This is a genomic window from Streptomyces sp. NPDC090445 (assembly GCF_044769385.1).
Classification (GTDB): Bacteria; Actinomycetota; Actinomycetes; order Streptomycetales; family Streptomycetaceae; genus Streptomyces.
This window is the reverse complement of record NZ_JBIVXV010000026.1, coordinates 57,672-101,103: the sequence shown is the minus strand read 5'-3', so window position 1 is coordinate 101,103 and position 43,432 is coordinate 57,672. Positions and strand designations below refer to the sequence as shown.

At 71.1% G+C, this 43,432-nt stretch carries 46 protein-coding genes and 1 pseudogene; 21 read left to right on the top strand and 26 right to left on the bottom strand.

Annotated elements, in window-relative coordinates:
• Positions 1–172: 172 nt before the first annotated feature.
• Together ACIQUT_RS32525 and ACIQUT_RS32520 are read right to left on the bottom strand one after the other, a co-directional pair.
• Positions 173–1,195: an alpha/beta hydrolase family protein gene (locus ACIQUT_RS32525; RefSeq protein ID WP_403568263.1), complete on the bottom strand. Its 1,023-nt coding sequence runs from the start codon at positions 1,193–1,195 to the stop codon at positions 173–175.
• Positions 1,192–2,112: a zinc-binding dehydrogenase gene (locus tag ACIQUT_RS32520; RefSeq protein ID WP_403568261.1), complete on the bottom strand. Its 921-nt coding sequence runs from the start codon at positions 2,110–2,112 to the stop codon at positions 1,192–1,194. The genes ACIQUT_RS32525 and ACIQUT_RS32520 overlap by 4 nt, the downstream gene beginning before the upstream one ends.
• Before the next feature lie 89 nt (positions 2,113–2,201).
• Between ACIQUT_RS32520 and ACIQUT_RS32515 the strand changes: the two genes are divergently transcribed.
• From ACIQUT_RS32515 to ACIQUT_RS32500, 4 genes are all read left to right on the top strand, one after another.
• On the top strand, positions 2,202–3,170 hold the full coding sequence (locus ACIQUT_RS32515) for a LysR family transcriptional regulator (protein WP_403568259.1): 969 nt from the start codon (positions 2,202–2,204) through the stop codon (positions 3,168–3,170).
• Between the two features lie 183 nt (positions 3,171–3,353).
• The gene (locus tag ACIQUT_RS32510) at positions 3,354–5,240 is read left to right on the top strand and encodes an ABC transporter ATP-binding protein (RefSeq protein ID WP_403568257.1); all 1,887 of its coding nucleotides are present in this window, start codon (positions 3,354–3,356) and stop codon (positions 5,238–5,240) included.
• Entirely contained in the window at positions 5,237–5,872 is a 636-nt protein-coding gene (locus ACIQUT_RS32505; protein WP_403568255.1) for a class I SAM-dependent methyltransferase, read from the top strand. Before ACIQUT_RS32510 ends, ACIQUT_RS32505 begins: the two co-directional genes overlap by 4 nt.
• The gene (locus tag ACIQUT_RS32500) at positions 5,869–6,354 is read left to right on the top strand and encodes an NUDIX domain-containing protein (protein WP_403568253.1); all 486 of its coding nucleotides are present in this window, start codon (positions 5,869–5,871) and stop codon (positions 6,352–6,354) included. Before ACIQUT_RS32505 ends, ACIQUT_RS32500 begins: the two co-directional genes overlap by 4 nt.
• A gap of 38 nt (positions 6,355–6,392) precedes the next feature.
• Here the strand turns inward: ACIQUT_RS32500 and ACIQUT_RS32495 are convergent, their stop codons facing one another.
• Positions 6,393–7,220: a class I SAM-dependent methyltransferase gene (locus ACIQUT_RS32495; RefSeq protein WP_403568251.1), complete on the bottom strand. Its 828-nt coding sequence runs from the start codon at positions 7,218–7,220 to the stop codon at positions 6,393–6,395.
• An 87-nt stretch (positions 7,221–7,307) separates the two neighbouring features.
• Here ACIQUT_RS32495 and ACIQUT_RS32490 point away from each other — a divergent pair, with 87 nt between their 5' ends.
• Positions 7,308–7,907, top strand: coding sequence for a TetR/AcrR family transcriptional regulator (locus ACIQUT_RS32490; RefSeq protein WP_403568250.1), 600 nt, complete (start codon positions 7,308–7,310; stop codon positions 7,905–7,907).
• Positions 7,908–7,929: 22 nt separating this feature from the next.
• Here ACIQUT_RS32490 and ACIQUT_RS32485 read toward each other — a convergent pair whose 3' ends face one another.
• Together ACIQUT_RS32485 and ACIQUT_RS32480 are read right to left on the bottom strand one after the other, a co-directional pair.
• A complete protein-coding gene (locus ACIQUT_RS32485) occupies positions 7,930–8,619 on the bottom strand; it encodes a phosphodiester glycosidase family protein (protein WP_403568270.1) in 690 nt (229 codons plus the stop codon).
• Positions 8,619–9,212 carry a TetR/AcrR family transcriptional regulator gene (locus ACIQUT_RS32480; RefSeq protein WP_403568248.1) on the bottom strand — a complete coding sequence of 198 codons (594 nt, stop codon included), beginning with the start codon at positions 9,210–9,212 and terminating at the stop codon, positions 8,619–8,621. The genes ACIQUT_RS32485 and ACIQUT_RS32480 overlap by 1 nt, the downstream gene beginning before the upstream one ends.
• 111 nt (positions 9,213–9,323) lie before the next feature.
• On the opposite strand from ACIQUT_RS32480, the gene ACIQUT_RS32475 reads away from it, so the two are divergent.
• A complete protein-coding gene (locus tag ACIQUT_RS32475; protein WP_403568246.1) occupies positions 9,324–9,740 on the top strand; it encodes a DUF6463 family protein in 417 nt (138 codons plus the stop codon).
• An 80-nt stretch (positions 9,741–9,820) separates the two neighbouring features.
• Here ACIQUT_RS32475 and ACIQUT_RS32470 read toward each other — a convergent pair whose 3' ends face one another.
• Positions 9,821–10,624, bottom strand: a complete 804-nt coding sequence (locus ACIQUT_RS32470) for a DUF6461 domain-containing protein (protein ID WP_403568244.1) — start codon at positions 10,622–10,624, stop codon at positions 9,821–9,823.
• A gap of 165 nt (positions 10,625–10,789) precedes the next feature.
• Between ACIQUT_RS32470 and ACIQUT_RS32465 the strand changes: the two genes are divergently transcribed.
• Positions 10,790–11,131: a hypothetical protein gene (locus ACIQUT_RS32465; RefSeq protein ID WP_403568242.1), complete on the top strand. Its 342-nt coding sequence runs from the start codon at positions 10,790–10,792 to the stop codon at positions 11,129–11,131.
• A 219-nt stretch (positions 11,132–11,350) separates the two neighbouring features.
• Here the strand turns inward: ACIQUT_RS32465 and ACIQUT_RS32460 are convergent, their stop codons facing one another.
• Entirely contained in the window at positions 11,351–11,854 is a 504-nt protein-coding gene (locus tag ACIQUT_RS32460) for a hypothetical protein (RefSeq protein ID WP_403568240.1), read from the bottom strand.
• A 220-nt stretch (positions 11,855–12,074) separates the two neighbouring features.
• Positions 12,075–13,046 (bottom strand): LuxR C-terminal-related transcriptional regulator, encoded by a 972-nt coding sequence (locus ACIQUT_RS32455; RefSeq protein ID WP_403568238.1) that lies wholly within the window; start codon positions 13,044–13,046, stop codon positions 12,075–12,077.
• Between the two features lie 363 nt (positions 13,047–13,409).
• Here ACIQUT_RS32455 and ACIQUT_RS32450 point away from each other — a divergent pair, with 363 nt between their 5' ends.
• The 4 genes from ACIQUT_RS32450 (at position 13,410) to ACIQUT_RS32435 (ending at position 16,285) form a co-directional block, all read left to right on the top strand.
• Positions 13,410–13,637, top strand: a complete 228-nt coding sequence (locus tag ACIQUT_RS32450; protein WP_403568236.1) for a hypothetical protein — start codon at positions 13,410–13,412, stop codon at positions 13,635–13,637.
• Between the two features lie 6 nt (positions 13,638–13,643).
• Positions 13,644–13,964 (top strand): hypothetical protein, encoded by a 321-nt coding sequence (locus ACIQUT_RS32445; RefSeq protein ID WP_403568234.1) that lies wholly within the window; start codon positions 13,644–13,646, stop codon positions 13,962–13,964.
• Positions 13,965–14,229: 265 nt separating this feature from the next.
• Positions 14,230–15,912 carry a CHAP domain-containing protein gene (locus ACIQUT_RS32440; RefSeq protein WP_403568232.1) on the top strand — a complete coding sequence of 561 codons (1,683 nt, stop codon included), beginning with the start codon at positions 14,230–14,232 and terminating at the stop codon, positions 15,910–15,912.
• 181 nt (positions 15,913–16,093) lie between these two features.
• Entirely contained in the window at positions 16,094–16,285 is a 192-nt protein-coding gene (locus tag ACIQUT_RS32435; RefSeq protein WP_403568230.1) for a hypothetical protein, read from the top strand.
• On the opposite strand, the gene ACIQUT_RS32430 is transcribed toward ACIQUT_RS32435, so the two are convergent.
• On the bottom strand, positions 16,278–16,763 hold the full coding sequence (locus tag ACIQUT_RS32430; protein ID WP_403568228.1) for a hypothetical protein: 486 nt from the start codon (positions 16,761–16,763) through the stop codon (positions 16,278–16,280). The genes ACIQUT_RS32435 and ACIQUT_RS32430 overlap by 8 nt on opposite strands.
• A 306-nt stretch (positions 16,764–17,069) precedes the next feature.
• A complete protein-coding gene (locus ACIQUT_RS32425; RefSeq protein ID WP_403568226.1) occupies positions 17,070–18,917 on the bottom strand; it encodes a protein kinase in 1,848 nt (615 codons plus the stop codon).
• Positions 18,918–19,218: 301 nt separating this feature from the next.
• On the opposite strand from ACIQUT_RS32425, the gene ACIQUT_RS32420 reads away from it, so the two are divergent.
• Both ACIQUT_RS32420 and ACIQUT_RS32415 read left to right on the top strand, forming a co-directional pair.
• Positions 19,219–19,758: an ArsR/SmtB family transcription factor gene (locus tag ACIQUT_RS32420; protein WP_403568224.1), complete on the top strand. Its 540-nt coding sequence runs from the start codon at positions 19,219–19,221 to the stop codon at positions 19,756–19,758.
• On the top strand, positions 19,755–21,038 hold the full coding sequence (locus tag ACIQUT_RS32415; RefSeq protein WP_403568222.1) for an MFS transporter: 1,284 nt from the start codon (positions 19,755–19,757) through the stop codon (positions 21,036–21,038). The genes ACIQUT_RS32420 and ACIQUT_RS32415 overlap by 4 nt, the downstream gene beginning before the upstream one ends.
• Before the next feature lie 121 nt (positions 21,039–21,159).
• Here ACIQUT_RS32415 and ACIQUT_RS32410 read toward each other — a convergent pair whose 3' ends face one another.
• The 4 genes from ACIQUT_RS32410 to ACIQUT_RS32395 form a co-directional block, all read right to left on the bottom strand.
• The gene (locus ACIQUT_RS32410; RefSeq protein ID WP_403568221.1) at positions 21,160–21,753 is read right to left on the bottom strand and encodes a hypothetical protein; all 594 of its coding nucleotides are present in this window, start codon (positions 21,751–21,753) and stop codon (positions 21,160–21,162) included.
• Complete coding sequence (locus ACIQUT_RS32405; protein WP_403568219.1) at positions 21,750–21,986, bottom strand: hypothetical protein; 237 nt, start codon at positions 21,984–21,986, stop codon at positions 21,750–21,752. The genes ACIQUT_RS32410 and ACIQUT_RS32405 overlap by 4 nt, the downstream gene beginning before the upstream one ends.
• Before the next feature lie 370 nt (positions 21,987–22,356).
• Positions 22,357–22,983 carry an SRPBCC family protein gene (locus ACIQUT_RS32400; RefSeq protein ID WP_403568217.1) on the bottom strand — a complete coding sequence of 209 codons (627 nt, stop codon included), beginning with the start codon at positions 22,981–22,983 and terminating at the stop codon, positions 22,357–22,359.
• A gap of 543 nt (positions 22,984–23,526) precedes the next feature.
• The gene (locus ACIQUT_RS32395) at positions 23,527–23,958 is read right to left on the bottom strand and encodes a hypothetical protein (RefSeq protein ID WP_403568215.1); all 432 of its coding nucleotides are present in this window, start codon (positions 23,956–23,958) and stop codon (positions 23,527–23,529) included.
• A 56-nt stretch (positions 23,959–24,014) separates the two neighbouring features.
• On the opposite strand from ACIQUT_RS32395, the gene ACIQUT_RS32390 reads away from it, so the two are divergent.
• Positions 24,015–24,236, top strand: coding sequence for a hypothetical protein (locus ACIQUT_RS32390; RefSeq protein WP_403568213.1), 222 nt, complete (start codon positions 24,015–24,017; stop codon positions 24,234–24,236).
• A 55-nt stretch (positions 24,237–24,291) separates the two neighbouring features.
• Here the strand turns inward: ACIQUT_RS32390 and ACIQUT_RS32385 are convergent, their stop codons facing one another.
• The 4 genes from ACIQUT_RS32385 to ACIQUT_RS32370 form a co-directional block, all read right to left on the bottom strand.
• Complete coding sequence (locus tag ACIQUT_RS32385; RefSeq protein WP_403568212.1) at positions 24,292–24,852, bottom strand: ribosome-inactivating family protein; 561 nt, start codon at positions 24,850–24,852, stop codon at positions 24,292–24,294.
• Positions 24,853–25,146: 294 nt separating this feature from the next.
• Positions 25,147–26,118: an antibiotic biosynthesis monooxygenase gene (locus ACIQUT_RS32380; protein WP_403568210.1), complete on the bottom strand. Its 972-nt coding sequence runs from the start codon at positions 26,116–26,118 to the stop codon at positions 25,147–25,149.
• A 3-nt stretch (positions 26,119–26,121) separates the two neighbouring features.
• On the bottom strand, positions 26,122–28,839 hold the full coding sequence (locus tag ACIQUT_RS32375) for a molybdopterin-dependent oxidoreductase (protein ID WP_403568208.1): 2,718 nt from the start codon (positions 28,837–28,839) through the stop codon (positions 26,122–26,124).
• Positions 28,836–29,663, bottom strand: coding sequence for an FAD binding domain-containing protein (locus ACIQUT_RS32370; RefSeq protein ID WP_403568206.1), 828 nt, complete (start codon positions 29,661–29,663; stop codon positions 28,836–28,838). The genes ACIQUT_RS32375 and ACIQUT_RS32370 overlap by 4 nt, the downstream gene beginning before the upstream one ends.
• 461 nt (positions 29,664–30,124) lie before the next feature.
• Here ACIQUT_RS32370 and ACIQUT_RS32365 point away from each other — a divergent pair, with 461 nt between their 5' ends.
• Complete coding sequence (locus ACIQUT_RS32365) at positions 30,125–30,682, top strand: DUF3291 domain-containing protein (RefSeq protein ID WP_403568204.1); 558 nt, start codon at positions 30,125–30,127, stop codon at positions 30,680–30,682.
• 207 nt (positions 30,683–30,889) lie between these two features.
• Here ACIQUT_RS32365 and ACIQUT_RS32360 read toward each other — a convergent pair whose 3' ends face one another.
• Both ACIQUT_RS32360 and ACIQUT_RS32355 read right to left on the bottom strand, forming a co-directional pair.
• Positions 30,890–31,531, bottom strand: coding sequence for an RICIN domain-containing protein (locus ACIQUT_RS32360; protein WP_403568203.1), 642 nt, complete (start codon positions 31,529–31,531; stop codon positions 30,890–30,892).
• 137 nt (positions 31,532–31,668) lie between these two features.
• Positions 31,669–32,472: a LysR family transcriptional regulator gene (locus tag ACIQUT_RS32355; protein ID WP_403568268.1), complete on the bottom strand. Its 804-nt coding sequence runs from the start codon at positions 32,470–32,472 to the stop codon at positions 31,669–31,671.
• A gap of 199 nt (positions 32,473–32,671) precedes the next feature.
• Between ACIQUT_RS32355 and ACIQUT_RS32350 the strand changes: the two genes are divergently transcribed.
• A complete protein-coding gene (locus tag ACIQUT_RS32350; protein ID WP_403568201.1) occupies positions 32,672–33,367 on the top strand; it encodes an SDR family oxidoreductase in 696 nt (231 codons plus the stop codon).
• Positions 33,368–33,439: 72 nt separating this feature from the next.
• Here ACIQUT_RS32350 and ACIQUT_RS32345 read toward each other — a convergent pair whose 3' ends face one another.
• Both ACIQUT_RS32345 and ACIQUT_RS32340 read right to left on the bottom strand, forming a co-directional pair.
• Positions 33,440–34,582 (bottom strand): hypothetical protein, encoded by a 1,143-nt coding sequence (locus ACIQUT_RS32345; RefSeq protein ID WP_403568199.1) that lies wholly within the window; start codon positions 34,580–34,582, stop codon positions 33,440–33,442.
• A 261-nt stretch (positions 34,583–34,843) separates the two neighbouring features.
• A complete protein-coding gene (locus ACIQUT_RS32340) occupies positions 34,844–35,071 on the bottom strand; it encodes a PASTA domain-containing protein (protein WP_403568198.1) in 228 nt (75 codons plus the stop codon).
• Positions 35,072–35,597: 526 nt separating this feature from the next.
• Between ACIQUT_RS32340 and ACIQUT_RS32335 the strand changes: the two genes are divergently transcribed.
• The 4 genes and pseudogenes from ACIQUT_RS32335 to ACIQUT_RS32320 form a co-directional block, all read left to right on the top strand.
• Positions 35,598–35,873 carry a hypothetical protein gene (locus tag ACIQUT_RS32335; RefSeq protein ID WP_403568196.1) on the top strand — a complete coding sequence of 92 codons (276 nt, stop codon included), beginning with the start codon at positions 35,598–35,600 and terminating at the stop codon, positions 35,871–35,873.
• A 48-nt stretch (positions 35,874–35,921) separates the two neighbouring features.
• Positions 35,922–36,044, top strand: coding sequence for a hypothetical protein (locus ACIQUT_RS32330; protein WP_403568194.1), 123 nt, complete (start codon positions 35,922–35,924; stop codon positions 36,042–36,044).
• Between the two features lie 102 nt (positions 36,045–36,146).
• Positions 36,147–36,689: a GNAT family N-acetyltransferase gene (locus ACIQUT_RS32325; protein ID WP_403568192.1), complete on the top strand. Its 543-nt coding sequence runs from the start codon at positions 36,147–36,149 to the stop codon at positions 36,687–36,689.
• 48 nt (positions 36,690–36,737) lie between these two features.
• A pseudogene (locus ACIQUT_RS32320) lies at positions 36,738–36,953 on the top strand (2'-5' RNA ligase family protein); the annotation flags it as partial.
• A 120-nt stretch (positions 36,954–37,073) separates the two neighbouring features.
• Here the strand turns inward: ACIQUT_RS32320 and ACIQUT_RS32315 are convergent.
• The 4 genes from ACIQUT_RS32315 to ACIQUT_RS32300 form a co-directional block, all read right to left on the bottom strand.
• A complete protein-coding gene (locus ACIQUT_RS32315) occupies positions 37,074–37,478 on the bottom strand; it encodes a transglycosylase SLT domain-containing protein (protein ID WP_403560098.1) in 405 nt (134 codons plus the stop codon).
• A gap of 491 nt (positions 37,479–37,969) precedes the next feature.
• Positions 37,970–39,061, bottom strand: a complete 1,092-nt coding sequence (locus ACIQUT_RS32310) for a tetratricopeptide repeat protein (protein ID WP_403568190.1) — start codon at positions 39,059–39,061, stop codon at positions 37,970–37,972.
• Entirely contained in the window at positions 39,058–40,506 is a 1,449-nt protein-coding gene (locus ACIQUT_RS32305) for an ATP-binding protein (RefSeq protein WP_403568188.1), read from the bottom strand. The genes ACIQUT_RS32310 and ACIQUT_RS32305 overlap by 4 nt, the downstream gene beginning before the upstream one ends.
• 445 nt (positions 40,507–40,951) lie before the next feature.
• Positions 40,952–41,932 (bottom strand): TetR/AcrR family transcriptional regulator C-terminal domain-containing protein, encoded by a 981-nt coding sequence (locus ACIQUT_RS32300; RefSeq protein WP_403568186.1) that lies wholly within the window; start codon positions 41,930–41,932, stop codon positions 40,952–40,954.
• A gap of 165 nt (positions 41,933–42,097) precedes the next feature.
• On the opposite strand from ACIQUT_RS32300, the gene ACIQUT_RS32295 reads away from it, so the two are divergent.
• The gene (locus tag ACIQUT_RS32295; protein ID WP_403568184.1) at positions 42,098–43,207 is read left to right on the top strand and encodes an FAD-dependent monooxygenase; all 1,110 of its coding nucleotides are present in this window, start codon (positions 42,098–42,100) and stop codon (positions 43,205–43,207) included.
• The last annotated feature ends 225 nt before the right edge of the window (positions 43,208–43,432 follow it).

Here is a 43,432-nt window from a genome sequence, read left to right as displayed (position 1 = left end):
ACCCCCCAGGTCATCCCTTCGACAGGGGGCAGACAGCCATACCGGGCCCGGGGGCCAGGCGCCCCGTTTCGGGGCCACGAGAAAGGTAACGGGTCGTCGGCCCCATGCCGCCGGCGCAGTGCCGCCGGTGGTGGTGGTGGTGGTGAGGACCGTCTTCCCGGTGAACGGGGGGTCAGGCCGGTGCTCCCGTCCTCAGGGTCTGCGTGACGTGGTCGACGAGGCGGGGCAGCCAGTCGGCCCGGGCGTTGCCGAGGAGGTGGTCGCCGTGGGGGACGGACAGGTAGTCGCCGTGCGGTGCCAGAACGACCAGCGGCTCGCCGTTCGTCACGCCGGGTATGACGTCCTGGCCTCCGTCCACGACCAGCAGCGGGGCCGTGATGCGCGGTGCCAGGGCGGCGAGGTCCACGTGGTGGGCGAAGTCGCGGGCGGCGTCGGCCCCTCCGGCGCGTCGGGCCATGATGTCCCGTACCGGCGGGGGCAGCTCCTCCCAGTCGAGGCGGAACGGGCCGCTGACGGTCGCGACCGTTGCGACGCGCGGCTCCAGCGCCGCGGTCCGGGCCGCGAAATAGCCGCCCAGGCTCAAGCCGACGAGACCGACGCGTTCGACGCCGAGGGCGCCAAGGGCGCCGAGAGCCTCAAGGGCATCGATGGCCCGGCCCACGACCTGCTCGTAGTCCGGCCTCAGGGCCGTCGTGGCCGTCAGCACGCCCTGCCCGGGGCCGTCCATCGCGAACACCGCCAGGCCCCTGGCCAAGAGCGAGGATGCCAGATCGAGGAACTCCTCCTTGGCCGAGTCCAGGCCGGGGATGATGATCACGGTGCCCGGAGCATCCGCGGGGCCGCGCAGCCAGCCGGTGAATCCCTCGCCGCTCACACGCCGCGCACCGGGCTCCAGCACGGAGAACGCCCGGCTCAGGGCGTGGTCCGCCTCGATGGCGGCGCGCTGTGCCTCCGCGTCGTGCGCGAGCGTGGCGAGGTGGAACCACCGGGCCGCCATCAGCAGGTGCTCCCCGGCCGAGACGGACGATCCCGCCTGCTCCGCGCGCTCCAGGTAGCCGTATCCGGTGTGCAGGAAGGACGGGGCCCAGTCGGCGACGGAGGCGAGGCCGTCGGTGACGCGGCGGTATTCGTGCGGGTCGACTCCCGTGCCGGTGGCGCGTGTCCACTGGGCGGCGGCGAATTCGGGGACGTTCATCGGGTTCCTCCAGTCGTCAGGACGGCCTTGCCGCGGATCCGGCGTTCCCGCAGGTCGACCAGTGTGTCGGCGGTCTCCGTCCAGTGGGCGATCCGGCCGATCTCCGGGTGCAGCCGCTCCTGTTCCACGAGGCGCACCAGCGTCGCGAGATCGGGGCCGTAGGGGGCGCCCGCGTAGTGGAAGTGCTGGATCGTCACGCGCTCCGGCCCGCCCAGCAGCTGGAAGAAGTCGAGGGTCGCCGGGGTGCGGCTGGCCTGGCCGAACCAGACGAGCAGGCCGCCGGGGCGCGCCTTGGAGAGGGCGATCGGGAGGTCCGGCCCACCCGTGGACTCCAGGACGACGTCGAACGGTCCTGGAGCCGCCGCGACCTCGTGCACCACCTCCGCGCCCAGCTCTGCCAGTCGCTCGCCGCGCATCGGCGTGGCCGTCACCGCGGTCAGCTCCGCACCGGCCGCGACCGCCAGCTCGGTGACGTAGTGGCCGACCCCGCCCGAGGCACCGGTCAGCAGCACCCGCTTGCCGGCCGGGGAACCGGCTGTACGCAGCAGCCGCAGCGCGGTGATCCCGGCCAGGGGCAGGGCTGCCGCCCGTACGCTGTCGATGCTGTCCGGGAGCGCCGCGAGGGAGTGGGTGGGCACGGCCGCGTACTCGGCCCAGCCGCCCTGCGCCGGATGCCCGACCACGCGGGTGCCGATGCCGGGACCGGAGCCGTCGGCCGCCTCCTGCACGACGAGGCCGGTGATGTCCTTGCCGGGCAGCAGCCCCGGCCGGGGGTGTTCGAGGAGGAACGTCTCGCCCCGGTTCGGAGCGAACGCCTCGACCTTGATCAGTGCCTCGTCGGGCTCCGGGACGGGCTGGGGGACCTCGGCGAAGGCGACGGGATGCGCCGCGTCGCCCGTGGGAATCAGTCTTTGCATGCCGGGAATGCAACCTCCGCGGCCGCCCTGTGGTCCAACAACCCACGCACAAGGCCGACAACTTTTGGTTGTCGCCTAGGGTGGGAGCCATGGATCTCGACGTGGCGCAGGTACGTGCCTTCGTGCGCGTCGCAGAGGAACTGCACTTCGGGCGGGCGGCAGGGACGCTCGCCATCTCCCAGCAGGCGCTGTCCAAGAGGATCGCGCGGCTGGAATCCCTGCTCGGCACGGTGCTGCTCCAGCGCGGCGGCAACGGGGTACGGCTCACCGAGGCCGGACGGCGCTTCCTCCCGCCGGCCCGGCAGACCCTGGCCGCCGCCGACGCCGCGGTCGCGGCGGCGGTCGGCCGGGACCGTCCGCTGCGCGTCGACGCCTGGGGGCACCTGTACGCGCCGATGCGGACGCTGGCCCGGGTCGCCGGACGGGCCGGGGAGCTCGTGATGGGGCACGGGCGTGATCTGCCGTCGGTGACGGCAGCGCTGCTTCACGGCGACATCGACGCGGCCTTCGGCCGGGTGCACCCCCCGCTGCGGGCCGGGCTGGCGCACCGCCTCGTCCGCCTCGAACCGGTGGACGCCGTACTGAGCTCGGACCATCCGCTCGCGGCCCAACCGGCCCTGAGGCCGGAGCAGTTGGGCGACAGCGTGCTCTGGGCTCCCGGCGCACTGGACCGGCTCGACTTCCTCCACCGGTTCGCCGCCCGGTTCGACATCCGAAGCACTGCCACGGGCGTCAATCTGGGACTCACCCACTTCTTGGAAAGGGTGGTGGGCGACCCGCACGGCTTCTCGCTGCTGCCCGCCGACGTGCCCCTGCCGCAGATCCCCGGACTGCGCTCCGTCCCGCTGGTCAACCCCACGCCCCTGTACGCCTGGTCGCTCCTGTGGCGCACCGGCAACGAGCACCCGGGACTGGACGGGCTCACCGCCGCCTGCGCCGCGCAGGCACGGCAGAGCAGATGGCTGGAGTACGACCCGGCGCACGACTGGCTGCCCGAACCGCCCGTGTCTGTCTTGTTCGCGGTTCGCCGTCGTCCGGGCGGTGACACGTTCGGGTGAAGCAGCGTTCCTGCAATCTTCCGAACCACCGGCTCCGGTAGGAGCCTTGAGCCTTCCACCGCCACCACGGAGGCACAGCCGGTGACCAGCAGGGACTGCGACGAACAGGCAGCGGAAGAACTCTCCTTCGACTTCGATGGCGACAGCAGATGGGAAGCCACCAAACTCATCACCCTGCGTCACATGGCACGGCGTCTCCCCCACCTCATCAAGCGCTCGCTGAGCGTCGCCTGGGGCGTCGACCGCCGCTCGGTCATCGTCCTCATGGCCTGCCAGATCGTCTCCGGCATTGCCGCGGCCACCGGGCTGCTCGCCACGACCTCGACCATCACCGCCCTGATCTCCAGCGGCGACATCACCGACCGGCTGTGGGACGCGTGGCCGTCGGTCGCGGTCCTCGCCGCCGCGTCCGGAATCCGCGCCGCCCTCTCCATCGTCGTGACGTGGCTGTCCTCCCGCATCGCACCCCTCATGCAGCAGGAGTGCGAGCTCATGCTCCTCGACGCCGCGACCGCGTCCGAACTCGCCGCCTACGACAGTCCCGGCTTCAAGGACCGGTGGGACAACGCCGAACGCGGTGCCGTCGTCGCCAAGGACATCATCGAAGAGGGCCAGCAGCTGATCGCCGCGCTCGCGTCCTTCCTCGCCGGCGCCTTCGTCCTCGGCGCCCTCCACCCCCTCCTGATCCCCTTCCTGATCATCGCGAGCTTCCCGCAGGGCATCGCCCAGATCCACAGCGCCCGCGTCACCTACACCGCCGGCCTGAAGATGACCGGGCACAGCCGCATGCTCGGTGTGCTGCGCTGGCACCTGTCCGACAGCCACGCGGCCGACCAGATCCGCGCCGGAACGATGGCCCCCTTCCTCCTGGGCACCTACCGCCGCATCACCAACCGCGTCACCCAGGTTCACCAGCAGGCCGTCACCGACGGCGCCCGCACGGCCCTCCTCGGCGCCCTCGGCGGCGGCGCGGCATCCACGCTCGTCTGGGGCGTGCTGATCGCCCTCCTGGCCACCGGCCACCTGTCGGTCGCGGCCGCCGGGACCGCCGTCCTCGCCCTGCGCACCGTCACCGGCTCCGTCCAGAGCGTCGTCCGCATGTCCGCCGTCATCTTCCGCACCGGCATGTACATGGACGACTGGTCGCAGTTCCTGGAGGAGACCGGCGGCTACCGCTTGAAGGGCGGCGACATCCTCCCCGACAGCCCCGAGGAAATCCGCACCGAAAACCTGGTCTACCGCTACGAGGGCAGCGAGAAGAACGCCCTCCACGGCATCGACTTCACCGTCCGCCGCGGCGAGATCGTCGCTCTGGTCGGCGAGAACGGCTCCGGCAAGACCACCCTGGCCAACCTGCTCACCCGCCTGCACCTGCCCACCACCGGCACGGTCACCTGGGACGGCCGGCCCACCACCGCCCTCGACCCCCACGCCACGTGGAAACAGGTCGCCATGGTCCCGCAGCGCTACGCCTGCTGGCCCCTGACCGCCCGCGACAACATCACCCTCGGCCAGCCCAGCGGCAACCACCACCACGACGGCGACGACCACGACACCCACACCGACGCCGACGCACACACCGACGCACACACCCACACCGACGCCGACGCCGACATCTGGGACGCCTGCCGAGCGACCGGCGCCGACGAAGTCGTGGCAGAACTCCGCTCCGGCCTCGGCACCCTCCTCGCACGCGAATGGCTGGGCGGCACCGACCTCTCCGGCGGCCAATGGCAGCGGATCGCCCTCGCCCGCGCCTTCTACCGCCGCGCCGGTCTCCTCGTCCTCGACGAGCCCACCTCCGCCCTCGACCCGCGCGCCGAACACCGCATCTTCACCAACCTGCGCCGCGCCGCACGGGACCGCGCCGTCGTCCTCGTCACCCACCGCCTCGCCAACGTCGCCGTCGCAGACCGCATCGTCGTCCTCGACCACGGCCGCGTCGCCCAACAGGGGACCTACGCGGAACTCTCCGCCGCCCCCGGCCTGTTTCGCGAGCTCCTCGACCTCCAGAACGACCGCAGCATCCCCGCCCAACGCACCCCGACCGCGGAGGAGACCACGGCATGAGCGAGACGTCCTGGGACAGGTTCGGGCTACGGCAGGCGTCCGACAAGACGTGGAACAGGTTCTGCTGGACGCAGTACTCCGACCACGGGCCGGGGCTGGAACTCCTGCACACCGGCCCCGGAAAGCGCGTCCTGGAACTCGGCGCGGGCAAGGGCGACAACCTCGCCCAGGTTGCCCGTACGGGCGCCACGGCCGTCGGCGTGGACGTCTCCGCCGTCCAGGTCGCGGCGGCCCGCGAGCGGTTCGGGGACCTGATCGAGCTGCGGCACGCGCGTGCCGAGGAGTACCTGGCGGAACACGAGGCGGAGTTCGACTCCGTGTACTCGGTCTTCGGTGCGGTGTGGTTCACGGACCCCGCCGTGCTGCTCCCGCTGGTCCGGCGGGCCCTCGTGCCGGGAGGCCGGTTCGCGTTCTCGCACCTGCCGCCGTCAGGCGAATGCCCCGGCCCGCACGCGTACGACATGTACGGCCCCGACGATGAGCTGCTGCCCATCACCCGCTGGTGCTACCGGCCGTACATGTGGGAGGAGAAGCTGCTGGAAGCCGGCTTCACCTCGGCGACCGGGCAGCGGCTCCCCTGCCCGCGGGACCGGGAGACGATCGGCACCCTGATCGTGGAGGCCACCTCATGACCGCACGCTGGATCCCGCCCGAGGAGTACGTCAAGACCATCGCGAACGCGACCTCGTACGCGGGCTTCTACTTCACCGACACCGCCGGCCGCCCGATCCAGCTCCGCGCCGTACGCAACGAGGACGCGTGGCAATGGCCCGGCGGCAACATGGATCCCGGCGAGACGCCCTGGGAGTGCGCCCTCAGGGAATGCTTCGAGGAAACGCAGATGGCCTTCACTGGCCCGCAGAAGCTCCTCGCGGTCCACTTCATCACCCGGGGATCCCACTGGCCGCTCAACAAGTTCGGCGTCATCTTCGACGGCGGCCGGCTCACGGACGAGCAGATCGGGGCCATCGTCCTCGACCCGGGCGAACACACCGAGCTCCGCGTCCACACCCTTCAGGAGTGGGAGGAGCTCATGAGCCCCGTCGGCTTCGCCCGGCTCAAGGCCGCCGACCACGCCCGACACACGGAAACGGTGGCCTACCTGGAGCACTGACCACCCCGCCGACCAGCGCCCCTCTCTCCCGTGGCGGGTCAGCGGGTGGCGGTTCGCATCGTGGTGACTGCCAAGGTGGCGTACTGCATCGTGAAGCTGCCTCCCACCGCGTCGATGGCGGCGCCGACGCCGGCCAGTACGTCCTCCAGCTTGGCCTGCGGGAGCCGGGTGAAGGCGCCCTGGGTGGGCAGCTGGTCCAGCCACTCGTCCCGGGTGTAGGGCCGCTCCCAGCCGAATCGCCACTGCTCGGGTACGGCGAAACCGTCCACCTCCCGGATCCCGTCGGCTGCCTTGGTGCACAGTGCCGTGTACCCGTCCAGGGCCGGCACCGTCCCTTGACGTGCGGCGAGCGAGTCCGGCATCACCCGGCGGTACACCTCGGCGAAGGCTTCCGCCACGTCGGGCAAGGGCTGGCCCGCGTTCCAGAAGAGGGCCAGCAGACCGCGGGGGCGCAGAGCCTGTGCCGCCTTGGCGGCTCCAGCGACCGGGTCCACCCAGTGCCAGGTCTGTCCGGACACGACGGCATCGAACTCCCGGCCTGCCGGATCCCAGGCTTCGAACGCCGCCACCTCGACGTCGAGTCCACGCCGGCGTGCCCGGTCGGCCATCCGGGCGTCGACGTCGACGCCCAGCACCCGGCATCCGGCCGCTTCGAACTGCCGGGCGACGATGCCAGTGCCGCAGCCGACGTCCAGGACATCGCGGCCGGGGCCGGCGGCAACGATCCGGTCCACCAGCGCCTGGGGGTAGCCGGGCCGAGCCCGGTCATAGCGTTCGGCGTCCGAGCCGAACGACTCCGCTACCTGTCGGTTTTCATGGGATGCGCGTTCAGAGCGAGGAGCTCGCTCCGGCGGTAAAGTGGGCATGTGCCCACTATCAGTGGGCACATGCCCACTCGTCAATGCCCGCCCGCCGATCCAGACAGGCCGATCAAGAAAACGAGGAGATGCACGATGCCCACGGGAGTAGCCATCCGCGACGTGCGGGGCCAACTGTTCGACGCCGCCGAGCGCGTCCTGCACCGGGACGGACCGAGCGCGCTCACCAGCCGGGCGGTCACCATGGAGGCGGGCTGCGCCAAAGGCGTCCTGCACCGGCACTTCGCCGATTTCGACGCCTTCCTCGCCGAGCTCGTGCTGGACCGCATCGCCCGGATCGACGACCAGGCCGCCGCCCTGCGCAAGGCCGCCGGAACCGGAACCGTCGCCGACAACCTCACCCGGGCGCTGCTGGGCCTGTTCGAGTCGGTTGCGGTGGCCGTCGTCAGCCTCGTCACCTCGCGGGACGGCCTGCGCGCCCGACTGCGCGAGGCCAGGCCCGCCGGCGTCCCGATCCTGACCGATGCCGCAACCGCGATCGCCTCCTACCTCACTGCCGAGCGTGAACTCGGCCGCATCACCGCGGACGCTGACGTCGACACACTCGCTCCCACTCTCATCGGGGCCGCGCACATGCTGTTCGCCGACCGACAAGGCATCCCGCCGGAAGCCGGACACGTCCACAAAGTCGTCACCGCGGTCATGGCCGGCGCTGAGCAAGAACCGCCGCGGTGACCGGCCCCGCAGCGGGCACTGGTTACGGCAGCGGCTGGGACACCACGCCGAAGTAGTTCCCGACGACGCGCAGCACGCCCGGGGTCGCCTCGGTGCCGTAGGGGACGTTCATCAGGATCGGGCTGTTGTCGCCGTCGCGGCATGCCATCGTGGTGGAGCCGCCGCCGTCGAGGTTGAGCCCGGTGTTCGCGCCGGCGATGATCAGCCACTGCGCGATGTCGTAGAAGCCCCCTCCGTAGTGCCACTTGGCTTGTTCGTTCCCGTCGAGGGTGACGAGGTACAGGAACTGCTCGTCGGCGCTCAGGCCGACGGCAGTGCGCGCGGCGATCTCCTCGCCGGGGCTCGACTGGGGCGTCCCGCAATTGACCCCGTTGTCGACGAGCAGGAGCGGCCCCTCCACGTGGACCTGCGGAGGCCACCCCCCGGCGGGCTGCGGGCTGCCCGCGATCGCCGTGTACGCATCCGGCGGCAACACCGTGCTGTCCTTTTGGGTGACGACCTGGAAGGTCACCTTGTTCCCCTGCGTGATCCACATCGCCATCGCGCCGGCGTCGCCCTGGTCGCGCACGTCGGCCTGCGTCTGGCCGGGCGGTGCCGGCTTCGTGGGATCGCACACGACGTTCCCCTGCGAGACGGCGAGCCCCATCAGCGCGAAGGTGTCGCCGGCCTGGGCCGGGTTGGGCCAGGAGAAGTTCGCGTTGATCGCGACCATCACGGTCGGCGCGGTTCGGCGGTCTCGCCGGGGTCGCTGCGCTGCCGGTCGGCCAGGGCGGTGATTCCTGCTGTGGCGGCAGTGGCGAGGTCGGCGACCACGGCGTCGTCGACGGGGAGGTTGAGGATGTACAGGGCGGAGGCCAGGGAGCCGAGCAGCAGCAGGTGGGCCATCGCGGGGTCGACGGTCCCGGCCAGCTCGCCGCGGGCCACAGCCTGTTCGATGATTTCGGCGAAGGCGGCCTGTTCGGCGGCCAGGAAGGTGTCCTGGAACCGGGTGTTCAGTTCGGGATTGACGGCGAGTTCGCTGATCAGGGCCGGTGCCAGCTGTCGGGCTGCCGGGGCGGCCATGCGCACGTGAAACGAGCGGACCAGCACCAGCAGGTCCCCGTGCAGGGAGCCGGTGCCGGCCCATGGAGGCAGCTGCTGCTCGTGCATGGTGGCGACGAACGCCATCTCGGCCTTGGAGGCGTAGCGACGGTAGATCGCGGCCTTGCCCACCCCGGCGCGCGCCGCGACCTGGTCGACGGTCAGGGCCGGGTAGCCGACTTCGTCGATCAACTCACGTGTGGTCTGCAGGATGTTGTGATCCACGCGACTGTCCCGGGGGCGTCCACCCCGTTGCCTTCTCACCGCCATGCCCCCACTATACGGAACGGGAGTATCGGAACAGCAGTATCGAAACTGGAGGACGGGAGACCTCAGATGATCAAATGGGCTGGCTGGATCATCACGTTCTGCGGAACCGCACACACGCTCGGCGCCCTCACGGTGGAGAAGGCCGCACGCCACGCCGGGACATGGTTCAGCGGCGGACTGTGGAGCGAGGACTTTGCCGACATGAGCCCGGCGGGCAGCGCGTACTGGCTGAGCCTGGACAGCTTCGGCATACCGCTCGTCCTGGTCGGCCTGACGGTGCTGTGGCTGGACCGCCGCGGCATCACCCCGCCGGCATTCATCGCCTGGACGCTGGCGATCTGGACCGTCCTCGACGCCGTGGTCTTCCCGTTCACGCCCTGGCCGCTCTTCGCGCTCGCGTGCGCCCTGCTGCTGATCGGAACCCGCCGCGCCCGCCGCGACAACCCCGCGCCCGAGGCCGGGCTTCCACGAGCGCGAGCATGAGCCCGGCCCCTCCGTCCAGGGACGGAACCAAGGCCGTGGGGACGCGGTCCACCTCGCGAGGTCCTTGGCCGGCGTGAGGGTCAGGGGGAGGAGGACGAGGGCCCGGGGATGACGATCGGCGCCTCGGCCTCGGCCCGGGCGCGTGCGGTAGCGGCCTCGACCTCCTCACGGGTGACTTCTTTGCAGAACCGTTCCCCGTGCGCGTCGGTGATATCGATGACCAACTCGGTCCACTCCTCGGCGGGCTCCTCCGGCACGTGCCCGAGGTGGTACTCGGCGTCCCTGAGCAGCTCTTCCGTGAGCTGTACGCCAGTCAGCCGCTCGGCAAGGGCAAGGACCGCCGCCTTGGTGTCGGTGCTCGGACCGGTGCCGTCCTCGTCCTCGGTCAGGTCGAAGCCGATCTCGCGCATCATGGGGACCAGGTCGTCAGGGGTACTGCCATACCTGTCGACGGGCCGTTCGAAGCCGGTCCGAAGCTCACCGGCCTCGTACCAGTGGAACAGGTCGACAGGTGCGCCCCCGTTGGTGGAATGCGCCACGGCCCGGCCTCCCGCCGACAGGGCCTCCAGGAAGCGTGGCTGCATCCCCACGCCCCCGTCGAACTGCAGGACCAGCGTCCAATCGCCGTCCGTGCCCGGCACGGTGAAAGCGCCCGCGATGAAGGAGTCGTCCCAGTAATCCGTCGCATCACGCTGATCCAGATGCTGCTCGACCAGCGCGTCCAGTCCCGCACCCGTGCCCTGCGGCTCTGCCCCCATCACACGCAGTACGTCGCCGGGGGTGATGCCCTGTACAAGGGTCAGGCCGTATCCGCCCTCTATCGCGTTGCGGAACACCGGGGAGGAACGTATCCAGGAGTAATCCTGTGCGGTCACCAGAGTCATGCACCACAGTCTGTCCGCCACCACTGACATCGTTCCCTTTTACGCCCCCTCCTCCACCTCGCTCACGGCTCTACGCTGACCGCGGTCGGCTTCGGCACGCTCGCCTGGGCGGTTTGAGTATGTGCGCTCATGCGGATGCCGCGGGCGGGACGGTGCAATGGGGTCATGAACGCGACTCCTCCCCGAGTTCCCCCGGCCGCACCGCCCCTGGCCCTGCCGTGGTGGCTGGCCCCGGCCTTGTTCACCGTGGCGGCCGTGCTGGGCGGTGCGTGGACCTACCGCTCCTCCCCGATCGTCCACGGCACGGCGTGGCTGGCTCTGCCGTACGTCGTTCCGCTGGCCTTGGTGGCGGCCTCCTGGCAGCCGTCCTCCCACCCGGGCACACGGACCCGCGGCCTGGTCCTGGGCGGGGTCGGCGCCGTCGCCGCGCTGGCCTACGCGCACCTGGCCACCTTCGTGCTCTACACGGTGGCCTTCGTGCTGTGGGCCTTCCAAGGCGGTGGCTGAGGCCTGCCGGACGCTCCTTCCATGCCGGCGGGGGCGTCGAGTGAGCGCACGTCAGTACGTTCCGGTCCCGGGTGGCGTGCTCACGCACAAACCAGTGGACCAGCCGCCACCGTGACTTCGTACGCATCCGCGTTCGCGCCTGCGTCAAAGGTGTGACGATGCGATCGTCGTGTCCTCACCCGGCCGTGGCGGAGCAACCGCCCAGCCCGGCCCGGTGGCCTAACGCCGCATATCCGCACCGTCGCGCCCGCTCGGGTCCATCGTCAAGAGGTCTTCGTGAAGTCCCGAGAGGGGGCGGTCGGTGGGACGTCCGTCCTCGCCGGACTCCATGACCGCCCAGCCGGCATCGACCCCGGACACGTTCACGTCCCCGCCGCAGTCGAGCTCGTCCAACGCAACGAACACCGCTTCGTAGGCGATGGCCCGGGCCAGCAGCACCAGGTCGTCCCGGTCCGCCCCCGCGGCCAACAAGCGCCGAGCTGCCGCCACCTGTTCCAGAGCTCCCGGGTCTGCCCAGCCGTCGATCGCGCCCCGCCACAAGGAGCGGAGCAGCACGAACCGTGCCAGCTGCGGCCGGTCCTCATCGATCTCGGACCGCGCCCAATCCGGCGCATCAGCCGCACCGAGGGCCTCGAACTGCGTCCGAAGCGACTGCGCCGCGGCTCGCTTCGACGGTGCGAGTCCGGATAGCCACGACTGCCACGTCGCCTCGACATCATTCATCGCACCAGGATGCCCCACCAGACGCCGGCAACGACAACGACAACGGCAACGGCAACGGCAAGATCAGCAGTTCACGCAGCTCCCGGTCCTCGTCACGGTCGGGCGACGTCACTTCCGGGGTGCCGGCTCGCTTTCCGTGAATCACCACGCGGAGTGACGTTTGCCGGACGGGCGGGGTCAGGTATGCGGGCGCTGCGGCCCCGGCTGTGGCGGGCGCGGGTCAGAGCCAGCCCTTGTGGGCGGCTTTGATGCCGGCTTCGAAGCGGCTGCTGGCGCCCAGGCGTTCCATGATCGAGGCCATGTGGCGGCCGACTGTGCGGGAGGAGATGCCCAGGCGCTGGCCGGCGGCTTCGTCGGTGAGGCCGGAGCTGAGCAGGCGCATGAGTTCCCGCTCCGTGTGGGTGAGGCTGGTCTGCGGGTCCTCGGGGAGGGTGGCGCCGAGCGGGACGGCGGTGTTCCACGCCTGTTCGAAGAGGTCGAGCAAGGCGGCGAGGATGCCGGGTTCGGTGACGTGGAGGGCGCCCTTGCGGTTGTCGGCGGGGTCGATGGGGACCAGTGCCTGGGCGCGGTCGACGATGACCATGCGCTGCGGGATGGTGGGCGCGGTGCGGACCTCGCTGCCCTGGCTGAGCAGCCAGTGCGCGTAGGTGGCGACGTGCGGCTGCTTGCGGGTGGCGTCCTGGTAGAGGGTGCGCATGGTGATGCCGCGGCCCAGGGCTTCCGTGTCGGCGGGGCGGCTGGCGGCGAGGTCTTCGGGACGCTGGCTGCCGGGCTGGCTGCTGAGGACCTCGCCGGCCGCTGCGCGTCCCATGTGTTCGAGTCGGCTGTGGATGGCGTCCATGCCGAGGAGGCGTTCGCCGTGGGTCGAACGGTGTTCGGCGCGGTCGGCGACCATGCGGGTGACAGCGGCGCGCGAGGCGGCGAGCTGGGCCTGGCGGGCGGCGAGCTCGGCCTCCTGCCGGCTGAGCATGTCGGCGAGGCCGATCTCGGGGCTCACGGCGCGCATCCGGCCGGGGTGTTCGGCCGAGGCGCGTATGAGCATGAGGCCGCCGAGCGTGTCGAGGTGGTCGTGCACCTCGACGGGTGTCATGGCGCAGTGGGCGGCGAGCTCGTCGATGCCGTGGCCGGGATGGTCGAGCATGGCCTGATAGACGGCCTCGGCCGCGGCTGTGAGCCCCAGTACCTCCAGCATGTGTTCCCCCCTGGTAGTCGACCGGCGATGTGTCGGTGCACCGACCGTATCTTCACAGCACCGCCACACCGGTTCAAGATCACTTCGCGGCCCGGTCGGGCGGCCGGGGGCCCATGCGGTCGGGATGCCGTCCGTGTTGCGGATCCGAACCGCACAGCATGTTTTGACATGAGCAGCTCAACACGTCGGGATCAGGACTGTCCGGTAGGCGACAGCCGGAAGACCTTCCGGCCGTGTCGTGCAGCGACGAAGCTGTTCATCGCCGGCAGGGAAAAGCCCGAACGGCAGCCGGACGGAGCGTCAACCGCGGGACGCCACCGACCGGTAACGGAAACCCCTCGTTCCTCAGCAAAGGACCCGATCATGACCTGCACCCGTATCGCCCAGGCCTCCGCGGTCGTCATCGCCTCCCTGACGGCGCTCGTCCTCGCCCCCTCCGTCGCCGCGGCGGCGACCCCGGCCACGACCGCCACCGCCCCGGTCACCGCCACCGCCCTGGCCACGACCGCCACCGCCCCGGCCACCGCCACGGCTTCTCCCACGCTCGGCTGGGGCGGTACGGCCGCCATGAGCCTGGGCTGGGGCAGCTGAACCCTGATGGACTTCGTCTACGCCAGCCTGCACCGCAGGCAGCCGGCCGAGGCCGCGCCGGCCGCCGAGGCGGCCGAAGTCGTCGACGCCCTCTGGGCGCACGCCCTGCCCGGCGACGGTCTCCAGCACGTCAGTGCACGTGCCGAACCCGACCGGGTCGACGTCCTGCTCTACCTCCTGAGCACCGACTCGCCCGACGCCCTTGACGGTGTCGACCGCGCCCACACCCTGATCACCCGCAGCCGGCAGACCTCGTCAGTGCTCCGCCGGCGCTACCTGCCCCCGGAGCCGTCGTCCGCGCCGGCCGTGGACCGCGCGTCCCTCTGACCGGCGCGTCCCTCTGACCGGCGCGTCCTTCCGCCCGGCACTGCCCTGGCCCGACCACCCGCGACCGCTGTTCCTGCAGGACAGCAGTCCCGGCCGCGCCGGAGCCCCCGCCACTTCGCCGCACGCTGCTCCGTCTCCGCACCGGCGCCGTTGCGCGCCCCGCCCGACCTCCCGCTGCACCGCCCCAGGACCGGCTGCCGCCTCGCGCCGTCCTGCGCCCGCCGCAGCGCCCACACGTCCCGTTCCGATCCGCCCTGGAGTCACCATGCCGCAGTTCCGTGCCCGCCTCGCCGCCTCCGCCACCGCCGTCACGCTCGCCGCCTCCGGCCTCGGCATCCTCAACATCCCCACCGCCCAGGCCGCGTCCTTCGGCGAGTCCATCGCCGCCACGGCCACCGGGCAGCTCGGCAGCGACGCCTGCGGCAACGGTGGCGCCGGCTACCACGCCCCCGGCAGCAACCAGACGTCGAGCTGCCACAACGGACGCCGTACACAGGCGTGGTGCGCCGACTTCGCCGGCTGGGTCTGGGCGCGGAACGGCGTCAAGAACCTCGGCACCCTGAACAACCTCGCCAACAGCTTCCAGACCTACGCGAAGAAGAACAGCGGCGGACTGTCGTCGACTCCGCACGTCGGGGACGCGGTGTTCTTCCACCCGAAGTCCTTCAGCGGCTACGACTACGACCACGTCGCCATCGTGACCGCCGTCAACGCCGACGGCACGATCAGCTGGGTCGGCGGCAACCAGGGCGGGTATCCCGGTGCGGTCACCCGTGACAGCGGCCCGGGGAAGATCGGTGCGACGCAGTGGACCTCCCGCGGCTTCGCCGTCAGCATCGCCGGCTACGCCAGCCCGGTCGGCGGCACGGCCACCACGCCGCCGCCCGTCACCGACCCGGCACCGGACACCAGCGTCTCGGACGTCGCCCCGGCCACCGTCTACAACCCCGACACCAAGACCGCGGAGATCTTCGCCATCGGCACCGACGGCGTCCTCTCCCACGCCTACAGCACCAACGGCGGCCAGTGGACCGACTGGAGCACCCTCGACCCCTCGTTCCGCTTCACCGGCAAGCCCACCGCCGTCTACAACCCCGTCAACAAGACCACCGAGGTCTTCGCCATCGGCACCGACGGCGTCCTCTCCCACGCCTACAGCACCAACGGCGGCCAGTGGACCAACTGGTCCACCATGGACACCGGCTACCGCTTCACCGGCTCCCCGTCCGCGGTCTACAACGCCGCCGCCAACGCCGTGGAGCTGTTCGCGATCGGCACCGACGGCAAGCTCAACCGCAAGTACCACGCCAACGGCGCCTGGTCTTCCTGGAACACGATGGGGAACTGGACGTTCATCGGCTCCCCCGCGGCCCTCTACGAGCCGGACCTCAACACGGTCGAGGTCTTCGCCAACGGCGCCGACGGCGTCCTCTCCCACGCCTACAGCACCAACGGCGGCCAGTGGAGCGACTGGAGCACCCTCGACCCCTCGTTCCGCTTCACCGGCTCCCCCGCCGTGGTCTACAACCCGAACAACAAGACCGCCGAGGTCTTCGCGATCGGCGCCGCCGACGGCGTCCTCTCCCACGCCTACAGCACCAGCGGCGGCCAGTGGAGCGCCTGGTCCACCATGGACACCGGCTACCGCTTCACGGGCATCCCCTCGGCCGTCTACAACACCGCCACCAAGGCCGTCGAGCTGTTCGCGGCGGGTACGGACGGTGTGATGAACCACCGCTACTTCCACAACAACACCTGGTCGAGCTGGGAGCAGCTGGGCACGTGGAAGTTCGGCGGCTCCCCGTCCACGCTGAACGAGGCGGGCACCAACTCCGCCGAGGTCTTCGGCATCGGCACCGACGGCGTCGTCTCCCACGCCTACAGCAGCAACGGCAGCCGCTGGAGCGACTGGTACACGGTCGGCACCTGGAAGTTCAACACCCACTGACCGTCCGCTCCGCCCCGCCGCATTCCGCGTCGTGCCGGTCCCCGCAGGGGGCCGGCACGGCCGCGCTTCCACAGCGCGCCGCTGTGAAAGGACGCGAAGTGTGTGTCGCCTGCCACTCGTACGACGGGACCCGGGCCCTTGCCCGCCCGGCTCGCACGGTCGGCGGCCTGGCACTCCCGGTGTGGCGGACCCCCGCATCACCGTGCTGTGCTGCCCGTACGCCGCCTGCCGCCACCTGCTGCGGTCCGCCGACCTCGGCCCCGACAGGCGGTCGCGCAAGGCGAACCCGATCGCTCGGCCGGACTACGGCAGCGGCTGGGACACCACGCCGAAGCAGTTCCCGACGACGCGCAGCACGGCCGCGGTCACATGACCAGCGGCTCAGCCAGAAGGACGACCCGATCGGCCTCGACATCGAAGCCGAGTACCGGATGGCCGTAGCCGCCCTCCGGATCCATCAGGACGGGCTTGCCCAAGCATCGCCCGATCTCCCGCAAGAAGCCGCAGAACACATCAAGTCGCTCCTGTCCCTGCAGCTCCCACAGGTCAACGTCGAAGTCGATGACCTCGTCCTGATGGAAACGGAAGATCGCCAGAACATCGGCAATCGGCCAGACCCGCAGATCCGCGCACTCAGCGTCGGCCGGGCGGGACAGCACGCTCTCCGCCCGAGGCACCGGAAGCACCGTATCGCCTTCGGAGTACCGGCACTTCCAGCCCTTCGCCTCGACAAGATCGAGGACCGCCTGCCAGTCCTCCACCGAGGCATCCGGGACCCGCAGATCAGGCAACGACCCCATCAGGTCCGGATCGAAGAAACAGCGCACGTCATCCCACAGCAGATCAGCCACACCGTCATGCTGCCCGACTCCCCGACCCAACGCAGCCCCGTTTCCCTGGACCAAAGAGACAGGGCACCCCCTCCGCCCCGCCTTCGGACTCTGCGATGGGCGACTTCCGCTCGCCGAGGACCTCGTAGTCCTCGGCGACACTGACGGCCCCACCGCCGAAGAGATGCTCTCCCGGGAAGACGCCCGGCAACTGCGGGAGCTGCGCAGGGCCGCGTCACGCCGTGGGGGCGGTACCGGCGGAGGTGGCGGGAACGCCGCCGCGCTGCACCGGCGGAGGCGTGTGCGGCCATGGGGGCAGCCGTCTCGTCAGTCCTTGCGGGCCGCTCCGCGCCACACTGTGGCGTCCAGGATGGCGTACGTGCTGGGGTCGCCCTTCGGTGACTTGCCCTTGTAGGTGATCATCGCGATGCTCCCGCTTTCCGTCTTCACGCATATGCGACCTCCCTGCGGGATCGCCTCGACAGGGATGCGGGTGGTGTAGCGGGTCTCCTGGCGACAGGCCTGGAGGGAGCCGTCGGAGCCGCTGTCGAGCCGGGCGAGTTTGGCGCTGAAGGTGGCGAAATCGCAGCTGCCGAATGCGCAGGAGTAGAAGATGTCGCCTGAGCTGTGTTCGACAGGCTCCAGTGGGGTGTCGGCGAACTCCAAGTGGTAGTTCGATGCGAGTTTGATGTCCGTGTACGTCTCGGGCTGCGGGTCGGGGCGAGGCGTTGCCTTGGCGGAAGCGCTCGGGTCACCGCCGTCGGCGGCGCTGCGGTCGTCGGTCTCGCGGGACATCACGTTGATCACGGCTCCGCAGCCGGCGAGCAGCAGGAACAGCCCTCCGAGGACGGATACCAGGATGACGGCTGCGCGGTTGCGGGGGCGCGCGGGCGCCGGGACGGACGGGTAACCGGCCACGGGCATCGGGCGCGAGGGATAGCCGGTCTGTGGCGGATACGGCGCACCGTAGCCATCGGACGGGCCGTATCCCTGGGGTTGGTGTCCCATGGGCGGGGGCTGGTACTGCCCGGTGGGCTGCGGAGATCCGATGGGGTGCGCAATCGCAGGGGCGGTGGCCGGTGGCGTCGGCGGCGGGATGGCGGCGGGCCGTGACGTCGGCGGGGCAAGTGCGAAGTCCGGTGCGGTCGGCACGGGGTTCGGTACCGGGTTCGGCACGGGGTTCGGTACCGGGTTCGGTACCGGGTTCGGTACCGGGTTCGGTACCGGGTTCGGTACCGGGTTCGGTACCGGGTTCGGTACCGGGTTCGGTACCGGTGGGCGTTCGGCGATGCCTGCCGCAAGTCCGGCGGGGAGCCAGTCCTCGGGCCTGCGCAACTGGGTCTGGTCCGCGGCGGTACGGCACAGGTCGAGGATCTCGGTCAACGAGGCCCGACCCGCGGGGTCCTTGACGAGGCAGCGCGAGACGAGGGTCCGCAGTTCGGCGGAGAGCCCGCTCAGATCGGGTTCCTCGTGGACGATCCGGTAGAGCACCCCGTGCGAGGGGCCCTCGCCGTACGCGGGTGCGCCCAGGGCGGCGTACGCGGCCACCTGCCCGAGGGCGAACACGTCCGTGGCTCCGCTGATCTCCCCGCCTGCGGCCTGCTCGGGAGCCATGAAGGAGGGTGTTCCGATGGCGACCCCGCTGGCGGTCAGCGAGGTCGCGTCGGCGGCCCGTGCGATACCGAAGTCGATGACGCGGGGGCCGTCCGAGGCGAGCAGTACATTGGACGGTTTGAGGTCGCGGTGCACGATGCCGGCGCCGTGGATGACCTGGAGGGCCTCTGCGATCCCGGCGACGAGCATCAGAACGGTCCGGGCCGGGAGGCGGCCGTGCTCCGCCACCGCCGCGGCGATGGTGGGCCCCGGTACGTAGGCGGTGGCCAGCCAGGGAGTCGGCCCATCGACATCGCTGTCGATGACGGGGGCGGTATACAGCCCCTGTACCCGCTGGGCGGATTGGACTTCACGCCGGAACCTTCGGCGGAATTCGGGGTCCTCGGCGAACTCGGGCCGGATCACCTTGATGGCAACGGCTCGGCCTCCGGGCGTGTGGGACAGGTACACCTTGCCCATGCCGCCCGCGCCCAGCCTGGCGGCGATCCGGTACCCGGCGATCATCGGCGGATCGTCCGCCTCCAGTGCCTGAAAAATCCCGCCTGCCACGGACCCGCTCATCACATCACCCCGTTGTTTTCGATCTTGCATGTCCAGCCTATGCGGCTTGGACGGCGGTGCCCCGCAGACGCCTCCGGCCGCCGGCGCACCTCGGTCGCCTTGGCAGGAGGGGCTGCCGTCGGAGCGGGCGGCGCGTTCCCGCATCTGTTCACGGGCCGGAGCGATGCCGTCCGGGTGCGGGTCGGGCGGGGCCGAGAAGGCGAGTGCAGGAACGAAGGCCGCACGTGCTGAACAGCCGGTTCCGGAAGCCTGAACCAGAAACCCCTTGCCCAATGGTCAAGAAATGTTGACCATTGGGGGCATGCCTACCGATGACCTTCCCGAGACGTTCCACGTCACCACTGACGAGCAGCTGCGCGCTGTCTCCAACCTCACGCGTCACCGGATCATGGCCGTGCTCCGCTTCGAGCCGGCGACGATCACTCAGATCGCCGAGCGGGTTGGCCTTGCGAAGGGGAGTTCCAGCTATCACGTTCGGCTGTTGGAGCGGGCCGGCCTGGTGAAGGTGGTGCGGACGCGGAAGGTCCGGGGGGTCACCGAGCGGTACTACGCCATGGCCGCGCGGGCGATCGTGCTGCCGGATCCGGGCGAGGGGGGCCCGGACATGCTGATGCGGCATGCGGTGGCGGACCTGGAGGCAGCGCCGGCGGATGGCGAGCGGCACGTGCGGATGGCGCATCTGCGGCTCACCGAGGAGCAGTTCGCGGAGCTGGGGGCGCGGCTGCAGGCACTGGCGGACGAGTACCGGGAGCTGTCCGATCCGTCGCTGCCGGACGCGTCACTCGTCTTCGCACTGTTCCACCCGGCATGGCGCGAGCAGGCCGAAGGGGACGCCAAGTGACCTCAGACGTTCGGAAGCTGCCGACCGGGTTCGGACGGCTGTGGACCGCGCAGACGGTGTCCTCGCTCGGTGACGGGGTGTCGCATGCCGCGCTGCCGCTGCTCGCGCTGACGCTGACGCGGGATCCGATGGCGCTCGCCGTCGTCACGGCCGCCGGAACGCTGCCGTGGCTGCTGTTCGGGGTGCTCGGCGGTGCGCTGGTGGACCGCTGGGACCGTCGGCGCACGATGTGGGTCACGGACGCGGCGCGTGCGGTGCTGCTCGCGATACCGGCGGCAGCGGCCGCGCTCGACGTGCTGAGCATTCCACTGCTCGCGGCCGTCGCCTTCCTCCTCGGCCTCGGCGGACTCTTCTTCGACACGGCCGCCACGGCCTATCTACCGGATCTGCTCGGCCGCGACCCCGCGCTCCTGGAGCGCGCCAACTCCCGCCTGCGCGGCACCCAGACCGCCGCGTCCGGCTTCGCCGGGCCGCCCGCGGGCAGTGCCCTGCTCGCGCTCGGGCGGGCGGTTCCGCTGCTCGCCGACGCGGTCTCGTTCGCGCTCTCCGCACTCCTCGTACGGTCGCTGCCCGCCGCTCCCCGGCCCGCACCGCAGGCCCGTGAGTCGCTGCTGCGGCAGGCGCGGGCCGGCGCCTCGTACGTGTTCCGGGATCGGTTGCTGCTCGGGCTCGCGCTGCGCCCGGCGGTCGGGAACATCGCCTTCCTCGCCGTGGAGACCGTACTCGCCCTCTTCGCGCACGACCGGCTCGGCATCGACACCTTCGGCTTCGGCCTGCTCCTCACGGCGGAGGCCACCGGCGGCCTGCTCGGCGCGGGCATCGCCTCCTTCCTCGGCCGACGACTCGGCACCGGCACCGCACTGACCTGCATGGCCGCAGCCGAGGGACTCGCCATCCTGGGCCTTGCCGCCGCCCCGAACCCGTACGTCGCCGGCCTCGCGCTCGCCGTGTGCGGCGCGGGCATGGGCGCCACGATGGTGCTCGGCCCCTCCCTGCGACAGGCGATCGTCCCCGCCCACCTGATGGGCCGGGTCGCCTCCACCTCCCGCATGCTCGCCATGTGCGCCGCCCCGTTCGGCGCCTTCCTCGGCGGCTGGCTGACCACCGCCTACGACGTACGCACCCCGCTCTACACCGCCGCCGGCCTTCTCCTCACCATGACCGCCGTCACGTCGACCATGACCAGCAATCGCCGGGTCGAGGCGGCGCTGCGTGCCGCCGCCCCGGCCGGTGATCCAGATCGCCGGGAATCCGGGGAGCCCGTTCAGGGTGCCGTTTAGGGCTCCGCGCGTTCGTCGGTACGCCTGGCGGATCCGGCCCCGGCCGCCGTGGCAGATCGCGCGGGCCGGGCGGTGGCGGGACTGGGCGCGATACCCCGCTCCAAGCCTTCTCCAACGCCCTTTAGGTGCCGGGGTTGACGGGCCGCTTGTAGTACCGCCACGGGAACCATCCCGCACCGACCGGAACCCAGCCTTCCGATTGCATCCGCCGGTGTCGCGCGACGGAGGGGAGAGTGACCCGACAGTGCTCCCAGGGGTGGCCGGACGCCTCCACCTCGTGGAAGAAGGGGCCGTAGCCGACCATGTGCCAGCCGTCGCGGCCGGCCTCCTCCAGGGCGGCCATCTCGTTGAATGCGGACAACCCGCTGAGGGTGCGGCGCTTCGGGGTGTTCGGCCCCCCGGCGGGCGGCGCCGACGGGTCCGTGCCCGCGGCCTTGGCCGCGAAGCGCTGCTGGGCGGCCTGGCGGCTGACTCCCAGGACGCGGCCCACCGTGTCCCAGCTGTGGCCGGCGGCCCGGGCGCCCTGGACGGCCTCGCGCAGCAGCCGGCTCGCCTCCTCGGCACCGACGCGCGAGGCGTCCACCAGACGCAGGTACCCGTGGGCGTCGTGTTCCAGCGATTCGGCCAGCCCCTCGGGGGCACCGAGGACGGCTGCGGCGATCCCTTCCCGGATCCGGTCCACCTCCGCCGGGTGGAGCAGTGGTTCGTTGCTCATCGGCGCAGTCCGGCAAGGGGTTCGAGGGCGTCGAGAACTTCCTCGTCAGTGCGCGCCTGCTCGGCGGAGTTGCGGACCGCCGCTCGGGCGGCCATGCCGGCCGTGCCGGCCGTGCCGGCGATGAGCGCGAGGCCCACGACGATCAGGGCGATGGTGGCGAAGGTGCCAAGCCGGTCGCCGAACATCACCGTCGTGGCCGGCAGGCTCACGGCGAGCGGCAGCGCCGCGGCCATGGATGCGGTGGCAGGAAGGGGGTCCCGGTGTCGAGCCTTCAAGCTCAAGATCAACATACGTCAAGGAAACCTTGACGCGGCCGACTTGTCAAGAATTCCTTGACGCCTGCGTCTCACACCGCCGCATCCCCTGGACAGCAGGCAGCGCAGCGCGGTGCCAGCGAGCGCCGATTCTCTGACGGTTTTTCCGCGCTGGCCCGCCGGCCCGCCGGCCCGCCGGATCGCCGGATCGCCGGATCGCCCCTTTCGTAGCCGAGGTGTCGGTTCACCTCGACTTCCAGAGCCCGCTCCAGCACGGCCCGGGCGATCTCCGTCAGCAGCCCGCCCTCACCGACCAGAGCCATCGCGGTTGCCGGTCCGGGGCATGGGGTCAGTCCGACTGGCGGTGGGCGCGGGCCTCGGCGGTGGCCTTCAGGTCGCTCAGCCATGCTTCAAGCCCCTGGCGGAGGATGGCGGTCGCGGCGGGGACGTCCGCGTCGACCTGAGGGCCGGTATGGGTCTCCTCGGTGCTCACCCTGACGCCGCCCGGGGCCTTGGTGAAGTTCCACACGTGGACGCCGTCGATGTGCAGTCCCTCGCCGATCGCGGGGCCCGTCCAGCGGATGCAGGAATGGTGCCGGAGCTGTTCGACGGTCGAGGTGATCTCCAGGCTGGTGGCCGGAGTCGGGTTGGGGGGCACCGGGGTTGTCCACCGGAAGGCCGAGCCCTGGCGGAAGGGGCCGTGGTCGAGGCGTTCCGCGGCCGTCACGGGATCCTGCCAGGACGGCCAGCCCTCGACGTCGGTCTGCAGCTTCCAGACCGTACGCAGCGGCGCGTTGATGAGGATCTCGGCCCGGTGCCGGACGCGGGCTTCGGGGTCGACGCCGGCACCGCGGCAGGTGAGTGACCTGTCGGGGCGGGGACCGTGGGAGGCGGCTGCTCCGGCGGGTAACTCGGCGGCGCCGAGGAGGCCGACAACGAGCGGGACGGTGAACGAGGCGGCGCGGATGCCGGACATGGAGTTCCCCTCGTGGTACTCAGTGGGTGGGCGTGCCGATCGGCAGAGACTCAAGCGATGGGTAGAGGCGACAATTCGCGCTCGACCACGGCGTCGGCGCCCTCGCGGGACTGCCCGATCTGCACCCGCTCTTGGCCCATCGGAGATCGTCGGGGCATCCATCGGGTGGAACGCGCGGCCGACCCGGTTCGCCACGGCGTAAGCGTAGTCCGCGTACCCGGGCCGGGCCGCGTACCTATTTCGCCGTGATCCGCCCGTTGTCTGGCCAAGACCCGTCATGGTCGGTGTCGTTGATGCCCTTTGCCCGCACACGCACCTGCAGGCCGGCGCAGCCGCCGACGAGCGAAGCCCCCGGCCCGGGGGCCGGGTGCGGGTGACCGGCACCGGCCTCGGTGGAAGTGCTTGCGAACCGCCGGCCTGAAGACGGCCGTTCACAGCCGCACGCTCGGTGTGCCGGCCCTGGGCACCTGTGTGTGTGTGTGGGGGGGGAGCGGTGGAGCAGTGGCGGACGCCCGGGATGCTCCGAGGCAAGGCCCCGGGGCGTCAGCCGGTTCCTTCCATGCGGGCGACGGCCGCGCTCGTGGCAGCGCGAAGTGCCTCGTCGGGCCCCACACCGCCGCCGTGCCGCCACGGCGAGGCGAGCAGCGCCGCCAGCGCCGGCAGCGCGGCCACGGCCGGGCCGCCGATCTCCCCCAGCAGTTCCACCGCGCGCCGCTCGGGGAACCGCGGGTCGCGGAGGCCGCCGGGAGACACAGCCCCGAGCAGTGCGGGGACCGCCTCGGCGGGGTCGCCGGTCAGCCGCCACCACGCCTCGGCCGCGTACGTCCGGGCCCGCGGTCCGAGGGAGCCCGGAGCGGTCCTTGACCGCCGCAGGACGTCCCGCACGGCGTCCGCGTGGAGTCGGGCCGTCGGCCCGAGCTCGGCAAGGAGGTGGAGCGGGCCGCCCGCCCCCCGCCGCACGGCCGCGCCCAACACGGTGAGGGCCGGTTCCGGGTCGCCGGTGATGCGCCAGTACGCCCACGCCGCCGTCGGTGTCGCCGCTGGCCGGCTGGCGGTCGCTGGAGGGCAACTGGTGGTCGTCGAGCACGGGCCACGCCGTCGGCGGCGACACCGACGGCGACGGCCGGGCCGACCTCGCGTTCATGTACAACTACGTGGTCGGATCCACGCGCACGTTCACCTTCACCAGCCGCCCCGACGGCGGCTTCGACGGCGGCCGCGCGTCCTGGTACGCCGCACCCGGCATGTGGTGACCCCGGGTCTCCACAGCTGAAGCCCGGTGAATGCCCGGTCGGCCCCGTTCCTCGCTCAGCACGAGGAGCGGGGCCGACCGGTTGCCGCGGCGGACAGCCGTCCACCGGTCATCCAGATGCGTGCCATCACATCGGCCAGGGCCGGGTACCGGGCGGCTTCGCAGATCATTTCGGAGAGCACGAGCATTCCGTGTGCGGTGCACTTCGGATCGTGGTTCCGGTGCAGCGAGACCACCGCGTCGCCCAGCGGCCGGCGCCCCAGCAAGATGCCCAAACGCCGCACGGCGGCGGCCGTCTCCAGGTCGGAGCGGCCTCCGGCGAACGGCAGGACTTCGGCTCGGCGGATCCCCGGCGGCACGATGGAGTCCTGCACGTGGCGGACGCACGCTTCCGGCGGGGCCTGCCCGTCCTCGAAGGTGTTGCGGAATCCCACGATGCGCATGCGGGCATTCTGCAGGCGGAGCTCGATGTAGAGCTCGACGGACGAACCTCGCAGCCGAATGCGCAGGGGCAGGTACGCCTTTTCCTCCGGCCCTCGCGAGGCACCGCCGAAAAAGCCCTGGGCGTCCTCGGCCCTCGACCGAATGGTCGACGTCAGGAGCTGGTACTCGTCCACGGATGCGTGGGCCGGGAAGAACGACACCGGCTTCAGCACGGCGGCCCCCATCAGGGATGGCCGCCGATCATCGTCCCTCCCTGTAGTGATCTGACCGCGATCGGTTCGATCCTGCTGCCTTTACGCATACGCATCCACCGCCTTCGGCAATCAGCCCCGTGCAGGGTTCCGATCAGTTCGATCCTTTCTAGTCGCCTTGTCGGCGGCCGGGCAAATAATTCGCCTCGGATGCCAAGAAATCGGCGCGTGATCCCGGTGACCGTTCCCCCGCACGGAGGCGCGCGGGCGAACCGGTCAGGGCAGTGTCCAGATCTGCGTCGTCATGAGGTAGAAGACGGCGGCCCAGAGCACCGTTGCCGCGGCGACGATCCCGAGGCCGATGCGGTTGTTCCTCGCCGGCGGTTCGTCCGGAGGCGGTCGCAGCCACCGCTTGAGCAGCGGGTTCACGTAGTAGGGCATCGTGAGGAAGGTCATGAGGAGGCTGGAGAGCAGGTTGCCGACGAGCAGTCCGAGCCAGAGCGGCATGTGCAGCGGCGACAGGGCGAGCGTCAGGAACACGACGGTCGGGTACAGGCCGACCCAGACGGCGATGGCGGTCTTCGTCTCGGAAGGGGCGGGCGCCGCTTTGCCGTCCTCCTCGAAGGCGAACCAGCTGCCGAACGAGTTGTCGATCGTGCTCAGCTTGAAGTCCTTGAATTCCTTGCCCTCGGCCAGGACCTCCTTGCGCTTGGCCGAGGTCAGCCAGGCTTCGAGGTGCTGGGCGCTGTCGAAGCGGTACAGCGTTGTCCATTCGTCCTGAAGTCCGTCGATCGGCCTGAATATCTCGGTGCCGCGGAAGCCCTCGAACTTGCTCTCCTCTTCGCTCATGCGGCGCTGCCATCTGAGGAAGGCGTCCACGCGGTCCGGTCGGACCCGGTGGGTGATCACCACGGTGACCAGCGGATCCGGGGCCTTGGTGTGGCCGCTGAGGATCCGTTGGGTTCCCGGGCCGTCGAGATAGGTGTCGCCGACCTCCAGGAGCCGCTGCCTGGTCGCGCTGTTGATCCACGCCTGGAGGTGGGGTATCGAGTCGAACCGGTAGACGATGACCCATTCGGGTTGCAGGGATGTCGGCCGGGAGACCTCGACGCCGAGGTACCCGGGGTAGCCGGCCGCGGCGCCGTTGACCTGCTTCTGCCAGGCCTCGTAGTCACCCTCCCGGCCGGGCAGGACCTTCTGTCCGATGATGGCCGTCGCCACGGCGTCTTCGTGCTTGTCGGTGTCCATGGCTCAGGCCTTCGAAACGGGCCGCTTCTCGTTGAGCCGGCGGTAGATCCGTTCGGGGGTCAGGGGCAGCGCGCGGTAGCGGATGCCCGTGGCGTCGTGGAGCGCGTTCGCCAACGCGGGGGCCACCGGGTTGATGCTGCACTCCGCCATCCCCTTCGACCGCAGGGGGCCGACGGAGTCCGCCGAGTCCACGAGGAGCACCTCGGTGCGCGGGACGTCTGCGTAGGTGGGGATGCGGTAGTTGCGGAGGTTCGGGTTGGCCACGGCCCCGTCTGCGTCGACCTGGAAGTTCTCGGTCAGCGCGAAGCCGATGCCCTGGGCGATGGCGCCCTCCACCTGTCCCCGGACCTGCTGGGGGTTGATGACCACGCCCGCGTCGGTCGCCTGGACGCTGTACAGGATGCGGATCTCCCCCGTCACCCGGTGGACGGCGATCCGGAACCCCTGGGTATTGGAGGTGACGCTGCGGGGCGAGCCGTAGGCCTTGCGGGCGGCGGTGAACCGGATGCCACGCGCTCGGGCCAGTGCCACGAGCTCGGCCAGGGACACGCGCCGGTCGCCGCAGGTGACGCCGTCGTCGTCCATGGAGCACATCACGACGTGGACGCCGGTGTGGGCGGCGGCGAACTCCAGGATGCGGTCGCGTACGGCATTGGACGCCCGCAGGACTGCGTTGCCCGACACGAACAGGCCCGCGCTCGCGAAGGCGCCGGTGTCGAATCCGGTGCGGTCGGTGTCGGATTGCACCAGGCGGATCCGGGACGGCGTGGTGCCCAGTTGGCCGGCTGCGATCTGGACGTGGGCGGTCGAGGTGCCCTCGCCGAACTCGGCGGTGCCGACGGCCACTTCGTAGATGAGGTCGTCGCCGAGCGTGACCCAGGCCTCGGAGATGTGCTCGGTCGGGGGCGCGGTCTCGTGCATCGAGCTCGCGACGCCGGACCCGATGAGCCACCCCGGTCCCAGGTCCGGCTCCTCCGCCGGCCGGGCCATGGCCGTGTCCACCAGGTCGATGCACTTCGCCAGTCCGTCCTCGGTGAACGTCACGTCGTCCGGGCCTTCGTGCAGGGAGACGAGCGGGTCACCCGGCCGCACGATGTTGCGTCGCCGCAGTTCGAGCGGGTCCATGTGCAGGGCGACGGCGAGCTCGTGCAGGGCGGACTCCACGGCGAACGCCGGCTGCGTCATCCCGTAACCGCGCAGCGCCCCGCTCGGCACGGTGTTGGTGTAGACCGAGTACGCGTCGTACTTCTTGTTCGGGCAGCGGTAGATCATGACGGCGGCGCCGCCCGCGTACAGCGTTTCGCCGCCGTGGTTGCCGTAGGCGCCCGTGTTCGACACGTTGCGGACCTGGAGGGCCGTGAGCGTTCCGTCCGCCTTGGCGCCCAGTTTGACCGTCAGCGTCATCGGGTGCCGTGGCGAGGCGGTGGTGAACTCCTCCTCGCGGGTGTACTCGAAGCAGACGGGCCGCCCGGTGTCCAGCGCGGCGAGCGCCACCAGGTCCTCCGAGATCACCTCCTGTTTGCCGCCGAAGCCACCGCCCACGCGCTTGCAGAACACGCGGAGCCGGTCGGGGCGCAGCGCGAACAGGTAGCTCAACTTGACCTTCGCGATCGACGGTGACTGCGAGCTGGTGCGGACGTTCAGCCGCCCGTCCTCCATCCAGGCGATCGAGCCGTGCGTCTCCAAGTGGGCGTGCTGCACGCGTGGTGAGGAGTACGTGCCTTCGTGGATCACGTCGGCTTCGGCGAACCCCGCGTCCACGTCCCCGATGTGCGAATGGAGTTCGACGAGGATGTTGCGGACGGGATCGCGGACGAACGGATCGTGTGTGCCGTGTATCTGCGGAGCCCCGCCGGCCATGGCATCCTCGGGGTCGAACACCGCCGGCAGCCGCTCGTACTCGACGGCCACCTTGCGGCAGCCCTCCTCTGCCGCACCGGGCGTGTCGGCGAGCACCGCGACAACGCGCTGGCCCACGAAGCGGACCGTGTCGTCGAGGATGAAGGTGTCGTCCGGATCGACCAGGTGATCGGTGTGGATGGCCGTGGTGAAGCGCCTGCGCGGCACGTCCTGCCAGGTGTAGACGCGGTGCACACCGGGGACCGCGAGCGCGGCGGTCTTGTCGATCGAGAGGATCCGGGCGTGCGCGTGGGGTGAGTGCAGCACCTTGAGGTGCAGCATTCCCTCCATGTGGGTGTCCATCGTGAACTCGGCGCGGCCGGTCACCACGTCGTTGGCCGCGGGTGCGCCCACACTCGTTCCGACGGCCTTTCCCGGCTTGGCCGTCTCCACGCCGACGACGCCGTTCACCGCGTCCTCGACGGCCCGGTAGCCCGTGCAGCGGCAGAGGTTGCCCTTCAACGACCGGGGCAGGTCCGCCTTCTGCGCCTCGGTGAACGCCGCCGAAGTCATGATCATCCCGGCGGTGCAGAAGCCGCACTGAAATCCGGGCGCGTCGCGGAACCGGCGCTGCATCGGATGAAGGCTGCCGGGCGAGCCGAGGCCCTCGATGGTGGTCACCTCGTGGCCCTCCGCGCGGAACGCGGGGGTGATGCAGCTGTGGACCGGGCTCCCGTCCAGCCACACCGTACAGGCGCCGCAGTCGCCCGCGTCGCAGCCCTTCTTGACGCCGTAGTGCCCGAGCGAGCGGAGGAAAGTGCGCAGGCACTGGCCCGGCTCCGGCTCCCGGTCGAACGTCTTGCCGTTGACGCCGTACGTCATGACGGGTCCCCGTCCGCGAGTTCGCGGCGAATCTCCTCGACGAAGTGCTTCGTCAGATGGCGGCGGTGGTCGGGGGTTCCGTTGGGATCCGCGAACCAGACGTCGTCGGGGATGACGTCGATGCTCTGCTGGAGGGTGCGGGCATCGGGCATCGTGTCGAAGGCCATGCGCACCGGGCGTGTGGTGCCGGCCGTGACGGTCAGCAGCAGGTCGTTGGCGTCGGGCGTCCGCGTGCCGACGACGAAGACGGTGGAACGGCCGAGGTGGGTGAGCGTGAAGCGGCGGTGCGCGGTGCGTTTCCGCAGGGCGTTCGCCGGGATGCGGACGCGCCGCAGGATCTCGCCGGGGGTGAGGATGTTCTGGTGGTCGCCGGTCACGAAGTCGAGGGCGTCCACGGTGCGCGCGGACCCGTCAGGGGCCCGGAGTTCGTACGTGGCCTCCAGTGCCACCGTCAGCGTGATCATCGGGCCGGCCGGCAACGACATGCAGATGTTCCCGCCGACGGTCGCCGCGTTCCAGACCTTGAACGAGGACAGGAACGCCTCGCAGCTCGTGGTGAGCAGGGGACCCGCGGTCCAGTCGTCCGGATGGGCGAAGGCGTGCAGGTCGCGGATGGTGCACGTGGCGCCGATCTCAAGGCCCTTGTCGCTCGGGACGAGGGGATCCCAGCGCAGCGCCGTCAGATCGATCAGGCGGCGCAGGTCGGGCTGTTCCGCGGAGAACAGCCACGTTCCGCCCGCCAGCCAGGCGTCACCCTCGCGCCAGTCGGCGGCCGGACTCTCGGAGGGGCACCGGACGACTTCGGTGATGGTGGTCAGGTCCACGGAAACCGACCTCCCTCAGAGGGGCATCCTGCACTGGAGGGGCGGCCTGGCGACTCCGTTCCAGTCTAGGGCGAGGCGACAGGCGGCGCAGGGCGACCAGAAACCCTTCTGCCGCCGTGCTGCGCTTGCCCGGACAGGGCGGGGGTGCTCCTGCGCGGTTGCCGGGCCGATGCGGACGTCCACGACGGTGGGCAGCGCCACCGCACCGGCCCCCGCAAGGACCTGTGCAAGAGGCCACGTGGACAGGGAAAACGCAACTTCGACACGGCCCGCAGAGGCAGCTACCTTCACCTGGTCTTCGGCGGTCGCCCACGGTCGCACAGGGGTTCCTTCAGGCTGAGCCGTCCACGACGGGATGAGTTGATCACGCCCCACGAACCCCCTCGCCCCCGTGCGTAGGCCGCCGGAAAGAATCCGGGTCCACAGGTCCGCACCAGGCACCCCCAACCAGGGAGAGACGCGTGCCCCATCTTGCTCTGTACACATTCGGCGTCCTGAAGTCACCTCTCGCCGATCCCGCACCTCTCACGCGCGCATTGCACGACAGCGGCGAGGCCATCTACCGGAAGATCAGCCGGCACCCCGGATACCTCGCTCATGCCGAAGCGGGGGACGGCGACCGGGGCTCACACTTCGACTTGGACTGGGGTGCATGGGGAGAGTTCGCCGTACCGACCTGGTACGGCAAGGGCCGTACGGTGGAAACCACCGCCCTGGCCACGACCCTCTCGCTCTGGACCGGCCTGCGCCCCGCCTTCGACGCCATCTACACCGGCCTGCACCGTGAGGCGCTGAACAGGCGTTACGACTGGTTCGAGAGGACAGAGCACCCGAATTACGTGTTCTGGTGGGTCTCCGACGGCGTGATACCCACCTGGCAGGACGGGGTTTCCAGGCTGGAGCACCTCCACGACCACGGCTCCGCGCCGCACGCCTTCACCTTCCACCGCTCGTTCGCCCCGGACGGAACTCCGACCAGGACCAAAGGCATCGGGCCCGAGAGCGACCAGGTTCACTGAACTTCGACCGGTCCCGCCGCCGGCCTCCGCGCACAGCCGAGGACCGGTGAAGCGGCCGGTGACAGGCCGCGCGCGCCTCTCGGCGGAAGCATGCGGCCTTGCGCCAGGACGGCGGCCGGCGGGCCCTTGCGCCGTACGGCGCAAGGGCCCGGCTGCCCACCGTGCGTACCCCTTCTGACACTGGCCCCGGGCATCGGGCGCCCGGCGTCAGTCCTGCCAGACGTCCCACCACTGCTGCGACTGGAAGTTCTTCTGCCACAGCTGGACGCGGGCGCCGTTGCCCCAGACGTTCGCGTCGCGGTCCATGACGATATTGCCGCCGCCGAGGAAGCGGGCGTTGTAGATCGCGCGGTCGCCGGACGGGTGGGACCAGCTCTGCTGCGGGGTGTTGTTGCAGTCCCAGATCTGCACCTTGGTGCCGTTGCGGCCACCGCCGTTGAGATCGGCGTCCAGACACTTGCCGGGGAAGCGGTAGCTCTCCAACGCGCCGTTGTTCCAGAGGTACCAGCGTTGCTGGCTGGTGCCATTGCACGCCCACACCTGGACGACCGTGCCGTTGGCGCCGCCGTTCGCGTCGACGTCCAGGCACTGGGTGGTGGGGCGCTTCGCGAAGTCGCTGGTGATGCGCACGGGCATGTTCAGCAGCCGCTGCGGTGCGGGCGCGGCCAGGCCCGGGGTGGGTGCGGTCCAGTACACAGGCTGAGGGGCAGGGGCAGGGGCAGGCGCGGGCGCGGGCCTGGGCGCGGGCCTGGACGCGGACTGGGTCTGCGCGCTCACTGCGGAGGTGCCGGCCAGGGCGGTGGCGAAGGCCACGGCGGTCACCGCGAGCCAACGTGTGGTGCGGGGCATGTCCGCTCCTTGCTGCTCTGTGGTCGGTCCGTGCCGTACGGGTCGACTCCCGTACGGGGGCCACCCCAACACGGAACCGCGAGCGCGCGTGAGCCCCGATCAGGCCAAGGCAGACCTTGTCCGTGATCGCCGGGGGGTCAGCGCAGCGTTGCGGTGGCGATGTCGAGGAAGTCCGTCACAGGGCCCGCGCAGCTGCCCTCCGGTACCGCCAGGCAGGTTTCGACGGGCAGGGCGTCGGTGACTGCCAGGTATACGAGGTCAGGGCGGGAGTACGAGCCCGCGATGCTGACGGGGACGAGCGCGATGCCCTGACCGGAGGCGACGAGCTCGAACTTCTCCTCCAGAGAGGAAGTCCGCCGCGTCCGGCCGTCGAGGACCGGTTCGCCTTCAAGGTCACCCGACGTGAGGGCGCGACGTCCGGCCAGCGGATGCGTCACGGGCAGGCACGCCACCTTGGTCTCGTGGCCGATGGGGATGGTGCGCAACCCCGCGTCGTCGAAGGGACGTCGAAGGTACCCGACGTGCGCGCGGCCATCGCGCAGCGGCGCGTCCCGTTCCCACCAGTGCAGCGGGATGACATCGATCCCGACCTTCGGGTGGCTCGCCGTGAACGCCCGGATCGCCTCGGAGACGCGTAGGCCCGGCGAAAAGCCGACGGCGAGCCGCTGCTCGCCCCGCTGGGCCGCGTGCACGCGCTGCAGAGCCGCGTCCACCGCCGTGGTGATCCTTGGTGCTTCGTCGTACAACCGTTTCCCCGCGGGAGTCAGTTCGACGCTGCGCGTGGACCGCGTGAACAGCGTGCAGCCCAACTCCTGCTCGAACGCGCGGATCTGTCGGCTGAGGACCGGCTGCGCGATGTACAGCGCCTGTGCTGCCCGGCCGAAGTGCAGGTGCTCGGCCACCGCGACGAAGTAGCGGAGCTTTCGCAGATCCAGATCCAGATCCATGCCGTAACGGTATCAATGCGGTCCGAAGGGTATTGGACGTCCGCCCGAACCCCTCGCAGACTTGCGGCGTGATCGCAGCCCTCGCTCCGACCGTCGACTTCGACAGCCGGTTCCGGTGCGGCCTTCCGCCGGCGGACGGTCGCCGGCCAACGCCTCGCAACAGTCCTGACCCCCCTGCCTTGAGAGGAACCACATGAACGGCACCCGCAGGACAGCCCTCGTCATCGGGGCTTCGCGTACCCTGGGCCTCGGGCTCGCCGCCGAGTTCCTCCGTCGCGACTGGGACGTCATAGGCACCGTCCGCGGCAGGCAGCGGACCGGCCTCCACGATCTGGCCGAAGCATCCCGAGGGCGGCTGACCGTCGAATCGCTGGAGATGACCGCGCCGGAGCAGATCGCGGCACTGCGCGACCGGCTGGCGCAGCACACTCTCGACCTGCTCTTCGTGAACGCCGCCATCACACGCGGCGACATCCCGATCGGCGATGTTCCGACGGACATGTTCACCGAGGTCATGATCACCAACGCGCTCGGCCCGATGCGCGTCGTGGAACTTCTCGGCCCGCTCGTCGCGCCGGCCGGGACCATCGGCGTCATGTCCTCCGATCAGGGAAGCATCGCCCTGAACACCGAAGGCGGGCAGGACCTGTACCGGGCCAGCAAGTCCGCGCTGAACCAGTTGATGCGCAGCTACGCCGCCCGCCACGCCGACAGCTCGCGGACGCTGCTGCTCATGGACCCGGGCTGGGTCCGCACCGAACTCGGCGGACCCGACGCCGATCTGAGTGTCGAGGAGAGCGTTCCCGGGGTGGCGGAGACGATCGAACGCCACTGGGGACAGCGCGGCCTCCACTTCCTCGACCACAAGGGACAGGTCGTGCCCTGGTAGCCCCGCGGTCCCTGCGGGCCTGCCGGCCGGCGGGCGGCTGACGCCGGCGGGCGCCGGCGCGGCATCGCTCCGCTACGCCACCGGGTGCGGCACCCAGACGGCGGCATGGAAAGGGCCGTTGGCCGTGCCCGGGTCAGCGGACGGAAGCGCTGCGCTGCCTGCGACGACGCCGTGGCGGTTGGCCTGCCTCGCGGAGGAGTTGAGGCCGCCGAGGGAGGGGAGATAGGTGAAGTCGCCGTTGTCGACGCGGGCGACGAAGGCGAAGGAGTTGGGGGCGAAGTTGTCACCGACCATGAGGTTCCCGGCGATCTGCTTGACCTCGGTGACACCCCGCCCGGAGCCGATCACGGCACTCTTGTGCGTCACGAGGTCGAACGAGCTGGCGAGCAGGCCGTCACCGCCGGCCACGGTGCTCCCGCTGATCAGCTGCGCGGTCAGGAAGTGGGACCCCAGGTCCGTGCGGATGCCGGTGCGGAGGTCGTAGGCGTATCCGGTGAGGCCGTTGCCGACCGTTCGAGACTGACCGACCACGGTCGAACCGCTGATGTCGTTGGCCGTGCTGGTGCGTCCGCCGAGGGTGCCGAGGTCGGTCATCGTCCGGGTGCGCAGGTCGTACGCGAACCCGTGCACCGTGGTGGCGGGCGTGTCCGGCAGGGAGGAGCTGCCCACGACGACGGCACCGCTGACGGCCGCCCCGGTGCTGTTGCCCGACGGCCCGGCGAGGCTGCCGAGATCGGTCATGGTCCGGGTGCGCAGGCTGTACGCGAACGCGTGGCTGGCCACGTCGCCGGACAGCGACGACGTCCCCACCACGGTGTCGCCGTCGAGGCCGGTGATGCGGGTGCTGCTGCCGCCGAGAGTGCCGATGTCGACGAGCCGGCGGGTCCGGACGTCGTAGGCGAACCCGTGAGTCGGACCGTCGGCGGAGAGGTCTGATTCCCCGACGATGTAGTCCCCCTCCACACCGGTCGCCCGGCTGGAGTGACCCAGCGCGCCGAGGTCGGTCATGGTGCGCCGGCGCAGGTCGTATGCGAAGGCGTGCTCGGTGGCGTCGCCTTTCGTCAGTGAGCTCCCGACGACCGTGCTGCCGTCGATGGCGGTCGCCTTGCTGCGGGTGCCGCCCAGGGTGCCGAGGTCCTGCACGGTGTACCGTACGGACCCCGCCGCCGACGCGGCCGACGGCGTGTCGGCTCCGGACGCCGGAGCGGCGCCCACGACGAGCAGGCCCGCGGCGACCAGAATCCAGACACGTACACGTACACGTACACGTACACGTAGGCGCATGATGCCCCCTGAAGTGAACGATCGGGACGAGGACGGTTCGGCAGACCGCTGTGCCCTCCCCGAGCACGGGCCGACCGGGTTGCACAGCCCCCACTTGTACGTCAGTTCCGATCGACCAAACAGTGGGCCGTCGGCCACAAACACGTCGTCCGTCACCGCCGCCGGGACACGGGACGCCGAGCTCGCGGCGGCTCAGCTTGGAGGCTGGAGGCAGTTCTCCTCGAACTTGAGGACCTTGACCGTCACCGGCGTGCTGTTGTCGAGCGGCGTGCTGGCGGCCGGGGACTGGAAGCAGACGCGCCAGCCGCTCTCGTCGGCGGCGGTACGGCCCTGCGAACTCAGGTCCTGGACCTCGATGTTCGTACCGGACGGCAGCGCCGCGCGCGCGTCCTTCAGCGACCTGCCGACCAGTTTCGGCATGTGAGTGCCCGTCCAGGCCGAGGGAGTCGCTCCTCCGGTGCTCGGGCTGCTCGGCTGCGGTGATCCGGTGGACGAGGAAGAGGAGGAGGAAGAGGGGGAGGACGCGGCGGGGCCGGGCTTGTCCGTGCCAGTGTCCGCAGGCTGTGTCGTGCAGGCGGTGACGGCAAGGAGGGCGCCCGCGACCATGGGAATGACGTGGTGTGTCCGCATCGGAACATGCTCGCCGCAGTGCCGGCGCGATGCGGGCGTTGTGACGGTCCTGTGACGCTCCCGGCCTCGGTGGTGTCCCGCGGGAAATCCGACTCCGGCATGGGTGCCTGTCCGGCGCCGTCCGGACGGCGCCGGACAGGCACCGATGACCAGGCGGAACGCCGCCGGACTGTCCGGGACAGTCCATTCGCTTGCCCGCCCCGTCGGCTCGCGGCAAAGCTGGGCGGCGCCCGGCCCCGGCGTGACCGCGCCGACGGCGTGCGGCTCCTCCAGGCCATTTGCCTCGGAAACTCACCGACAACAAAGGAGAACACCTGTGCGCGCACGACTGCTGTTCACCGGTTTCGCCCTGACGGCCGCCGTACTGGCGGGCGGAGCCACCGCACACGCAACGCCCCTACCCTCCCAGGCCGGCGCCGCAGCGGAAGAAGCGGCGGAGACCGTTCGGGGCCGCTGGGTACGTGACGGCGTCTACTCGGAGTCGACCTGTTACTCGCTGGCGGCCTCCTATGCCGGCCCCGCCTACTGCACGCCGGCCTCCGGCAGGAACAGGTTCGCCCTCTACATCTGGGTCGAGGACAACGACCGGTAGAGCCCTGGTCTCCGGCCGGTCGAGCAAGGGAAGGAAGCCGGTCCGACGTTGGGGTCCTGCACACGCACCGTTCTCGCCGCCGGGGCCGTGGTCCCGGCGCCGAGGGTCATGGTCAAGCTCGCCAAGGAGGTCGCGGCCCCGCCCATCGGCGGGGCCGCTTCCATGCGGTAGGTGGCGGTGCGGGCCGTCAGTAGAGGCGGTTGACGACGTGATCCTTCGCATGCCTTCCGGATATCCTGCCTCGTCGTGAACAGGCCAAGGAGGTCCCCCACCATGACCGGCACCACGTCGTCCTTTCCCGAGCGGATCGAACTCTCGGGAGAGGGACTCGTCCTTCGTGACTGGGAGGAGGCCGACCTGGCCGTGATGCCCGAGCTGTTCGACCACCCCGACATCGCGTACTGGACGCCGATCGTGTCGCCCTTCGACGCCGCGGCCGCCCTCGCACGGCTTGACCGGGACCGGCAGCTGCGAGCGGCGGGCACGGCGATCCTGCTCGCGATCACCGTTGACGGCGGCGCACCACTCGGCGAGGTGATGCTGCGGCGCGCCCCCGAGGGCACCGAAATCGGCTACGCGGTCGGCCCGGCGCACCGCGGTCAGGGGCTGGCGGTCCGGGCCGTGCGGGTGATGGCCCCGTACGCCTTCGAGCAGCTGGGCGCGGAGCAGGTGATCCTGGAGCTGGAGGCCGAGAACGCGGCCAGCGTCGCCGTGGCCACCAAGGCGGGCTTCAGACTGCTCGAGGTGCCGCTGATCACGGGTGAGGAGAAGGGACGACCGTACTCCCTGCAGACATGGGGTCTGGACCGCCCCTGACCCTCCTCACCTCCACGACGAGCACCGTACCGAGCGCTCACTGTCACCGTGCTCTTCCCGTTCCTCGACGAGAGCCGCATCGATGCGCTCGTCCGCTCTGCACGCGCGGACGTGCTGGGCAGCCACCCGGCGGGCAGCCACCCGGCCTTTGACCTGCGGTTCGAGAGATGCGGGCGGTTCCCCGAAGCGTTGTATCTCGTCTTCGAGCCCGACACGCCGTTGCGGCAGCTCACGGAGGCGGTCGCTGATCGTTGGCCTGAGGCTCCGCCTTCCGGCAGCCGGTCTGCCGAGATCGGGCCATGGGGGGCGTACACGCGAAAGACGCCCGGCCGGGGTCCCGGCTGGGCGTCTGCGTGTGGCGTGTGTCTGCTGTCCGCTGGCGGCTTAGTACCAGTGGTTGGCCTGCCAGAAGTTCCAGGCCTCGACCGGGGAGCCGTAGCGCTCGTTCATGTAGTCCAGGCCCCACTTGATCTGGGTGGCCGGGTTGGTCTTCCAGTCGGTGCCGGCGGAGGACATCTTCGACGCCGGCAGGGCCTGGACCAGGCCGTACGCGCCGGAGGAGGCGTTGGTGGCGGTGTGGTTCCAGCCGCTCTCATGGGAGACGATCTTGTCGAAGGCGGCGAACTGGGCCGGGTCCTTGATCATCTGCTGTGCGATCGCCTTGGCACTCGTGGGCGCGGCCTGGGCCGGAACGGCGGCCAGCATGGAACCGGCGGCGGCAAGGCCGATCACGGTACCCGCGAGGGTCTTCTTGGAAGCGGCGATGCGGCGGATGACGGTGTTGGACACGGAGGGCCTTCCGTAGGGGACAAGGTCGGTCGCGGCATGCCGGAGGCATGCGTGAGCCACTCACGGGGTGGAGGGGTTCGTCCCGGCGGGGGGCTGTGCGCCCCGGCCGCCTCGGCGACAACACCAGTTAGCCAGGCCGCCGCCGCCCTGGCAAAGCCCCCCTCCTGCTACCGGGCCTCGTAGGCCGGGGTGGTCCGCGGGGTGCCGCGGGTGGTCGGGTCCGTGCAGGCGGGAGGGGGTTCGGGGCGGGGGCGGCGGGTGCCGCGCGGGCTACTAGGGCGGGCCGTATGTGACGTGGGTCCTGTGGGGCGCCTCACCGCCGGAGGGCCCAAATGTCACCTTCTGTGGCCGCTTGTACCTTTTTCAGGGTGTGTCCCGGCCCACTTCCGGCCCCTGAATCGAAGGAAACGGCGAGCTGCAGGCTGTCCTCCTGTGACCGCCCGCACGCCGCGAAGCGGCCCGGAGCCGGGACTCACGCCCGCCGTGTCCGGTCACGACCGCATCGCCGCGCGCTCGAACCACGCCGTGAGCAGCGTCGGCACCAGCGCCACCCAGAACAGCACCTGCGGCACCAGCCGCTCGGACCACGGCACGGCCACGATGACGACGGCGGTCAGCGTGACCCACGCCGCCTGGGCGAGGATCAGCCGCGCCCAGCCGAACTGCCGGACCAGCGCCCACAGGCTCAGCCGCACGCCGCTGCGCATCTTCCGGTAGCGGCGCCACGCGCCGAAGCCCCATACGGCAGCCATCAGGGCGAGCGCGTAGAGCCGGATGCCGAGCGGGGCGGGAAGGGCCGTCGGGGCGTCGCCGGTCGGGAAGAGCCGCCCGGCGACGGCGGCCATCAGCAGGCAGAGCACGGCGAGCCACCGGGTGCCGCGCAGCATCCGGAACACCGCCTTGTCCAGGTCCCTGCGCAGCCCGCTGTCCTGCGGGTCGGCGGCGAGCGCGGTGGCATAGGCGTCTGCGGCGGCCGGCAGCTTGGCGCCGGCGCCCCTCAGCGGCGGATCGGAAGCTTCCCATCCGGCCTGGGAGGCCCGCTCGTTGAGCGCCCACGCGTCGTGCGGGTCGATCCGCAGGACGTCGGCCACTGCCTGCCGCACCACGTCCGAGCGGCCGTTGATCAGCCCGGCTTTCCACAGTGCGTAGTGGGCGCTCGCGGAGTCCGGTGCGAGCCGCACGGCGGTCCGCGCGGGTTCGAGCGCCTCGGGCCAGCGGGGCTGCCACGCGCCCAGGGCCTCCGACAGGGCGGCGTAGCCCTTCCACCTCTGCGGGTCGAGCCGGATCGTCTCGTGGGCTTCGGCCAGCGCCTCGTCCGGGCGGCCCGTCCGCCGCAGCGCGTAGGTGCGTATGTAGTGGGCCTCGTACGTCTCCGGGGCGAGGGCCAGCGCTTCGCCGGTGGCGGTGAGCGCCTCCTCGAACTCGCGGGCCGTCAGGTGGCAGTGGGCGAGCCTCACCCAGGCGTCCACGTCGGCCGGGTCCTGCGCGAGCCGCCGTCCGAGCAGGGTCCGGGCCTCGTCGTAGCGGTCGAGTTGGATCAGGGCGTCCGCCTGCTCGACGAGCGGGTGCGTGAGTGCGGTCACAGCTTCCGTGCTTTCTTCAGGTAGGCGAGCAGCTCGTCGTACGTGCCGCCTTCGTTGGCGAACATCGCCACGTTGCGGGCCGCCGCGAACCACGGCTCGGTGGACGGCCGGATCGCCTTCGCGGCGCCCAGCAGGTCCTTGGTGTTGATCAGGCGTACGGTGCCGGTGCGGGCGGAGTCGAGCAGCGCCGCCTCGGCCGCGCCCTCGCACACGTGGGCCAGGTCGGCGCCGGAGAAGCCCTCGGTGGCCTTGACGAGCCTGCCCAGGTCGACCGACTCGATGGGGCGGTCCCGCAGGTGGTAGCGGAGGATCGCGTCGCGGGCCGGTCCGTCGGGCGGCAGCACGAGCAGCGTGCGGTCGAGCCGGCCCGGGCGGCGCAGCGCGATGTCCACGTCCCAGGGGACGTTGGTCGCGGCGAGCACGAACACGCCGTCGTTGGCGTCGGCGACGCCGTCCAGCTCGGTCAGGAGCTGGTTGACGGTGTTGCGCATGCCGCTGTGGTGGGTGCGGCTGCGCTTGGCGCCGAGCGCGTCCAGCTCGTCGAGGAAGACGACGCAGGGGGCCTGCCGGCGGGCGGTTTCGAACACCTCGTGCATGTTGCGCTCGGAGTTGCCGACCCACATGTCGAGGACGTCGTTGATGGACACGGAGACGAAGTTCGCGCCGAGCTCCCCGGCGACGGCCCGGGCGATGAACGTCTTGCCGCAGCCGGGCGGCCCGTACAGCAGCAGCCCGCCGCGCAGGCTCTTCCCGTACAGCCTGCGCAGTTCCGGATTGCGCATGGGCGCGAGGAAGGCGGCCTCCAGCCGGTCCTTGACCTCCCGCATGCCGCCGACGTCCGCCAGGCGCACCGCCCGGGGGCCGCCGGGTGCGTCCACGTCGTACGCACGCGCCCGCCCGGGGTCTCCGCTGCCGTCGGCGGCGAGCGGATCCTCCTGCGCGTCGGTGTCGGGCACCGCCGCGAACCGGGGCGGGACCGCGTCGCCGAGCTCCTGCTGGGCGGCCGCCCAGTCGAACCCACGGGCCCCCTGCCCGGCGGGGGCGGCGGGAGCCGCGGGCTGCCCGGCGGGGGGCGCGGCAGGAGGCGCGGGCTGGCCGGCGGGAGCCGCGGCGGGAGGCGCGGGCTGCCCGGCGGGAGCCGCGGCGGGAGGCGCGGGCTGCCCGGCGGGAGGCGCGGGCTGCCCGGCAGGGGTTGCCGGCGCCGGACCGCCCATGGCCCGCACCATCAGGGCCCGCGCCTGCGCGTCACCGGGCGCTCGGGTGAGGGCGGTGGCGGCCTCGGCCACGGCAGCGTCACCGTGCCCGGCATCCAGCAGCAGCTCGGCCAGGTGCAGCCGCAGGGGTACGTCCAGGGGCGCTGCGGCGACGGCTGCGCGCAGGCTGCCGATCAGCGGGGACTCGGCCGGCGCGGGACCGCTGTCGGTTCGGGTGGTTTCGTCGGGCATGGCCCTACCCTACGGACCGGCCCGGCACCGCCGTCGACCAGGTTCGGCAGCGGCTCCGAGCCCGACCCAGCGCTCCGCACGGCATCCTGACCTCCACTCACCGTATGCCCGGAGGAGGTCCGGGCCGCGGGCGGCGCGGTGCTGAGCAGGCGGCCGCAGCGCCGGTGGTGGCCGCTCGGGCAACTGCCGTGCGCCGGCGGGCGGAACGGCATCGGCTGCCCCTCATCACCCCACCCCACGCGGTACGAGGCCGCCGCAGCCCGGGCGGCTACGCGTACCGCCTCCGCCCGGGCCGGGCCGGGCCGGGCCGGTTCCCCTCCCGGGGCGTCGGCCGACGCTCCGTCAGCCGAGGCCCGGGCTGCCGAACGTGTCGGCCGGGGCGCCCGTCGCGGCGGTAGGGCTCGCGCACTGCGTCCGCAGTGCAGGCGTGCGGGTTTCCGTGCGCCTACGCGACGCCTCCCCGGCCTTCGATGACGGGAGTCAGGCCGTCGAGGAGTGTGGTGAGGCTGAACTCGAAGAGCGCGTCGAGACGCAGGTCGTAGCCGTCCTCGAAGGCTCCGACCACCTTCGCGAAGGTCGGGAAGCGGCCGGATTCCACCAGTTCCAGGAGGGCGGGGGCGCGGCTGTCCATCCACTGGTCTTCCGACTGGCCCGTGGCGGCTTCGGCGTGCGCCTCCATCTCCAGGTGCACCGCCAGGCCCTGGACGTGGCTGTAGAGCAGGACGTGGATGTCGAACTGAGTGGTGGGGTCGAGGCCGTGGCCGTCGAGGGCACCCAGCAACCACTCGCCGTGGACCATCAGATTGGGTACGAGCAACGGGCGTGTGAGGGAGCCGAGGTGGGCCAGCCACGGGTGCTTTCGGTACAGGCTCCACAGGGCCCGGGCGCCCAGCTCGATGCGGGTACGCCAATCCTCGGGGGCGTCCGCGCTGTAGGACTCCTCGCCGAACGCGGCGTCCGCCATGTGCAGGACGAGGTCTTCCTTGCTCGGGACGTACCGGTACGTCGACATCGCCGCGACGCCGAGCCGGGCCGCGACACCGCGCATGGTGAGCGCCGACAGCCCTTCGGCGTCGGCGATCTCGATGCCGGCGCGGACGATCCGGTCGAGGCTCAGCTCTTCCTCGGGGTGCAGGGCGTGCGACGGGCGCCTGCGGGCCGGCGCGGCGGGGGCCGCGGGGGCGGCGGGGGCGGTTTCGGCGACCACCGTGCCGATCCGGGGCCGGGCCTCGACAAGTCCCTCCAGGCGCAGGGTGGTCAGGGCCTTGGTGGCGGTGGCGAGTGCGACGCCCCATTCCCCGGCGATCTGCCGGGTCGAGGGAACCCGGTCACCGGGGGCGAGTTCACCCTCCGCGATGCGCCGCCGGATCGCGGCGACGATGCGCAGATAGGGCGGACTGCCGGCTGCTCCTGTGGCCTTCGTCACGTCCTGCCACCTTCCTGTCCTGTACTAGTGCAGAAGGTAGCAGCCACAACGCCGAAGGAGAGGCATCTGCCCTAGTACAGGTTCGGAGTTCGGCCAGTTGAGACCGCTGCGCGTACGACGTACGTTCAGGATGCGTACAGCGTACAAAGCACTGGAGGGCTTCCCATGCACACCGTACTCATCTCCGGCGGCGGAATCGCCGGCCCCGTTCTCGCCTACTGGCTGCGCCGCCACGGCTTTGCGCCCACCGTGGTCGAACACGCCCCGGGCCCGCGCCCCGGCGGTCAGGCCGTCGACATCCGCGGCGTGGCACTCGAAGTCGTGGAGCGGATGGGCCTGCTGGAACAGGCAAGCCGCGTACGGACCCGGATGCGCGGCATGTCGATCCTCGGCCCCGACGGCCATGAGGTGGACCGCTCCACCGAGGCGACCTTCAGCAGCGGCCGGCTCGACAGCGAAGACATCGAGGTGCTGCGCGAGGATCTGGTACGGATGGTGTACGAGCACACCCGCGCCGACGTCGAGTACCTCTTCGGCAACAGCATCACCGGCCTCGACGAGGACGCAACCGGCGTGCGCGTCGACTTCGTGCACGGGCCGTCCCGCGTCTTCGACCTCGTGGTCGGGGCGGACGGCCTCCACTCCACCGTACGGCGCCTGGCCTTCGGTCCGGAGGAGCGCTTCGCCCACCACCTGGGCAGCTACCTCTCGGTGTTCAGCGCGGACAACTTCCTCGCCCTGGACGACTGGCAGATGTGGCTGCGGGACGGCGACGCGGGCTTCGGCATCATGCCCGTACGCGACAACACCGAACTCAGGATCGCCTTCGGTTTCGAGTCCGCCCCCCTCACCCTCGACCGCCGCGACGGCGGTGCCCTCCGGCAGCTCGTCGTGGACAAGCTCGCATTGATGCGCTGGGAAGGGGCCCGCCTGGCCGAGGCCGCCCGGAAGGCACCCGACTTCTACTGCGACGCCATGGCCCAGATCCGCATGGACCAGTGGTCGCGAGGCCGGGTGACCCTGCTCGGAGACGCCGGCTACTGCCCTTCCCCCCTCTCGGGTCAGGGCACCAGCCTGGCCCTCGTGGGCGCCCACGCGCTGGCCGACTGCCTTGCCCGGGCCAACGGCGACCACCGCACCGCCTACGCCGACTACGAGCAGCGGATGCGTCCCTTCGTCACCCTCAACCAGGCCCTGGCCACCGAGAACCCCGGCGGGCCCGCCTCGGAGGAATCCGTCGCGCACGCCAAGAACGCATTCGCACTGGACAGCTGACCCCCTGAGCCGGCTTCCCCGCTCCACGTAGGCCGCGTGCCCGGGCTTCCGGGCCGCTTGTCCCGCATGCTGCCTGCCATGGCCGCACCTCCTTCGGGTACGCCCGCGCCTGCCCGGGACCGGTCCGGCCGACACCCGGTCCGGGCGACGAACTGCGTCCCCGGGGAGAACCGTCCGGGGTGTGACGACGGACACACATCTGATGTGTCACGTTCCCGGGGGCCC

Coding starts and splice junctions, on each gene's coding strand:
- ACIQUT_RS32525 (WP_403568263.1), bottom strand. CDS start 1,195: ATGAACGTCCCCGAATTCGCCGCCGCCCAGTGGACACGCGCCACCGGC.
- ACIQUT_RS32520 (WP_403568261.1), bottom strand. CDS start 2,112: ATGCAAAGACTGATTCCCACGGGCGACGCGGCGCATCCCGTCGCCTTC.
- ACIQUT_RS32515 (WP_403568259.1), top strand. CDS start 2,202: ATGGATCTCGACGTGGCGCAGGTACGTGCCTTCGTGCGCGTCGCAGAG.
- ACIQUT_RS32510 (WP_403568257.1), top strand. CDS start 3,354: ATGGCACGGCGTCTCCCCCACCTCATCAAGCGCTCGCTGAGCGTCGCC.
- ACIQUT_RS32505 (WP_403568255.1), top strand. CDS start 5,237: ATGAGCGAGACGTCCTGGGACAGGTTCGGGCTACGGCAGGCGTCCGAC.
- ACIQUT_RS32500 (WP_403568253.1), top strand. CDS start 5,869: ATGACCGCACGCTGGATCCCGCCCGAGGAGTACGTCAAGACCATCGCG.
- ACIQUT_RS32495 (WP_403568251.1), bottom strand. CDS start 7,220: ATGCCCACTTTACCGCCGGAGCGAGCTCCTCGCTCTGAACGCGCATCC.
- ACIQUT_RS32490 (WP_403568250.1), top strand. CDS start 7,308: ATGCCCACGGGAGTAGCCATCCGCGACGTGCGGGGCCAACTGTTCGAC.
- ACIQUT_RS32485 (WP_403568270.1), bottom strand. CDS start 8,619: ATGGTCGCGATCAACGCGAACTTCTCCTGGCCCAACCCGGCCCAGGCC.
- ACIQUT_RS32475 (WP_403568246.1), top strand. CDS start 9,324: ATGATCAAATGGGCTGGCTGGATCATCACGTTCTGCGGAACCGCACAC.
- ACIQUT_RS32470 (WP_403568244.1), bottom strand. CDS start 10,624: ATGACTCTGGTGACCGCACAGGATTACTCCTGGATACGTTCCTCCCCG.
- ACIQUT_RS32465 (WP_403568242.1), top strand. CDS start 10,790: ATGAACGCGACTCCTCCCCGAGTTCCCCCGGCCGCACCGCCCCTGGCC.
- ACIQUT_RS32460 (WP_403568240.1), bottom strand. CDS start 11,854: ATGAATGATGTCGAGGCGACGTGGCAGTCGTGGCTATCCGGACTCGCA.
- ACIQUT_RS32455 (WP_403568238.1), bottom strand. CDS start 13,046: ATGCTGGAGGTACTGGGGCTCACAGCCGCGGCCGAGGCCGTCTATCAG.
- ACIQUT_RS32450 (WP_403568236.1), top strand. CDS start 13,410: ATGACCTGCACCCGTATCGCCCAGGCCTCCGCGGTCGTCATCGCCTCC.
- ACIQUT_RS32445 (WP_403568234.1), top strand. CDS start 13,644: ATGGACTTCGTCTACGCCAGCCTGCACCGCAGGCAGCCGGCCGAGGCC.
- ACIQUT_RS32440 (WP_403568232.1), top strand. CDS start 14,230: ATGCCGCAGTTCCGTGCCCGCCTCGCCGCCTCCGCCACCGCCGTCACG.
- ACIQUT_RS32425 (WP_403568226.1), bottom strand. CDS start 18,917: ATGAGCGGGTCCGTGGCAGGCGGGATTTTTCAGGCACTGGAGGCGGAC.
- ACIQUT_RS32420 (WP_403568224.1), top strand. CDS start 19,219: ATGCCTACCGATGACCTTCCCGAGACGTTCCACGTCACCACTGACGAG.
- ACIQUT_RS32410 (WP_403568221.1), bottom strand. CDS start 21,753: ATGAGCAACGAACCACTGCTCCACCCGGCGGAGGTGGACCGGATCCGG.
- ACIQUT_RS32405 (WP_403568219.1), bottom strand. CDS start 21,986: ATGGCCGCGGCGCTGCCGCTCGCCGTGAGCCTGCCGGCCACGACGGTG.
- ACIQUT_RS32400 (WP_403568217.1), bottom strand. CDS start 22,983: ATGTCCGGCATCCGCGCCGCCTCGTTCACCGTCCCGCTCGTTGTCGGC.
- ACIQUT_RS32380 (WP_403568210.1), bottom strand. CDS start 26,118: ATGGACACCGACAAGCACGAAGACGCCGTGGCGACGGCCATCATCGGA.
- ACIQUT_RS32375 (WP_403568208.1), bottom strand. CDS start 28,839: ATGACGTACGGCGTCAACGGCAAGACGTTCGACCGGGAGCCGGAGCCG.
- ACIQUT_RS32360 (WP_403568203.1), bottom strand. CDS start 31,531: ATGCCCCGCACCACACGTTGGCTCGCGGTGACCGCCGTGGCCTTCGCC.
- ACIQUT_RS32350 (WP_403568201.1), top strand. CDS start 32,672: ATGAACGGCACCCGCAGGACAGCCCTCGTCATCGGGGCTTCGCGTACC.
- ACIQUT_RS32340 (WP_403568198.1), bottom strand. CDS start 35,071: ATGCCGAAACTGGTCGGCAGGTCGCTGAAGGACGCGCGCGCGGCGCTG.
- ACIQUT_RS32325 (WP_403568192.1), top strand. CDS start 36,147: ATGACCGGCACCACGTCGTCCTTTCCCGAGCGGATCGAACTCTCGGGA.
- ACIQUT_RS32305 (WP_403568188.1), bottom strand. CDS start 40,506: ATGCCCGACGAAACCACCCGAACCGACAGCGGTCCCGCGCCGGCCGAG.
- ACIQUT_RS32295 (WP_403568184.1), top strand. CDS start 42,098: ATGCACACCGTACTCATCTCCGGCGGCGGAATCGCCGGCCCCGTTCTC.